At 64.9% G+C, this 51,266-nt stretch carries 50 protein-coding genes; 17 read left to right on the top strand and 33 right to left on the bottom strand.

From position 1 onward, the window contains the following. Positions 1 to 116: 116 nt before the first annotated feature. The gene (locus AC0L3A_RS30345; protein WP_007593600.1) at positions 117 to 404 is read right to left on the bottom strand and encodes a hypothetical protein; all 288 of its coding nucleotides are present in this window, start codon (positions 402 to 404) and stop codon (positions 117 to 119) included. A gap of 54 nt (positions 405 to 458) precedes the next feature. Between AC0L3A_RS30345 and AC0L3A_RS30340 the strand changes: the two genes are divergently transcribed. The 3 genes from AC0L3A_RS30340 (at position 459) to AC0L3A_RS30330 (ending at position 6,413) form a co-directional block, all read left to right on the top strand. Then, entirely contained in the window at positions 459 to 1,871 is a 1,413-nt protein-coding gene (locus tag AC0L3A_RS30340) for a CoA transferase (protein WP_007593599.1), read from the top strand. Positions 1,872 to 2,016: 145 nt separating this feature from the next. Continuing rightward, positions 2,017 to 3,261 carry an efflux RND transporter periplasmic adaptor subunit gene (locus tag AC0L3A_RS30335; protein WP_007593598.1) on the top strand — a complete coding sequence of 415 codons (1,245 nt, stop codon included), beginning with the start codon at positions 2,017 to 2,019 and terminating at the stop codon, positions 3,259 to 3,261. A gap of 35 nt (positions 3,262 to 3,296) precedes the next feature. Then, the gene (locus tag AC0L3A_RS30330) at positions 3,297 to 6,413 is read left to right on the top strand and encodes an efflux RND transporter permease subunit (protein WP_473255735.1); all 3,117 of its coding nucleotides are present in this window, start codon (positions 3,297 to 3,299) and stop codon (positions 6,411 to 6,413) included. A gap of 9 nt (positions 6,414 to 6,422) precedes the next feature. Here the strand turns inward: AC0L3A_RS30330 and AC0L3A_RS30325 are convergent, their stop codons facing one another. The 8 genes from AC0L3A_RS30325 to AC0L3A_RS30290 form a co-directional block, all read right to left on the bottom strand. Next, on the bottom strand, positions 6,423 to 7,049 hold the full coding sequence (locus AC0L3A_RS30325) for a LysE family translocator (protein ID WP_007593596.1): 627 nt from the start codon (positions 7,047 to 7,049) through the stop codon (positions 6,423 to 6,425). 201 nt (positions 7,050 to 7,250) lie between these two features. Then, the gene (locus AC0L3A_RS30320; RefSeq protein ID WP_473255734.1) at positions 7,251 to 8,213 is read right to left on the bottom strand and encodes an amidohydrolase family protein; all 963 of its coding nucleotides are present in this window, start codon (positions 8,211 to 8,213) and stop codon (positions 7,251 to 7,253) included. Positions 8,214 to 8,267: 54 nt separating this feature from the next. Continuing rightward, a complete protein-coding gene (locus AC0L3A_RS30315) occupies positions 8,268 to 8,825 on the bottom strand; it encodes a P-loop NTPase family protein (RefSeq protein WP_473255732.1) in 558 nt (185 codons plus the stop codon). Between the two features lie 51 nt (positions 8,826 to 8,876). Next, on the bottom strand, positions 8,877 to 9,227 hold the full coding sequence (locus AC0L3A_RS30310) for an addiction module antidote protein (protein ID WP_007593593.1): 351 nt from the start codon (positions 9,225 to 9,227) through the stop codon (positions 8,877 to 8,879). Next, a complete protein-coding gene (locus AC0L3A_RS30305; RefSeq protein ID WP_354127636.1) occupies positions 9,227 to 9,427 on the bottom strand; it encodes a type II toxin-antitoxin system RelE/ParE family toxin in 201 nt (66 codons plus the stop codon). Before AC0L3A_RS30305 ends, AC0L3A_RS30310 begins: the two co-directional genes overlap by 1 nt. Before the next feature lie 153 nt (positions 9,428 to 9,580). Continuing rightward, complete coding sequence (locus AC0L3A_RS30300; RefSeq protein ID WP_473255731.1) at positions 9,581 to 10,978, bottom strand: TolC family outer membrane protein; 1,398 nt, start codon at positions 10,976 to 10,978, stop codon at positions 9,581 to 9,583. 217 nt (positions 10,979 to 11,195) lie between these two features. Further along, on the bottom strand, positions 11,196 to 11,975 hold the full coding sequence (locus AC0L3A_RS30295) for an enoyl-CoA hydratase (protein WP_007593591.1): 780 nt from the start codon (positions 11,973 to 11,975) through the stop codon (positions 11,196 to 11,198). Between the two features lie 162 nt (positions 11,976 to 12,137). After that, on the bottom strand, positions 12,138 to 12,803 hold the full coding sequence (locus tag AC0L3A_RS30290; RefSeq protein ID WP_007593590.1) for a hypothetical protein: 666 nt from the start codon (positions 12,801 to 12,803) through the stop codon (positions 12,138 to 12,140). Between the two features lie 288 nt (positions 12,804 to 13,091). Here AC0L3A_RS30290 and AC0L3A_RS30285 point away from each other — a divergent pair, with 288 nt between their 5' ends. Together AC0L3A_RS30285 and AC0L3A_RS30280 are read left to right on the top strand one after the other, a co-directional pair. Further along, the gene (locus tag AC0L3A_RS30285; protein WP_007593589.1) at positions 13,092 to 13,637 is read left to right on the top strand and encodes a sigma-70 family RNA polymerase sigma factor; all 546 of its coding nucleotides are present in this window, start codon (positions 13,092 to 13,094) and stop codon (positions 13,635 to 13,637) included. 2 nt (positions 13,638 to 13,639) lie between these two features. After that, entirely contained in the window at positions 13,640 to 14,278 is a 639-nt protein-coding gene (locus AC0L3A_RS30280; protein WP_007593588.1) for an NrsF family protein, read from the top strand. A gap of 10 nt (positions 14,279 to 14,288) precedes the next feature. On the opposite strand, the gene AC0L3A_RS30275 is transcribed toward AC0L3A_RS30280, so the two are convergent. Beyond that, positions 14,289 to 15,392: a DUF2336 domain-containing protein gene (locus tag AC0L3A_RS30275; RefSeq protein ID WP_007593586.1), complete on the bottom strand. Its 1,104-nt coding sequence runs from the start codon at positions 15,390 to 15,392 to the stop codon at positions 14,289 to 14,291. A gap of 63 nt (positions 15,393 to 15,455) precedes the next feature. Then, positions 15,456 to 16,613: a GGDEF domain-containing protein gene (locus tag AC0L3A_RS30270; protein WP_007593584.1), complete on the bottom strand. Its 1,158-nt coding sequence runs from the start codon at positions 16,611 to 16,613 to the stop codon at positions 15,456 to 15,458. Positions 16,614 to 17,047: 434 nt separating this feature from the next. Here AC0L3A_RS30270 and AC0L3A_RS30265 point away from each other — a divergent pair, with 434 nt between their 5' ends. The 4 genes from AC0L3A_RS30265 (at position 17,048) to AC0L3A_RS30250 (ending at position 21,175) form a co-directional block, all read left to right on the top strand. Next, positions 17,048 to 17,617, top strand: coding sequence for a sigma-70 family RNA polymerase sigma factor (locus AC0L3A_RS30265; protein WP_007593582.1), 570 nt, complete (start codon positions 17,048 to 17,050; stop codon positions 17,615 to 17,617). Further along, positions 17,614 to 18,309, top strand: coding sequence for a hypothetical protein (locus AC0L3A_RS30260; protein WP_007593580.1), 696 nt, complete (start codon positions 17,614 to 17,616; stop codon positions 18,307 to 18,309). The genes AC0L3A_RS30265 and AC0L3A_RS30260 overlap by 4 nt, the downstream gene beginning before the upstream one ends. Before the next feature lie 15 nt (positions 18,310 to 18,324). Continuing rightward, positions 18,325 to 20,031: a S8 family serine peptidase gene (locus AC0L3A_RS30255; RefSeq protein WP_473255727.1), complete on the top strand. Its 1,707-nt coding sequence runs from the start codon at positions 18,325 to 18,327 to the stop codon at positions 20,029 to 20,031. Between the two features lie 508 nt (positions 20,032 to 20,539). Beyond that, the gene (locus AC0L3A_RS30250; protein WP_007593576.1) at positions 20,540 to 21,175 is read left to right on the top strand and encodes a TIGR03809 family protein; all 636 of its coding nucleotides are present in this window, start codon (positions 20,540 to 20,542) and stop codon (positions 21,173 to 21,175) included. Positions 21,176 to 21,205: 30 nt separating this feature from the next. On the opposite strand, the gene AC0L3A_RS30245 is transcribed toward AC0L3A_RS30250, so the two are convergent. The 17 genes from AC0L3A_RS30245 to AC0L3A_RS30165 form a co-directional block, all read right to left on the bottom strand. Continuing rightward, positions 21,206 to 22,576, bottom strand: a complete 1,371-nt coding sequence (locus AC0L3A_RS30245; protein WP_007593574.1) for a TIGR03808 family TAT-translocated repetitive protein — start codon at positions 22,574 to 22,576, stop codon at positions 21,206 to 21,208. Positions 22,577 to 22,776: 200 nt separating this feature from the next. Next, positions 22,777 to 23,433, bottom strand: a complete 657-nt coding sequence (locus AC0L3A_RS30240; protein ID WP_007593573.1) for a pyroglutamyl-peptidase I — start codon at positions 23,431 to 23,433, stop codon at positions 22,777 to 22,779. Next, positions 23,430 to 24,416 (bottom strand): methylmalonyl Co-A mutase-associated GTPase MeaB, encoded by a 987-nt coding sequence (meaB, locus tag AC0L3A_RS30235; RefSeq protein WP_007593571.1) that lies wholly within the window; start codon positions 24,414 to 24,416, stop codon positions 23,430 to 23,432. Before meaB ends, AC0L3A_RS30240 begins: the two co-directional genes overlap by 4 nt. 21 nt (positions 24,417 to 24,437) lie before the next feature. Then, the gene (locus tag AC0L3A_RS30230; protein ID WP_007593569.1) at positions 24,438 to 24,782 is read right to left on the bottom strand and encodes a HepT-like ribonuclease domain-containing protein; all 345 of its coding nucleotides are present in this window, start codon (positions 24,780 to 24,782) and stop codon (positions 24,438 to 24,440) included. Further along, positions 24,783 to 25,097, bottom strand: a complete 315-nt coding sequence (locus tag AC0L3A_RS30225; protein WP_219684879.1) for a nucleotidyltransferase family protein — start codon at positions 25,095 to 25,097, stop codon at positions 24,783 to 24,785. Between the two features lie 93 nt (positions 25,098 to 25,190). Continuing rightward, complete coding sequence (locus AC0L3A_RS30220; RefSeq protein WP_473255724.1) at positions 25,191 to 26,705, bottom strand: tripartite tricarboxylate transporter permease; 1,515 nt, start codon at positions 26,703 to 26,705, stop codon at positions 25,191 to 25,193. A gap of 4 nt (positions 26,706 to 26,709) precedes the next feature. Beyond that, a complete protein-coding gene (locus tag AC0L3A_RS30215; protein ID WP_007593565.1) occupies positions 26,710 to 27,204 on the bottom strand; it encodes a tripartite tricarboxylate transporter TctB family protein in 495 nt (164 codons plus the stop codon). Between the two features lie 174 nt (positions 27,205 to 27,378). Then, on the bottom strand, positions 27,379 to 28,371 hold the full coding sequence (locus tag AC0L3A_RS30210) for a tripartite tricarboxylate transporter substrate binding protein (RefSeq protein ID WP_007593564.1): 993 nt from the start codon (positions 28,369 to 28,371) through the stop codon (positions 27,379 to 27,381). A 131-nt stretch (positions 28,372 to 28,502) separates the two neighbouring features. After that, positions 28,503 to 29,273, bottom strand: a complete 771-nt coding sequence (locus AC0L3A_RS30205; protein WP_473255736.1) for an RsiV family protein — start codon at positions 29,271 to 29,273, stop codon at positions 28,503 to 28,505. A gap of 53 nt (positions 29,274 to 29,326) precedes the next feature. Beyond that, a complete protein-coding gene (gene scpA / locus AC0L3A_RS30200; protein ID WP_035995058.1) occupies positions 29,327 to 31,483 on the bottom strand; it encodes a methylmalonyl-CoA mutase in 2,157 nt (718 codons plus the stop codon). Positions 31,484 to 31,506: 23 nt separating this feature from the next. Continuing rightward, entirely contained in the window at positions 31,507 to 31,971 is a 465-nt protein-coding gene (locus tag AC0L3A_RS30195; RefSeq protein WP_007593552.1) for a GFA family protein, read from the bottom strand. Then, a complete protein-coding gene (locus tag AC0L3A_RS30190; RefSeq protein WP_473255722.1) occupies positions 31,968 to 33,839 on the bottom strand; it encodes a methylmalonyl-CoA mutase family protein in 1,872 nt (623 codons plus the stop codon). The genes AC0L3A_RS30195 and AC0L3A_RS30190 overlap by 4 nt, the downstream gene beginning before the upstream one ends. A gap of 81 nt (positions 33,840 to 33,920) precedes the next feature. After that, complete coding sequence (gene folK / locus AC0L3A_RS30185; RefSeq protein WP_007593548.1) at positions 33,921 to 34,412, bottom strand: 2-amino-4-hydroxy-6-hydroxymethyldihydropteridine diphosphokinase; 492 nt, start codon at positions 34,410 to 34,412, stop codon at positions 33,921 to 33,923. Between the two features lies 1 nt (position 34,413). Beyond that, positions 34,414 to 34,782: a dihydroneopterin aldolase gene (gene folB / locus AC0L3A_RS30180; protein ID WP_007593547.1), complete on the bottom strand. Its 369-nt coding sequence runs from the start codon at positions 34,780 to 34,782 to the stop codon at positions 34,414 to 34,416. After that, positions 34,779 to 35,639, bottom strand: a complete 861-nt coding sequence (folP, locus tag AC0L3A_RS30175) for a dihydropteroate synthase (RefSeq protein WP_473255720.1) — start codon at positions 35,637 to 35,639, stop codon at positions 34,779 to 34,781. Before folP ends, folB begins: the two co-directional genes overlap by 4 nt. Positions 35,640 to 35,912: 273 nt before the next feature. Further along, positions 35,913 to 36,320: a DUF4332 domain-containing protein gene (locus AC0L3A_RS30170; RefSeq protein WP_007593543.1), complete on the bottom strand. Its 408-nt coding sequence runs from the start codon at positions 36,318 to 36,320 to the stop codon at positions 35,913 to 35,915. A 26-nt stretch (positions 36,321 to 36,346) separates the two neighbouring features. After that, the gene (locus tag AC0L3A_RS30165; protein ID WP_007593542.1) at positions 36,347 to 36,712 is read right to left on the bottom strand and encodes a hypothetical protein; all 366 of its coding nucleotides are present in this window, start codon (positions 36,710 to 36,712) and stop codon (positions 36,347 to 36,349) included. Between the two features lie 346 nt (positions 36,713 to 37,058). On the opposite strand from AC0L3A_RS30165, the gene AC0L3A_RS30160 reads away from it, so the two are divergent. The 3 genes from AC0L3A_RS30160 to AC0L3A_RS30150 all read left to right on the top strand — a co-directional run bounded on the left by AC0L3A_RS30160 (position 37,059) and on the right by AC0L3A_RS30150 (position 41,592). After that, entirely contained in the window at positions 37,059 to 38,681 is a 1,623-nt protein-coding gene (locus tag AC0L3A_RS30160) for a helicase HerA-like domain-containing protein (RefSeq protein ID WP_473255719.1), read from the top strand. 133 nt (positions 38,682 to 38,814) lie between these two features. Continuing rightward, a complete protein-coding gene (locus tag AC0L3A_RS30155; protein ID WP_007593538.1) occupies positions 38,815 to 40,143 on the top strand; it encodes a glycosyltransferase family 87 protein in 1,329 nt (442 codons plus the stop codon). A 54-nt stretch (positions 40,144 to 40,197) separates the two neighbouring features. Next, entirely contained in the window at positions 40,198 to 41,592 is a 1,395-nt protein-coding gene (locus tag AC0L3A_RS30150; protein WP_007593536.1) for a M20/M25/M40 family metallo-hydrolase, read from the top strand. 223 nt (positions 41,593 to 41,815) lie between these two features. Here AC0L3A_RS30150 and AC0L3A_RS30145 read toward each other — a convergent pair whose 3' ends face one another. Together AC0L3A_RS30145 and AC0L3A_RS30140 are read right to left on the bottom strand one after the other, a co-directional pair. Continuing rightward, positions 41,816 to 42,595 (bottom strand): class II aldolase/adducin family protein, encoded by a 780-nt coding sequence (locus AC0L3A_RS30145; RefSeq protein ID WP_007593534.1) that lies wholly within the window; start codon positions 42,593 to 42,595, stop codon positions 41,816 to 41,818. Between the two features lie 180 nt (positions 42,596 to 42,775). Then, positions 42,776 to 44,425 carry a glycosyltransferase family 39 protein gene (locus AC0L3A_RS30140; RefSeq protein WP_007593531.1) on the bottom strand — a complete coding sequence of 550 codons (1,650 nt, stop codon included), beginning with the start codon at positions 44,423 to 44,425 and terminating at the stop codon, positions 42,776 to 42,778. Between the two features lie 312 nt (positions 44,426 to 44,737). Between AC0L3A_RS30140 and AC0L3A_RS30135 the strand changes: the two genes are divergently transcribed. Continuing rightward, positions 44,738 to 45,610, top strand: a complete 873-nt coding sequence (locus AC0L3A_RS30135; protein ID WP_007593529.1) for a hypothetical protein — start codon at positions 44,738 to 44,740, stop codon at positions 45,608 to 45,610. A gap of 160 nt (positions 45,611 to 45,770) precedes the next feature. Further along, entirely contained in the window at positions 45,771 to 46,187 is a 417-nt protein-coding gene (locus tag AC0L3A_RS30130; protein WP_007593528.1) for a Ros/MucR family transcriptional regulator, read from the top strand. A gap of 5 nt (positions 46,188 to 46,192) precedes the next feature. Here the strand turns inward: AC0L3A_RS30130 and AC0L3A_RS30125 are convergent, their stop codons facing one another. Beyond that, on the bottom strand, positions 46,193 to 46,624 hold the full coding sequence (locus AC0L3A_RS30125; RefSeq protein ID WP_007593527.1) for a SufE family protein: 432 nt from the start codon (positions 46,622 to 46,624) through the stop codon (positions 46,193 to 46,195). Between the two features lie 67 nt (positions 46,625 to 46,691). Next, positions 46,692 to 47,117 (bottom strand): DUF5330 domain-containing protein, encoded by a 426-nt coding sequence (locus AC0L3A_RS30120; protein WP_007593526.1) that lies wholly within the window; start codon positions 47,115 to 47,117, stop codon positions 46,692 to 46,694. Between the two features lie 384 nt (positions 47,118 to 47,501). Here AC0L3A_RS30120 and AC0L3A_RS30115 point away from each other — a divergent pair, with 384 nt between their 5' ends. Genes AC0L3A_RS30115 through AC0L3A_RS30105 form a run of 3 tightly spaced genes read left to right on the top strand, consistent with a single transcriptional unit; the run spans position 47,502 to position 50,553 of the window. Continuing rightward, positions 47,502 to 49,448 carry a PAS domain-containing sensor histidine kinase gene (locus tag AC0L3A_RS30115; protein ID WP_473255716.1) on the top strand — a complete coding sequence of 649 codons (1,947 nt, stop codon included), beginning with the start codon at positions 47,502 to 47,504 and terminating at the stop codon, positions 49,446 to 49,448. Beyond that, positions 49,441 to 50,151 carry a peptidoglycan-binding domain-containing protein gene (locus tag AC0L3A_RS30110; RefSeq protein WP_219684867.1) on the top strand — a complete coding sequence of 237 codons (711 nt, stop codon included), beginning with the start codon at positions 49,441 to 49,443 and terminating at the stop codon, positions 50,149 to 50,151. The genes AC0L3A_RS30115 and AC0L3A_RS30110 overlap by 8 nt, the downstream gene beginning before the upstream one ends. A gap of 57 nt (positions 50,152 to 50,208) precedes the next feature. Next, a complete protein-coding gene (locus tag AC0L3A_RS30105; RefSeq protein WP_007593522.1) occupies positions 50,209 to 50,553 on the top strand; it encodes a DUF1491 family protein in 345 nt (114 codons plus the stop codon). On the opposite strand, the gene AC0L3A_RS30100 is transcribed toward AC0L3A_RS30105, so the two are convergent. Further along, positions 50,550 to 51,266: DUF2336 domain-containing protein (locus AC0L3A_RS30100; RefSeq protein WP_473255714.1), on the bottom strand; the 717-nt coding region annotated here is incomplete at its 5' end. The two genes, AC0L3A_RS30105 and AC0L3A_RS30100, sit on opposite strands and share 4 nt — an antisense overlap.

Below are 51,266 nucleotides of genomic sequence, written 5' to 3'. Positions count from 1 at the left end.
GAAATGCGCGTTGGCCACAACATCGCACAGCAACGAGGGTTTGTGGTAATGGGTCCTGGCTTTCGCCAGGACGACATCCTGCGTGCGTTTGATTGCGTCGTTCAAATCGATCACCCTCACTCCGGTGCCGCGCCCACCGGTGGGCCGCCGGGCGGGCGGTGCAGGAATGTCAGTGAGACGTAGGCGCCGGCCCAGGAGCCGATCGCCGCGAAAGCCACATAGAACGCATTTTCGGTGTAGCTGATCACGGCGTAGGAGGAGAGCATGTACCAGACCGCGCTCCAGTTCGCCGCGGGCACGCGCTTGCGCGCGATCACCGCCGAGGTGAACATGACATAGACCGCGTCGGTGGCTGCCGTTGCGATGAACACGGCGCCTGCGGTGAGGGGATCGATGGCGGCCATTGCATGTCCTTGTGTGCTAATGCGATGATCGCAAACTAAGGGGAGAGAAGGGTCATGCAAAGCCCCACAGAGATTCTCAGTGGCATCTGGACCTCCGCCGGCGGTGACGCCGCCGCGCTCGCGCGCGTGCGGCTGACGGGCGAGGAGCCGCAAATCCCGTCCTCGTTTCGCGTCGCAATTGCCGGCCAAACGACGATCGCAGCCGCCGGCCTTGCTGCCGCCGAAATCTGGAGATTGCGCAGCGGCGAGGCGCAGGACGTTAGCGTCGACCTGCGCCATGCCGTCGCCGAATGCCGCTCCGAGCGCTATTTGCGCGTCGACGACAAGCCGCCGCCGCCCGCCTGGGACGCCATCGCCGGCGTCTACAGAACCGGAGACAACCGGTTCGTCCGCTGCCACACCAATTTCCCGCATCATCGTGACGCCGTCTGCAAGGTCCTCGGCTGCGAACCCGAGCGCGAGAAGGTGCAGGCCGCATTGATGCAATGGAAGGGCGAGGATTTCGAGACTGCGGCTTACGCTGCGGGCGGCGTCGTTGCCTTGATGCGCTCCTACGACGAATGGTCGGCGCTGCCGCAGGCCCGCGCGCTCGCCGAATTGCCGCTGGTCTCGATCGAGAAGATCGGCGAGGCCCCGCCGAAGCCGTGGCCGCAACGACTGTCAAAAGGCGATCGCCCGCTCTCCGGCCTGCGCGTGCTCGATCTTTCGCGCGTCATCGCGGGCCCCGTTGCCGGCCGCACGCTCGCCGCGCACGGCGCGGATGTGCTGCTCGTGTCAGGCCCCGAACTGCCGGCCATTCCGTGGCTGACCATCGACACCAGCCGCGGCAAGCTCACCACCTTCATCGAGCTGAAGAGCGAGGCCGGACGTGCGCGGTTGCGCGAGCTCTTGAGAGACGCCGACATCTTCTCACAAGGCTATCGCCCGCGCGCGCTTGCTGCTCTCGGCTTTACGCCGGAGGACGCGGCGACAATCAACCCCGGCATCGTCTACGTGACGCTGTCGGCCTATGGCCATGCCGGCCCCTGGGCGGAACGGCGCGGCTTCGATTCGTTGGTGCAGACTACGACCGGCTTCAACCATGCCGAGGGACAGGCTGCCGGCATCGATGGACCGAAGGAATTGCCGGCGCAGATGCTCGACCACGCCACCGGCTATCTGATGGCGTTCGGCGCGATGATGGCCAAGGCCCGCCAGGTCCGCGAAGGCGGCAGCTGGCACGTGCGCGTGTCGCTGGCGCAGACCGGGCGCTGGCTGTGGAATCTCGGACGGCTCGAAAATGGCCTGAACACCCCGGATATTACGGGCGAGGCCGTACATGCTGCATTCATCGAGAGCATGCCATCTGGCTTCGGCACGTTGAAGGCGGTGCGCCATTCAGCGCTGCTTTCGAAGACGCCGGCGCAATGGAGCCGTCCGGCGATGCCGCTCGGCAGTCATCCGGCAGAGTGGCCGGTGACAAGCTGACGTGAAGCTGACGTGTCGCAAATTTTTAACGCAAACCGAAAGGCGCCCGGCGTTTTTTAGGTTGTTTGAAATCACAATTCGGCACTATTAGCGCGACCGATGAAGCGGGCATCCGCCGGTATCATCGCAGACACGACCGGGCCCCATGGTAGTTGAAAATACCAAGCGATTGCAGGTGCTTACAAAACAACGGGTGATTACATCCGTAGTTTTACTAGCTCTTGCCGGTGCCGGGGCCTACGGCTTCCTCTATGCGGGAGCCAAGGAGAAGAGCCACTCCGAGATCTCCAGCCAGTCGCGCAGGAATGCGCAGAACTTCACGCCGACGCCGTCGGAATGGGCGACGCTGACGATCGAGCCGGTCAAGGCCAAGACCTTCCGCGCCGAGTATGTCACCGAGGGCAAGGTCGCAGTCGACGAGGACCGTTCGACGCCGGTATTCTCGCCTTATGCGGGCCGGGTGACCAAGCTGCTCGCCAAGCCCGGCGAGGTGCTGAAGCAAGGTCAGCCGCTGTTCACAATCGAGGCCGCCGACACCGTGCAGGCCCAGAACGATTTCATTGCGGCGATGAGCTCGCAGAACAAGGCGAAGTCGGCGATCGATCTTGCCGACATCCAGTTCAAGCGCGCCAAGGACCTCTACGAGGGCCATGCCATCCCCCTGAAGGATTATCAGCAGGCGGAAGCGACCCAGGTTCAGGCGCAGAACGACATGCGCTCCTCGGCGACCGCGCTGGAAGCCGCGCGCAACAAGCTGCGGATCCTCGGCTTCACCGATGAGACCATCAAGGCGTTCCAGGACAAGGGCGTCATCAATCCGGAGGTCACGATCTATTCGCCGATCGCGGGCACGGTCGTGCAGCGTAAGATCGGCCCCGGCCAGTACGTTAATTCGGGCGCCAGCGATCCGGTCTTCGTGGTCGGCGACCTCTCCTCGGTCTGGCTCACCGCCTTCGTGCGCGAGAGCGATGCGGCTGCCGTGTGCGTCGGGCAGGACATCAGCGTCAACGTGATGGCGCTGCCGGGCCGCCCCTTGACCGCCAAGGTCAACTACGTCGCCGCCGCGATCGATCCGAGTACCCGCCGCCTGCTGGTCCGCGCCACCATCGACAACAAGGACGGTCTGCTGAAGCCGGAGATGTTCGCCAACGTCACGATCTATTCGTCCGGCGACCGCGCCGCGCCGGCGGTACCGAAGCAGGCCTTGATCTACGAAGCCGACAAGGTCCGCCTTTGGGTCGCACGCGAGGACAAGTCGGTGGAGTTGCGCGAGATCAAGATCGGTCTCATCAATGGCAACCTCGTCGAGGTCACCAGCAATCTCAAGCCCGGCGAGCAGGTGGTCACCAAAGGCAGCCTGTTCATCGACCGCGCCGCGTCCGGCAGCTGATTGACGGGCCGGAAAAAGACAAGCTGAAGACCTGAATGGATCGCCTCGTCGCCCTTGCCGTCAACCGGCGCTTCCTGATGGTCGGGATGTTCGTCGCCGTGCTCATCGGCGGCCTGATCGCGTTCAACCAGCTCAACATCGAGGCTTACCCCGATCCGACCCCGCCGATGGTCGACATCGTGACGCAGAGCCCGGGCCTGTCGGCGGAGGAGATCGAGCGCTACATCACGATTCCGATCGAGACCCAGGTCGCGGGTCTGAAGAACCTGACGACCATTCGCACCATCTCGCTCTACGGCCTCTCCGACGTCAAACTGCAGTTCTCCTTCGCCTACACTTATGACGAGGCGTTGCAGCAGGTCTTGAACCGCCTGGCGCAGCTCGCTCCACTGCCCGGCAACGTGCAGCCGCAGATCTCGCCGCTCAGCCCGATTGGCGAGATCTTCCGCTACCGTCTCGTCGGTCCGCCGAACTACAGCGTGCTCGACCTCAAGACCATCCAGGACTGGATCCTCCAGCGGCGCTTCCGTGCCGTGCCCGGCGTGATCGACGTCACCGGGTGGGGCGGCAAGAGCAAGACCTACGAGCTCCAGGTCGACTTCAACAAGCTGGTCGCTAACGGCCTGACGCTGCCGCAATTGCTCCAGGCGGTCGGTAATTCCAACGTCAATGTCGGCGGCAACACCGTCAATATCGGTCAGCAATCGGCAGTGGTGCGCGGCGTCGGCCTGATCCGCTCGATCGACGACCTCGCCAACACCATGGTCTCGCAGACCAACGGCAATCCGGTGCTGGTCAAGGACGTCGCCACCGTTACCGTCGGCCAGAAGCCACGTCTCGGCATTGCCGGCCTCGACGAGGCCGACGACATCGTGCAGGGCATCGTCCTGATGCGCCGTGGCGAGCAGAGCTCGCCAACCATCAAGCGCGTCCACCAGCTCGTTCAAACCATCAACGAGTCCAGCATCCTGCCGCCCGGCGTGCGCATCGAGCGCATCTACGACCGCGGTGACCTGATTGAGCTCACCACCCACACCGTGCTGCACAATATGGTGGTCGGCATTCTCTTGATCGTGCTGCTGCAGTGGATCTTCCTCGGCGATCTCCGCAGTGCGCTGATCGTCGGCGCCACCATTCCGTTCGCGCTGTTCTTCGCGGTGATCATCCTGGTGCTGCGTGGGGAATCGGCGAACCTGCTGTCGGTCGGCGCGATCGATTTCGGCCTGATCGTCGATGCCACCGTGATCATGGTGGAGGCGATCTTCCGGCGCCTGACGCAGACGACGCTGATGTCGGAATCCGAGCAGATGTCGTCCGAGACGCTGTTCGGAATGAAAAGCCACGCCATCCTCAGCGCCGCGGCCGATGTCTCCCGTTCGATCTTCTTCGCCGCGGCGATCATCATCGCGGCCTTCCTGCCGCTGTTCACGCTCTCCGGCGTCGAGGGCAACATCTTCGGGCCGATGGCGCGCACCTATGCTTATGCGCTGGCCGGCGGCCTGCTTGCGACCTTCACCGTCACTCCGGCGCTGTCCGCGATCATCCTGCCCGCGCATGTCCATGAGACCGAGACCAGGGTGATGCTGATCCTGCATCGGATCTACATGCCGGTGCTGCATTGGGCGGTCGCCAACCGCGGCATCATGCTCGGTGGCGCGTTCGGCCTCGTGCTGATGACGGTTGCGCTCAGCCGGTTGCTTGGCCTCGAATTCCTGCCGAAGCTGGAGGAGGGCAATCTCTGGATCCGCGCCACGCTGCCGCCGACCATCTCGCTCCAGGAAGGCAACTCCTACGTCAACGAGATGCGCAAGGTGATCCGCGCGCGGCCTGAAGTGGAATCCGTGGTGTCGCAGCACGGCCGCCCCGATGACGGCACTGACGCCGCCGGCTTCTTCAACGCCGAGTTCTTCGCGCCGCTCAAGCCCGCGAGCCAATGGCCCGGCACCCGCGACAAGGAAGAGCTGACTGCGCAGCTGCTCAAGCAGCTCGACGATCGCTTCCCCGGCGTCGAGTTCAACTTCTCGCAATATCTCCAGGACAACGTCTCCGAAGCCGTCTCCGGCGTGAAGGGCGAGAACTCGATCAAGCTGTTCGGCAGCGATCTCCAGGCGCTGACCGACACCGCCAACAAGATCAAGTCGGTGCTGGCAACCGTGCAGGGCGTCACCGACCTTGCGGTGTTCACCTCACTCGGGCAGCCGACCATCCAGATCGACATCAACCGTGCCAAGGCCGCGCGCTACGGCCTCGCGCCGGGCGATATCAACGCCACCATCAAGGTCGCGATCGGCGGCGACACCGCCGGCGACATCTACGAGGCCGGAAGCGACCGCCACTTCCCGATCATCGTTCGTCTTGCGCCGGAATTCCGCAGGAGCGCCGAGGCGATCCAGAATTTGCGGATCGGCGCGCCCGGACCGAACGGCACCGTCACGCAGATCCCCCTGAGCGAGGTCGCCACCATCAGCCTCGTCTCGGGAGCGGCCTACATTTATCGCGAGCAGCAGGAACGCTATCTGCCGATCAAGTTCTCGGTGCGTGAGCGCGACCTCGGCAGTGCGATCCGAGAGGCGCAGCAGAAGATCGCCGATCAGGTGCAGCTGCCGCCCGGCGCGCACATGGATTGGGTCGGCGAATTCGGCAATCTCCAGGACGCGATCCGGCGATTGTCGATCGTGGTGCCGATCTCGCTGGCGCTGATCGGCGTCCTGCTCTGGTTCAATTTCGGCTCGATGACCGACACGCTGCTCGCCATGAGCGTGATCCCGATGGCGATCTTCGGCGGCGTGCTCGGTCTCTTGATCACCGGCACCGCCTTCAGTGTCTCGGCAGCGATCGGCTTCATCGCGCTGTTCGGCATCGCCGTGATGGACGGCATCATCATCCTGTCGCAGTTCAACCAGCTCATCGAAGAGGGCATGGACCGCATGAGCGCGGTGATACGCACCGGCGAATTGCAGCTTCGGCCGGTGCTGATGACCTGCGTCGTCGCGGGCATCGGTCTGTTGCCGGCCGCGCTGTCGGAAGGCATCGGCTCGCAGGTGCAGAAGCCGCTCGCGGTGGTCGTAGTGACGGGCATGATGCTCGCGCCGATCGTGATCCTGGTGACGCTGCCGGTGCTGATCTCCTTCTTCTCCCGCCGCGCACGCTGACGCTGCCAATCACAGCATTCGCTGCGCGATCCGCACCAGCATCATGGTGCCGAGGCCCAGCAGCATCAGGCTGGCCAACCGGCTGCTCATCGACAGCATGCGCGGCGTCAGCCGTGATCGCGCCGTTGCCACGATCGTGCTGAGCACGGTCCACCAGATCGCGGAACCGACGAAGACACCGGCGATCAACGGGGCTGCCGCGGCTTGCATGGAGAAGGCGTGCAGCGCAGCCAGAAACAGGATGACGGTCAGCGGATTCGTGAACCCAAGCGCGATGGCGCTGAGATAGGCGCGCGCCAGACGTACGTTGTCGACGTCGTCGGTCGTCTGGAGCGCGACCGAGCCGCGATGGGTCCGGATCGCGAACCACAGCAGCGTGAGCGCCGAGACGATGCCGAAGCCGGCGGCATTGGCCTCGACCCAGGGCTGTGCCAGTGAGCCCAGTCCCAAAACCGCGAGGGCGCTGTAGGTGAGATGCACGGTCGCGGCGCCGAAGCCGGTTGCGAGGCCCGTGGCCATGCCTGATGCCAATGTGCGCTGAATGCACAGCATGCCCATCGGTCCGATCGGGGCGGCGACGGTGAAACCAATTCCAATGCCGGAAAAAAGCGCGGCAAGATAATGCGATAAAGACATGCACCCGCACGAACAAATGAAATCTGTGCGTGTGCGTAGCCCCGAAAATGAATCGCCGCCTCAACCAGAAGGGTGAGAAACGAACGAGAGCACAAACACGTTCGTGTGAGTCCAACGAGTTTGTGCCTTCGCCGACAACAGTTCCACGCCTCACTATGGAACCGTGTCGCGGTCGTTGAACCGAATTGCGCCTGTCGCGACTCAGAATCCGTAGAGTTGCGCCGGGTTGTCGACCAGGATCTTCTTGCGCACATCCGCATCCGGCGCCCATACCGGAAGCTGGTTGAGCAGGCGGCCGTCGTCGATCTGGTAGAGCGGTGCGATGTCGGTGGCTTTGCGTCCCTCGACACGGCTCGAATCCGGGTGCGGCCAGTCCGTACCCCAGACGACGCGGTCCGCATTCGCTGCGATCAGTGCGCGCGCATAGGGCGCCATGTCCTGATAGTCGGGCGCGAGCTTCGAGGAGCGATAGGCGCCGGAAATCTTGACATGGGCCTTGCCGGATTTCACCAGCGCGACCAGGTCGGCAAATCCCGGTTGCTCCAGCCCAAGCGAGGCCTCAAGGCCGCCGAAATGGTCGAATACAACGGGTACCGGTGCCGTCTCGACGAGGTCCTTGATCGCCGAGATCATGGGCAGCGTGGTGTAGAGCTGCACGTGCCAGCCGCGCGCCTTCATGCGCTCGACGGCGGCGGTGAAGCGCGGCCGGCCGACATTGGGATCATTGACGCCGCCGGTCGCGAGATTGAGGCGGACACCGCGAAAGCCGTCTGCATGCATCGTGTCAAGCTGGGCCTCGGTCGTTTTGTCGTCGATCACGGCCACCCCGCGCGCGGCCGCGCCACGCGCCTTCATGCCGAACAGCGTCGAGGAATTATCGGTGCCGTAGACACTCGGCGTCACGATCACAACGCGCTCGATATGCAGCGCCTTGTGCAGCGCGGCCATTTCTTCGGGGCTCGCCGGCTCCGGCGTGTAGACGCGGCCCGCGAAGAACGGAAATTTTTCGACATCGCCATGGATGTGGGTGTGGCAGTCGCAGGCATGCGCCGGGACGTCGAAATTAACCGGCGTCGCGGGCTGCGCCGCGCGGGCGTGGACTTTGCTGGTCATGGCTACTCCGGCGGCAAGAGAGGCAAGCAGAACGCTGCGTCGATCGAGCATGGTTTCTCTCCCCTGTTTTTATTATTCTGGCAGTGGCGTCGCGACAGTATCACATCAGCCTGGCAGCTGCTGCGCTTCGCTGCATAGCTGTTCGACGAGGTCCGCAAGCGGGCGTGAGCCGTCGACGCGCACGACCGGGCAGGGCAGCTTCGCGAGCCACGCCTCATCTTTTGCGAGACTGCGGCCGTCGCGATCGCTTGCTTCGTAGTGCGAGGCCCAATCGACGAACGACTCCGCCTCCTCATGACGCCAGCCGCCCGGTGCGACGGCATCCGCTCCGAAATGCATAGCCTCGCGGCCACGCAGGCGCTGCAAGCGGAGCTCGCGCGGCGTCGTCACAAAGACGACGAGATCGAAGAATGGGACGAGCTCGTCGCCCCAACCGGTCACGGTTCCGCTCAGCACCCAATCGAGCCGCGGCAAGAACATCTCGCGCATTAGTCGCAAACGTTCGGCGGCGGGGCGCGTGGTCTGGTAGGGCGGCGCGGTCGGCAGCCAGAAATAATCATCGCTGTCGTGATGCGGCAGCGCAAGCCTGCCGGCGAGCGCGCGGCCGATCGTCGTCACGCCGGAGCCTGAAGCTCCCATCAGATGGATGCGGCGGCTTTTCATGTTCAGATCCTGAGACTGCCCGAACCGATTGCGCGGGTGCGGCGCGCTCCCTCACGCCGCTCGACGGCGCTTCGACATTCGCCCGCTTGTCGCGGGTTGGGCGGACAATGTCAGGCCTAACGCTCCGACAATGCGCATGACCGTGCCAAACTCAGGATTTCCGGTCTCTCCGAGCGCCTTGTACAGACTCTCGCGGTTCAACCCGGCTTTCTTCGCGATCGCGCTCATCCCGCGCGCGCGAGCGACAAGGCCGAGTGCGTCGCGCACGAAATCAGGATCGCCGGTCTCTAATGCGGCCGCAATATAGGCGGCCTGACGTTCTTCTGTGTTGAGATAGTCGGCAGCGTCGAAACGCGTCGTCCTGGATGCCGCCTTGACCGTCGTTTTCGCTGCTTTTGGCATCACATTGTCTCCGCCAGTTGCTGGGCTAGCTTGATGTCGTGTCGCTGCGTGCGCTTGTCCCCGCCACACAGCAGGATCACAATCTGCGTTCCGCGCTGCACATAGTAGATCCGATAGCCCGGTCCGTAGTCGATGCGCATTTCCCGGACGTTGCGACCGACGCTCTTGCTGTCGGCGAACGCGGGCAGTGATCCGGGCAACCGCGCTGGCGTCCTTGAGGCGGGTCAGCCACTCCGAAAAATGCTCGGTTTGCCTCACCTCGATCATGAGGTGCAAATGTAGCCCATGGGCTACAAAATGTCAAAGGAGGGTGGCGTGCCTGGGCGGTGGAGAGCCCAAAGGCGTTGCGGAAACTACTGCCCGGACGGCGTGCGCAGGCCGTGCCAGGCGTCACGGACCTGCTGGTAGTGCACCTCGGGCAGATAGTCCGGCGTGTTCAGGCTCAAGGTCTTGACGTCGAGATGGCCGACGGCGCTGAGCAGCGCATAGGACGCGATCACGCGGTCGCGGTTGGCGCCGATCAGGCGGGCCTTGGCCTGGATCAGATCGGCCTGCGAGTTCAGCACATCCACCGTCGTGCGCTGTCCGCCGGCGGCCTCGCGCTGCACGCCCTGGAGCGCGACGGTCGCCGCCTTCACTTCGGACTCCGAGGCCGAGACCGCGATCTTGGCGCCTTCATGGACAACCCACGCGCTGACCGCCGCCGTGCGCGCCTGGTTGCGCACCTGGTCGAGCACGAGCCGGCTCTGCGCCGTGATCTCCTTGGCCTGCCGGGTCTGTGCGGCGGCTTGGCCACCGTCGTAGATCGGCACGGTGACATTGGCGACGATCGAGGCCTGATCTTCGGCGAAGGTGCCGAGCGTCGGGTCGTTGTTACGGCTCTTGCTGGCGCTGCCCTGGACGCTGGCGCTCGGCAGCAGCGCGCCTTCGGCGACGCGGATGTTGGTGGAGGCGACATCGACGTCGAAGCCGGCGGCCATCACTGCCGGGTGCTGGCGGATCGCCATCGTCAACGCGTCTTCACGGCTCTTCGGCAGATAGCGGTCGACGACTTCGGCAGCGCGAAGCTGCGACGGTGCATTGCCGATCACCTGTGCGTATATCGCCTGGCTCACCGCGAGCGCGACTTCGGCGGCGTTGAGATCGGAGAGCCCGCGGTTGAGGCGCGCCTCGGCCTGGGCGCTGTCGGTCGGCGTGACGTCGCCGGCGTTGAGGCGCCGTTGAGTGACCGAGAGCGTTTCGCGCAGGAAGGCGACGTTGGAGCGCTGCGCCTCGACCAGCGATTGGTTGGCGAGCACGTTGGTGTAGGCGGTGACCGCGTCGAGCAGCACGCCCTGGCCGACGTTGCGCAGCGCCTCGCGGCCCGACTGCACCTGGAGTTCGGCGGCGCGCACGTTGTTGGCGGTGCGGAAGCCGTTGAACAGGGTCTGCGTCACGGTGACGCCGATGATCCACGGCTTCAGATTGGCGGTCTGGATGGTGTTGTCGGGCAGCAGGTTGCGCACGGATTGCAACCCGGCGCTGAGGCTTGCCACGATCTGTGGCCGGTAGCCCGCGAGCGCCTGCGGCACGTTCTCGTCAGTGGCGCGTTGCCGCGCGCGCTCGGCATTGAGCTGCGGATTGGTCTGGTAGGCCTTGGCGAGCGCCTCCGGCAGCGCTTCCGCCCGTGCGGCGGAGGGCAGGGCGCAACAGAGTGCCAGCGTGGTCCATGTCGCGAGCACAGGAGCCACGCCCGATCGATGCCGCGTCATCACGCGACCAGCTCTGGCGGCACGCCCAATCATGTAATCCGCAAATCCCGGCTGTCCGCCCCCGCCGACGGCGGCTCTCTTAACTGTTTAACCAGCCGAGGTCCCGCAGGCAAACTGCCGCGGGGGAAACCCCCATCTATTCCGTGCTTGTTGCAGGTACATCACAGGGATTCTGCGGGAACGGCATTGCCTTACACCAGCCTGACCGCGCGCCTCCTTACCGGTTCTTGTTCACCGGCTTCCGCTTCTCGATGAACGCCGCCATGCCCTCGGAGCGGTCCTCCAGCGCGAAGGTCGAGTGGAACAGGTTGCGCTCGACGCTCATGCCCTCGGCGAGCGTGGTCTCGAAGGCGCGGTTGACCGCTTCCTTGGCCATCGCGACCGCGGGCCGCGACATCGCGGCAACCTTCTCGGCCGCGCCCATCACCTCGTCCATCAGCTTGTCGGCCGGAACGATGCGGCTGACGAGGCCGCTGCGCTCGGCTTCGGCTGCATCCATCATGCGGCCGGTGAGGCAAAGGTCCATCGCCTTGGACTTGCCGATCGCACGGGTCAGGCGCTGGGTACCGCCGATGCCGGGGATGGTGCCGAGCGTGATTTCGGGTTGACCAAATTTGGCGGTGTCGGCGGCGATGATGAAGTCGCACATCATCGCGAGCTCGCAGCCGCCGCCGAGGGCATAGCCCGCGACCGCGGCGATCGTCGGCTTGCGGCAGCGCGCGACCCGATCGCCGCCGATCGCGGCAAAATCCTCCGAGAACATGTCGATGAAGCCTTTCGGCTGCATCTCCTTGATGTCGGCGCCGGCGGCAAATGCCTTCTCGCTGCCGGTCACGACGATGCAGCCGATGGCGTCATCGGCTTCGAGATCGTCGACGGCCGCGGCGATCTCGCGGAAGACGCCGAAGGAGAGTGCGTTGAGCAGCTTCGGCCGATTCAGCTTGATGATGCCGACCGCGCCATTGCTTTCGACGATGATGTGTTCGAACGTGCTCATGCTCCACCCACGCTTTTGGTTGAGCGGGCAATGTGCCCGCTGGCGCGGTGGGCTTCAAGAGGCGCCAAAGCCATCGGAGCAGGGACGGCCGGAACACGCGGCGAGATGCGCGTTCCGCACGAGGTCCCGCGGGCCGGCGATCAGGCTGTAATCAAGCCAAAGTCACGCCATGAACATGCGTGCGGCGGAGGCCAGCGTCAGCAGCGTGCCGACGCCGATGAAGATTTTTCCGATCAGGGAGCTCTGGTCCCAGGCCGAGCTCTGCTGGCTGCTTGCCATCACCGGTGCCGGACGCGGCTGCGCGTCGGTTGCGGCGATCACCGCCTTCTGCGCCGGCGCGTTGTCCTGTTGCACGGCGCGATCGATGTCGTTGAGCTGATCGGGTGCGACGACCTGGCTCTCGGCGTTCGGGGTGGCGGTGTTATCGGCCGCGGCCTGGACGTTGTCGTTGGCCCGGCCCGTCATTGCGGACGCAGCAGCCGCAGTCGGCGTATCGGCGGCGGCGAGTTGCGCATTGGCGTTGGCGACTTCCGGCGGCATCTGGCTCGAGGCCGGCGCGTCACGATTGTCGGCCTTCGTCTCATCGGCCGTTGCCACGGCGTCCTTCTTGTCGGCCTTGTCGTCGGATTTCTGCGCCGTCTTGGTGCTGTCGCGGTGGCGCGACGTGTGACGCCGCTGCTTGCTCGGCTTGACCTCGTCCGCCTGTTTGCCTGCGCTGTCCGACTTGCTGCTAGCGGCTGAACTCGGCGCCGCCTGTGCAACGCCCCCAAACAGCACGAAAAGCCCGGCCAGGAGAATCAGGGCCGCGCGCCCGCTGGCTTTCATCATGTTGACATCTCCCCAATTCCACCCGTCCCGGGAGCGAACAGAGACCCTGGGGCGTGACCACAGCGGGGCAGAAAATGGGAATCTTCGGGCCACACCGGGCAAAAGCGCGGCAAACCGTTGCGTTCGCGGCCGGCCACGGGTGCGGACGGGACTGATCGGTGTTATGAGCCGTCGCAGATTTTGACGGCCGTATCGGTCGCGCGGCCAAGCACGATCACGAATTCGTGATCGTGCCGCCGCCGGCGTAACAAACTGAAAGAACGGCCGAATTGCATGGTGAGGGCGCGCGTGCGCGGACGTGAGGACGAGTGGACCGGCCTGATGCGGTCGGCCATGGCAGGCGATGACGCAGCGTATCATCGCCTGTTGAAGGCGGTCACGCCTGTGCTGCGCGCTGCCGCGAGGCGCGGCCTGGCGCGGGCCGGGCAGCCTCCCGACCAGGCCGAGGATATCGTGCAGGAGATTCTGTTGGCGGTGCATCTGAAGCGGCACACTTGGGACAGCGAAGCCCCCTTCGCCCCGTGGCTGTTTGCGATCGGCCGCAACAAGCTGATCGACATGCTGCGGCGACGGGGGAGGCGGATCTTCGTCAACATCGACGATTTCGCCGAGACCCTGCCGGGCGAGGCGCCGCAGGAGACGGTCTCGGCCGGCGAAGTCGCCAGCCAGCTCAATACGCTGCCGCAACGCCAGCGCGACGTGTTGCAGTCGATCGCGGTCGACAGCACCTCGATCAAGGACACGGCGGCGAAATATTCGATGAGCGAGGGCGCGGTGCGGGTGGCGCTGCATCGCGGACTTGCGGCGCTGACAGCCAAACTGCGGAACCACTAGTCATGGATACCGATCAACTCATTCGCACGCTCGCGGCCGATAACGCCCATCGCCCGCCGCGCGTCGGCGCGGTGCTGACCATGGCGCTGCTGGTCGCCGCGCCCCTGTCGATTCTGATCTTCGCCACCTTCCTCGGTGTGCGTCACGACGTGATGAGCGCGATGCACAACCCGTTCTTCGACATGAAGTTCGCGGTCACGCTGTCGCTCGCGATACCCGCGATCATCGTCAGCCTGCATCTGTCGCGTCCCGAAGCCTTGCTGCGTGGCTGGGGCTGGCTGCTGCTGCTGCCCGTCGGGCTGCTCGCGGTGGCGATCGGCAGCGAGGCGATGATGGCGCCGGCCATGCCGATGACGATGCGATTGATGGGCAAGAATTCCAGGGTGTGCCTGTTGGCAATCCCTGCGATGTCGCTGCCGCTGCTTGCGGGGGCCCTGTTCGGCCTGCGCCACGGCGCGCCGTCCCACCCCGCGCTCGCCGGCGCGCTCGCCGGCCTGGTGTCGGCGGGCCTTGCCGCGACGCTGTACGCCTCGCACTGCACCGATGACTCGCCGCTGTTCGTCGCGACCTGGTACACGCTCGCGACCGCGTTGGTGACGGCAATTGGCGCGCTGGTGGGGGCGAAGGTCCTACGCTACTAGCTCGCCGGCTTCACGCCGCCGGCGTCGCGCCCTGCTGCATGCGGTGGAAGCGCAGCACCTGCTGCGCGGTCGAACTGCGCAGCGCCTCGTAAGCGTCGCGCAGCGTCACCATGTCGGTCTGCGAGCCGCCTGCGAGCTTCTCGCGCAGGGCGATGATGGCGCGGACGCTCGACCATTGCATGGCCGCGACCTTGGCGAGGATCATCACGCCCTCGACCCGGCTTTCGATCATCATGGTCTCGGCGGTCTCGACTGCGACGCCCGCAAGCGCGGCAAGCCCTGCGTTGGTTTCGTCGAACTTGCCTTGCTCCGCGAAGGTGGCGACCTGGAGCTCGGTGAGGCGGCCGTCCTCGTGCAGCGACTTCACCAGCGCGCGCGCCCTCTCGGTCTGCCTGGTCATGCTGGCGGCGCGGATTCGCTGCGCCGCTTCCTGGACCACGCTGGACACGTCGTCCGCGAGCTCCGGATGCGCGGCCTCCAGCTTCCTGCGCACGGCCAAGGAGGCCTTCGCGACCAGCTTCAAATAATGATGGCGGGGCAGGTCGGCCCGCAGGCCGATGGAGCTGGCGAGGTCGTCGTCACGTTCGGCGCGGGTCACGAGGTCGGCGAGACTTCCCTCCGACAGTTGCGCGCCCGGATTGTTGACGGTCGATTGCACCACGTCCTCGTCGCCGCGGGTCACCAGCACGTCGCTCAGCGCTTCCGACAGTACCCGCCGCAGCGAGATCGCCTTGAGATGGGCCTGGCCCCTGGTGCGCGCGATCTCGATCAGGGTCGCCTCGTCCAGCCGTTCGGATTTCGACAGCACCGGGCCGGAAACCTCGATCACCTCGTCGAGCGCGAGCGTGCGGATGATCTTCGGCGGCGCAGCCGCGATCGATGCGAGGCGTTCGGCGAGCAGCGCCCTGGCGGACGTCTCGATCTGCTCGATCAGGCATTGGAACACGTCGTCGAACACGCGGACGTGGTCGTCGGAATAGTCCAAGGCGTTGCCCACGAAGAGATCGGTGACGCGGCGCAGCGTCTCGACCCGGTGCGCGACGGTGCCGTGCGAGAGCGCAGTTTGCAATTCCTCGAGCAGACTTTCGGATGATTTTACGGCTTTGGATCTCATTGCCCTGTCCTGGAGCGTTCGGCCCGGCCGCGGCTTCTGTCGCGCCGGGAGAAAATGGATTGGTCAGCTGGTTGCAATGCGGTTGCGCCCCTGTGCCTTGGCGGAATAGAGCGCGCTATCGGCGCGCACGAGAAACGTGTCGGCAGTATCGTTGTCGCGTAGTGTCACGACGCCCGCGGAAATGGTCACGCGCATGCCCGGGGAGAATGCGCTCCAGTCCAGATCGGCGACGATCCCGCGCAGGCGATCGAGCATGCGCGACGCCGCATCGCCGTCCATCCCAGGCAGCAGCAGCAAGAATTCCTCGCCGCCGTAGCGGCCGAAGCAGTCGGCCGGGCGGATATTGGCGAACATTGTGATCGCGAAGGTGCGCAGCACCTCGTCGCCGACGGGATGGCCGTGGGCGTCGTTGATGCGCTTGAACCAGTCGAGGTCGATCAGCGCGATCGCGCAAGGCCTCGATGTCTGCCGCGATTTTTCGATCTCGGCGTCGAGAAGTCGCATGATGCAGCGGCGGTTGTAGGAGCCGGTGAGCTCGTCGAGCTCCGCCAGCTCCTCGATGCGCTGATAGGCGGCCTTCAGCTCGATGCTGCGCCGGTACAGGATCTTGCGCAGCGTGGCGCCGAACAGGCCGAGGAAGGCGCACTGGCCGATCACCAGCACGAAGCACAGCATCGAGGCGGCCCGTTGCAGCTGGGTCGTCACCGGCAGTCCGATTGGCAAGTCCGAGGCGAGGAAAACCAAGGCGAGCCCGCACGTCGCAAGGCCCCAGGTGAGCATCGCCTGACTAGAGGTCATACGAAGCGTGCCGAAGGCGAAGATCAGGAACAGCACGGCAAGGAACGCAACTCCGACTGTCGGCACCGCGAGCAGGAACAGCAGCTGCAGCGTCATATGCGCCGAGATCTGGAAGACGGTGAGGTAATGATCCTCGAACCGGTCGCCGAAGCCCGCTTCCGACAGCACGGTGAAGGTCCCGATGATCAGAAGGCCGCCGAGCCAGAACAGTGACGGAACGCCCATGGAGATCACGCCGTCAAAAGCGTAGAGCAGCAGGACGGAGGCGCCGAGCGAGTAGCTCGCCACCTGGCCGACATACATCTGGCGCCGCTGCCGGATCCGGCGCGCGAGGACTTCGGGTGCCGCCGCTTCGGTGGTCAGGGCGAGATCCGCGGCCTCAGCGGCATTCCTCTCGGGAAAGGACGTCGCAGCCGTGCTCATGGTCCCGCCAATCGTGGATGTCAGCCCAAAAATCTACGTGGCAAGCCTTTAGGTTTGGTATCCTTCGAAACCGAATCCACGCTGTACAGCGCGGCAGCGCGGGACGTCGACCGTCCCAGGAATTTGCCGGCGATTAGGCATCGTGTGCGACGCGGTCGAGCCAAAGCAGGGCTTCGGAAGACATATGTCGTGCTAAGCTGCTAAGGTTCCATGCACGTCGGGCCGTCTAAGCTGGGACGGCATTGCTCAGGAAAGTGCTTCATTACTATGTTACCGTTCTTGAGCGAAGCGCCCAGCCGCGGGTGGCAACAGGAAATTTCGCGTCTGTGGGGTAGATCACACAGCTTCCCGTACGACTGCGGTAGGTTGAACAATTTTACCCCTCCCGTCGAACCGTCTGCCGCATCCACCCGACCAACCTTGCGAGACGGTCTTTGAGCGTGACACAAGCGGCTTCGGACGAGATCCTGATCGCCAGGATCGCTCAAGGCGACCGGCTCGCCATGCAGGTGCTGTACGGGCGGCACCATGTCAGGGTGTATCGGTTCGGCCTCCGGCTCGTGCGGGACGAGCAGGCGGCGGAAGACCTCATCAGTGAGGTATTTCTCGATGTCTGGCGTCAAGCCGGCAAGTTTGAGGGCCGATCCGCCGTTTCCACCTGGCTGCTGGCCATTACCCGATTCAAGGCCCTGTCTGCGCTCCGGCGCAGGAAGGATTTTGAGTTGGACGACGACGCCGCGAACGCGATTGAGGATACGTCCGACAATCCGGAAACGGCGGTGCAGAAGAAGGATACCAGTGAAGCGTTGCGGGAGTGTCTGACGGGCCTCTCGCCGGACCATCGGGAAATCGTCGATCTCGTCTACTACCACGAGAAGTCCGTGGAAGAGGTGGCCGAAATCGTAGGCATCCCGGAGAACACTGTGAAGACGCGCTTGTTCTATGCGCGCAAGAAATTGGCCGAACTGCTGAAAGCAGCCGGCATTGAGCGAGGCTGGCCATGATGGCTTTGAGCAAGAAGATGCTGGAGCAAGAGCCCGGTGAAATTGAACTGCTGCTGCCGTGGCACGCCGCCGGCACGCTGAACCCGCGCGATGCGCGCCGCGTCGACGAGGCGCTGGCGCGCGATCCCGAGCTCGCGAAGCAATATGCCGCGATCCGCGGCGAGTATGAAGAGACCATCCATCTGAACGAGAGCCTGGGTGCTCCGTCGGCGCGCGCGATGCAGAAGCTGTTCGCCGCGATCGACGCCGAACCTGCGCGGGCGGCCGGTTCGCTGCCGCTGTCGGCGCGCATCGCCACCTTCTTTGCGAGCCTGTCGCCGCGCACGCTGGCCTGGTCGGCGAGCCTTGGCGCCATGGCGCTCGTGCTGCAAGCCGGAATCATCGGCGCCGTGTTGACGAAGACCCAGACTGCGACCTTCCAGACTGCTTCGCTCTCGACCAGCGCTCCGCTTACACGCGACCTCGGCACGACCGTCCCGCCAGCGCGCGCGCTGGTGCGCTTCACGCCCGAGGCGCGCGTCGCCGACATCACCGCATTGCTCGACGGCTACCAGGCTTCGATCATCGGCGATGCCAAGGGCGGCATGTTCCGCCTCCAGTTCGACAAGGCGATGAGCCAGGACGAACTCGCCTCGCTGCTCGGCAAGATGCAGCGCGAGAAGTTCGTCAACCTCGCCGTCGCGGCGCCGTAAGGCGCTTCCAAGCCGATGATGCGCAAGTCCGAAAGTGGAGTGAGAGCCGGGGCCTGCGCTTCGTCGGTCGGAGCCGCGCTTTTGCTCGCCGCCTGTCTCGGCGTCGAGGTTGCGCAGGCGCAGGCGATCATGCGCACGCCGACGATTAGCGTCCCCTCCCGAATGCCCACGATTTCTCCCGGCGTCGCCGCACGCGTCAGTCCCGGTGTTGCCGCCAGAGCGGTGGCCGTCGGCCGCGGTCCGGGTCCGACCGTGACGACCAGGATTTCGGCGCGGATGGGACCGACGCCGGTGCTGCCTTATGCGCGCTACTCCCCGAACCTCTATCCCGCCTGTACCGCGCCCGATCGCGACGCCGCCGGCGAATGCCTGGCGCAGCAGAACGCAGGCGGCGATGGCTCGGGCAAATCGGGCAAGAAGACCGCCGCAAAGGGGCGCGGCAACAACACGCCTGTCGCCGCGGATCTGCGCACCTTCGCTGGCGAATTCGTCGCCGAGATCGACGGCGGGCTGTCGTTGACCCAGGCCGACGAGCTTGCGCGTCGCCATGGGCTGACCCGCGTGTCTTCCGAGAACTTTCCGCTGATCGGGGCAACGTTCGGACTGTTCCGCATCACCGACGGCCGGCCCTCCGCGACGGTGCGGCGTGAATTCGCGGCGGACGGTAGCGTGCGCTCGGTCCAGCCGAACTTCCGCTATCTGCTCCAGGATCAGAAATCGTCGGTGCCGACCGAGGGAGATCCCGCGCAATATGCGCTGGCCAAGCTCCGCCTGCCGCAGGCACACACGCTGGCGCATGGTGCCAATGTGACGGTAGCCGTGATCGACTCCGGCATCGACGCCCAGCATCCGGAACTTGCCAATTCCATTGCCGACAATTTCGATGCGCTCGGCAGCGCCGAAGGCCCGCACATTCATGGCACCGGCATTGCCGGCGCTATCGTGGCGCATGGCAAGCTGATGGGCAGCGCGCCCGAGGCGCGCCTCATCGCCATCCGCGCCTTCGGCGGCACCACCGGCGGGGCCGAGAGCTCGTCCTACATCATCCTGCGCTCGCTGAACTATGCCGCCGAGCATGGGGCGCAGATCGTCAACATGAGCTTTGCCGGTCCGAAGGATGCGGTGATCGAGCGGGCCATCGCCGCGACCGCCGCGCGCGGCCTGGTGCTGATCGCGGCCGCCGGCAATGCCGGCGCGAAGTCGCCGCCGCTCTATCCGGCCGCCAATCCCAACGTGATCGCGGTCAGCGCGACCGACCAGCAGGACAGGCTGTTCACCGCCTCCAATCGTGGCAACTACATCGCAGTCGCGGCCCCCGGCGTCGATATCTTCCTGCCGGCGCCTGACGGCAAATATCAGATGACGTCGGGCACCTCGTTCTCGGCCGCCTATGTCTCCGGCGTCGCGGCGCTGCTGCTCGAGCGCAACTACGCCTTGAAGCCGGAAGCACTGCGCACGACGCTGGCGAAGACGGCGCGCGACCTCGGTTCACCGGGCCGTGATGATCTGTTCGGCGACGGCGAGGCCGACGCGTTTGCCGCGGTCATGGCCGTTCCCGCCGCCGGCGCGACGCCGGTCGCGGCCGCGTCCGGTACAACAAAACGTGAAGATATCGAGAAGCGTCGCGACGAGCCTGGCATCCGCGCATTAGAGCAACCTTCGTTGTCGAGCACTGAGGATAAAGCCACGGTTTCTCAGGCGGATAAGCCGGCGACGCGATAGCGGCTGCGACAACTTTGCGCGCAGCGCGAAGGTCGAAAAATCAAACGCTGCATTGAACGTTCGGCCCGCTGCCACGACCAAATTATGTGGGAGCGGTTATCCCTCCCCATAAGTCATATTAGGCGCGAGCGCCCATCCACCCCAAGCGCCCATATGGCTCGACCCGTCCGGTTGTCCCCCCGGACGGGTCTTTTCTTTTTGGACGTCCCATTCCTCGAAGCCCTGCGCGAGATCAGCTTCCGGTTGGAGATCGTGGTTCACCCATCGCCACCGCTCCGCCGGCACGCCGCAAGCGCGCTATGCTTGTGCGAAGCTTGACTCCAAAACGCCTTGAATCTCCGCACGACTACGGAGTTTCGCGACGAAAACATCGTCGTTGCTGGACAAGTCAAAACTTTTCCACAAAATATTCACGTCGCGTCTAAATTGATTCGTGTGCGTTGCGTCGCGTCCGTATTTTCTCCTGACGGGCTGATTTATGACACATCGCCAAGAGGCTATTCGCGACGTGGCTATTGGCCGCGACGTTGCGGCACGCTGGTGCGCTCTCGCCGAGCAGCGGCTGGTGCATCTCTCCGAGATGTTCGAGACCGGACGCTGGCGCCGCTATCACTCCGAGATCGCATTTCTCGAAAACATCCAGGAAGCCAAGCTCGCCGTCCAGACCTGGCGCGCGCTTGCCACCGGCGCCGACGTCGCCACGGCGGCCGCGAGCGTGTCGCCCGCATTCGGCTGGTCGCCGGCGACAATGCCCCGCATGTTTCCGCGCGAGGCGCAGACCGTGCAACCGAAGGCCGTGCACATCGTCCCGGAGACCGCCGTGCCGGTCAGGCTCGATCCGAAGCCGGGCGTTCTCGCCGAAATCTCCGAAGCCCCGACCGCGCTGGTCGCCGCGCCTGCCCCGATGGCACCGCTCAAGGTGCCGGCTGCCATGGCGCCACCCACCGCGCCCGTCGCAATGACAGGACCCAAGGTGCCGGCCGCGACCGCAGCGCCCAAGGCGCTGGCGGCGATGGCAGCGCTTCTGCCGCAGTTCTCTCCGCCGGCAGCCGAAATTGTCGCAGCCCCCGAGCGCTTGGTTGAGTTCACCTTTAACCTCGACGGCCTCGAAGCCAAGTACCCGCTGCTGCGGAACGCGTTCTAGCTTTCGGAAGCCAGAGGCGAGGAACGGCAGCTACCGCCGCACCGCATTCCCGCCGACCATCAATTGCGCAAAGCGCTGGGCGCCGTCCACCGACAGATCGGACGTCACGGCGCGCGCGTGATCGAGCCCGACCACGGCGCCACGCGGGGTTTCCGAGATCATGTTGTTGTTGACGAGCGCGGTGCCTGCGCCGGGCACGACGGACACCCCGACGCCGGCCAGCGCCTTGCGGATCACGTTGCCCGTGATCGCGACGTCGCGGAGATATTTGCCCCAGCCGGCGACGATGCCGTAGGACGGCGCATTCTCGATGACGTTGCCGATGACCGATGAATCCGCCTCGATGTAGATGCCGATGCCGGCATCGTCATCCGGTGCGGTGCCGATCGGCCGCTTCGGGATCAGATTGCGGATGATGTTGCCCTGGACCACGGCGATGCGGCCGCCTTCGTTGAAATTGCAGACGGAGACGCCGACGGCGGCGCCGTCCACAATATTATTGGCGATCACCGCGGCCTCGAACGCGAACTCCGAATACAGCGCGACCTCGCGCACGTCGCTGACGCTGTTGCCGGTGATGTGGATGTTCGAGGCCGAGTTGCCGCGCACGGCGGAGTAATCGCAGTTCTTGATGCGATTGCCGCGCACGATGACGTTGCCGGCGCGGAACGCGTTGATGGCGTTGCCGTACTGGCCGGAGCCGCCGGGGCCGGCCTTGATGTCCTCGATGCGGTTATCAGTGACCAGCGTGCCGTCATCGCCGATAGCCGTGCGCAGGATCTCGATGCCGTTGTCGTTGGTGCCGGTGATGGTGTTGTGGGAGACGCTGAGTCCCCTGGCGTCGAACGACACCACCGCCGTCACCGCGATGTTGGTAAAGATGTTGCCCGAGATGTCGCCGGAGACCTGCTCGAGCCAGATGCCGCTGCCGCCGGAGCCCGTGATTTCGCAACCGGTGATGCGGACGTCGCGCCCGCCGAGTACGTGGATCAGCCCGCGCCGCGTCGGCAGCGGAATGCCGCCGCCATCAAAGGTGATGCCGGAAAGGCCGATTGCATCGGAGCCGTCGCTCTGGATCGCCGATGCCCCGCCGGTGAAGACGAATTTTGTCGCGCCGCGCACGCCGATCAGTTGCGCGCCATTTGGCAACCGCAACAGTCCGCTGCGATAGATGCCGGGTGGCAGCGCCAGCGGCATCTGCGCGCGCGCGGCCTCGTCGATCGCACGCTGGAGCGCGCGGGTCTGATCCTCGCTGCTACCGGGTCGCACGCCATATTGCGTGGCGTCGCGGCCGAGCAGCGACGTCAGCGGCGCCGCACGCGCGGCGTCGGCCGGTATCGCGAGCGCGCCGGCGATGCCTGCGGTCGAAGCTCCGATGAGATTGCGGCGATTGAGGTCCATGGATGCGTCCTCCGGCGGACGCGGGGGTCCGCAGCGGTTAGGTAGCGCAGGGCCGCTGGTTGCGTGAGGATTGTTCGCGGTAGGGTTAAATGTTTACCGGAGAGACGGTCCGTAGGGTGGGCAAAGCGGAAGCGTGCCCACCATTCAGCGGCAGATCGGAACAAGTTGGTGGGCACGGCGCAAGCGCGCCTTTGCCCACCCTACGAAGTCGGTGTGTTGCGCCCCTTCCGTGCCAACTGCACCATCTCCATCAGCATCGCTTCCCCGGCGTCCACCAATTCCTCGAGCGTGATCCGCGGCGCGCCCTTGCGGCGCACGGCGCCACTGCGCGCGAGCAGGGGAATATGGATGAACGCGGCGAGCTTTGGCCCGCCGGCCCTGACGTTTTCGATCGCGCGCCAGCTCAGGTAATTGCAGAGATAGGCGCCGGCGTCGCGCGAGGGGCGCGCGTCGATGCCGGTGAGGCGGGCGGCGCGCAGCAGCCTTGCGGTGTGCGGGCCGAAAATCATCGCGTCCGCATTGCCGGCGATGCCGCGCTTGCTCGAGCGGGTCTTGGCGGCATCGGGCCAGAGCATGGTGACGGCGTTGCGCGCGCGGCTCTCGATGCGCAGATAGGGCGTGCGTGCGGCGAGGCCGAACATCAGCAGCGCATCGGGCTTCTCTTTCGCAAGCACCTCCGGCAATTGCCGGTCCACCGCGGCATAGGTGACCGGGAAGATGTGGCTGGAGATCGCGGCATCGTCGAGTGCGGGACGGCGCAATTGCGCCAGCCGGGCGACCAGCGGCTGGGTCGGATTGTAGGGCGCGCCGGGAAACGGGCCGAAGCCGGTGAGGAGAATGCGGAGCTTGTCGCTCATTGCAGCAACTCCAGGATCTTTTCGGCGGCGAGCGCCGGCGTGAGATGGCCGTCGGCGACCTCAGTCTCGATCTTCCGGACCTTGGTCCGCACCGACGCCTCGCTGCGCAACCGCGCCAGCATGCGCTGCTCCAGCATCGACCACATCCATTTCACCTGCTGCTCGCGCCGCCGTGCGGCGAAGTCGCCGGATGCAATCATCGCCTTGCGGTGATCGAGGACTTTCTGCCAGATCTTCGCGATACCGTCACCAGTCAGCGCCGAATAGGTCTCGACCGGCGGATGCCAGTGCTCGGAGCGCGGCGTCAGGATATGCAGCGCGCCGCGATAATCGGCGGCAGTGATGTTGGCGCGCTTGAGATTGTCGCCGTCGGCCTTGTTGATCGCGATCATGTCGGCGAGCTCGACCAGGCCCTTCTTGATGCCCTGCAATTCGTCGCCGCCGCCCGGCAGCATCAGGGCCAGGAAGAAATCGGTCATGTCGCAGACCGCGGTTTCGGACTGGCCGATGCCGACGGTCTCGACCAGCACGACGTCGAAGCCGGCCGCCTCGCACAGCAGCATCGCCTCGCGTGTCTTGGCCGCGACGCCGCCGAGCGTGCCGGAGGACGGCGAGGGGCGGATGAAGGCGTCGTCAGAGGCCGCGAGCCGGGCCATCCGCGTCTTGTCGCCGAGGATCGAGCCGCCGCTACGCGCCGAGGACGGATCGACCGCGAGCACCGCGACCTTGTGGCCTTGCTCGATGAGATGCGTTCCGAGCGCGTCGATGGTGGTGGATTTGCCGACGCCGGGCGAGCCGGTGATACCGACGCGCACTGCCCTGCCGGTATCGGGCAAGAGCATCTGCACCAGCTCGCGCGCCAGCGCCTGATGGTCGCTGCGCCGGCTCTCGACCAGCGTGATGGCCCGCGCCAGCGCCGCGCGGCTGCCGGCGCGGAGGTCATGGGCGAGGGATTTGATGTCGATGGATTTGCTACTGGTCATGATTGTCTTCGCGTCCGGCCGCTACCGACCCGACCCGCGAATGTGTCGCTCAGCACAGGATTTTAGCGGTGGAAGATGGATTTGGATAATGTCCCAAACGATCTCGGCTTTCGTCATATGGTAGGCGTGGCGCAGCAGATTTCCGAAATCGATCATTTTGCGCCAGTCGATCCCTGGCTCGGCTCGCTTTACGTCATCTGGAATGGATCTCGAAGCCTCACATACGATCTCGAGAAGACGTTCGATTGCCAGGCGAGCGGTTTTTTCAGAGACGAATTGCTCAAATGTGGAGCCCTTCACGACACTTTCGATGTCGGTGATGGCTTCCAGGATATCTCGCAGTCGGTCTTCCACGGTCGGCGGCATTCAGAAGACCTCGATCAGATCATCTGCGATGCGTTCGGCGATGCGCGGCTTCAGCAGGTCCCGCATCGATATCTGGGCCTGAAGGCCAAGATGGTCTTCGATCAAGTGCAGGACCTTAAAGTAATCGAACCGTGGCGCTTCCTCACGCGAGGTCGTCTCGACCAGGACGTCGAGATCGCTGTCGGGGCGGGCGTCGCCTCGCGCGCGCGATCCAAACAAGTAAAGGTGCGTGATTCCGGCAGCTCTCAGATCGGGAGCGAGCTCCCTGAGCTTCCCTATGAGTGTCTGGACTGGAATATCTGCGACCTCGGTCATGACCAGATGTTAGCACAGAGCAGCCGCCCGTCCCAGTATCGGGCGGGTCGGCTCAGCCCTCGGTGGGGCAGGCGAGGGCCCGCCCGCCCGATATCACCGGGATGTCGCCGCCACCCCGGTCCGCACCGATTTCACCTTGCGCCACGCCCAGACCAGCACCGGCCACAGCAGCGCCCCGATCGCCATGGCGGCGAGGATCGCGGCCACGGGGCGCTCGAAAAACGGCAGGATGCTGCCGTCCGACTTGATCAACGAGGTCACAAAAGCCTGCTCGACCATGGTGCCCATGACGATGCCGAGCACCATCGCGGCGACGGGATAGCCGTTGGCTTCCATGACATAGCCGATCACGCCGAAGGCGGCGACGGTGACGATGCCGAACATGTTGTTGCCGATCGCGAACGAGCCGACCGCGCAGCACAGCATGATGATCGGCATGATGGCGGAGCGCGGTGCCAGCAGGATGTAGGCGGCAACCCGGATCATGGCGATGCCGAGCGGGATCATCAGGATGTTCGCGATGATGAACATCAGATAGATCGCGTACATGCTCGACGCTTTCTCGGTGAACAGCGTCGGCCCGGGGTTCAGCCCCTTCATGTAGAGCACGCCGATCGCGATCGCGGCGATGGTGTCGCCGGGGATGCCGAACAGCAGCGACGGCACCCAGCCCGAGGCGATGCTGGCATTGTTGCTGGCGCCGGCCTCGACCAGGCCTTCGACATGGCCGGTGCCGAATTTCTCCGGTTCCTTGGAGAAGCGCTTCGACATTGCATAGGAAACCCAGGCGGCCATGTCGGCGCCGGCCCCGGGCAGCACGCCGATGATGATCCCGACGATGTTTCCGCGCGTCATCTGCCAATGGTATTTCTTGGTCAGCTTCCACTGGCCGGCCATGATGCTCCCGAATTTGCGCCGCGGCAGTGGCGGCGGCTCGGGAGTCAGCATCGCGCGCATGACCTGGGCCACTGCGAATACGCCGACCAGCGCGGGGATCGGCTCGATGCCGCCGAACAGATCGGTGAGGCCGAAGGTGAAGCGCGGCACGCCGCCGGGATTCTCGATGCCGACGCAGGAGACCAGCAGGCCGAGGAACATGCCGGCGATCGCCTTCACCGGCGAGGAGCGCGCCACCAGCGTCGCGCACATCAGGCCGAGCAGCGCCAGCCAGAAATACTCGAAGGTCGAGAACGACAGCGCGATCTCGGCCAGCGGCGGCGCCAGGATCATCAGCGACAGCACGCCGGCGATGCCGCCGACGGCCGAGAACCACACGCCGGCCCCGAGCGCCAGCTCGGCCTGTCCCTTGCGGGTCATGGCGTAAGCCTCGTCGGCATAGGCGGCGGACGCTGGCGTGCCGGGGATGCGCAGCAGCGCCCCGGGGATGTCGCCGGAGAAGATCGCCATCGAGGACGCGGCGACGATGGTCGCGATCGCCGCGATCGGCGAGAGATAGAAGGTGACGGGGACGAGCAAGGCGGTTGCCATCGTCGCCGACAAGCCCGGCAGCGAGCCGATCACGAGCCCGTACACCGAGGCTGCGAACATCGCGATGATGACCTCCCAGGTGGAGATCAGTGCGAACGCTTCAATCAGGGTTTTCAGCATGGGATCACCAAGGCGTCGGCAACAGGCCGGCGGGAAGCGGCACGCGCAGCAGCTTGCCGAAGATCAGGTGGATAGCGAACGGCGACAGCGCTGCGAGCGGCAGCGCCAGCTTCCACTTCGCCCCCAACGCGGTCGAGGTGACGTAGACCATGATCGCCGCGGTTATGATGAAGCCGAGCCGGTCGGCCGCCACCACGTAGAACAGCAGCAGCGCCGGCGGCAGCAGCGCGCGCAGGCCGTACAACTTTCCCTGCGGCGGCGGGGCAGCCGCTAGCTGGCCATCCTCGAGCGGGATCAGCTCTTCCGCGTCCTCGAAGGTGTGGCCGATCCCGAACACGATCGCGAGCCCGCACAGCGCCAGCCCAATGCCGATCACGAGCGGAAATACGTTGGGGCCGACCGGCTGCCCGGGCACCGGCGGCAGCAGCCAGCCGCCATAGGCGGCTGCTGTGCCGAGCACGACGAGAAACGATCCCGTGACGGAGTCGGGAAGGCGCATGGGAGAATCCTATGAGATTTCTTCTCCCTCGCCCCGTTCTTACGGGGAGAGGGGTGGGGTGAGGGGCTGCGTCCACGATGGAGGTGAAAGCCGGACTCGCGGAGCCGCGTCCTCACCCGAATTTGCGCTGCGCTCAAATCGACCTCTCCCCCGCAAGCGGGGAGAGGTGACAAATCACGCCTTGCTCAGACCCGCCGCCTTCATCGCTTCGCCCATCTGGGCGTCGCCCTTGTCCATGAAGCTTGCGAACTGGCCGGCATCGCCCCACACGGTGCCGAAGCCCCGATTGCCCATGAAGTCCTTGAACTCGGCGGAGTCATAAACCTTCTGCAGCGCCGCGGTGAGCTTCGTTGCGATCTCCGGCGGCAGGCTCTTCGGCGCGCCGATGCCGCGCCAGGCGCCGGTCGCGTAGTCGATGCCCATCGCCTCCTTCAGCGTCGGCACGTCCTTGAAGATTGGATTGCGCGCCGGCGCCATGATGGCAAGGCTCCTGGCCTTGCCGGCCTCGATGATGGCGCGGGCTTCCGGCACCGAGCAGGTGGTGAGGTCGAGGCCGCCGGCGGCGAGGTCCTGCATCGCGGGTGCGGCGCCGTTCGACGGCACCCAGGCGACCTGGTTGGCGGGCAGGCCCATCGCCTGCATCCAGCCGACCAGCGCGAGATGCCAGATGCCGCCCTGGCCGGTGCCGGAGGCCTTGAACTTGCCGGGAGGGGCCGCCTTGATGGCTTCCGCGAGTTCCTTCACCGTCTTGTAAGGCGAGGAGGAGGAGACCTGGATGCCCGGGGGATCTTCGTTCATCAGCGCGAGCGGGGTGTAGCTCTTCGGCGCCAGCTCGGTCAGCCCTTGCCAGTGCATCATCGAGATTTCGACCGTGAGCATGCCGATGGTGTAGCCGTCGGGCTGCGCGGTCGCGATCGCGGTATGGCCGACGACGCCGGAGCCGCCGGTGCGATTGACCACGTTGAAGGGCTGGCCGAGATCCTTCTCCAGCAGCGCTGCGACAATGCGCGCAGTCGCGTCGGTGCCGCCGCCCGCGCCCCAGGGCACGATCACGGTGACGGGCCGCGCCGGATAGGCTTGTGCAAGTGCGGGTGTGAGGCCGAATGCGGCGGATGCCGCAACCGCAGCGGAAGAGGCCGCAAAGGTGCGGCGCGTAATCTTGGACATCAATGCCTCCCAGCGGCGCCCATGACGTCAGGCGCTCTTGTCAATGGCGACATTCTAGTCGGCTTTGCAGCGCGGCTGCAAGGCAACGCGACCAGCGCTTAGAGAGCTACGCGGCGTTGCTCACGACGGGATCACTGCGGCTCGTCCGCGTCGCCCTTTGGCCGTGCGCCACCGAAGATGCGGGTGCCTTCCGCGCTGAGATAGGGCTTCAGCGTTTCCCACGGCACGAATGCGACATATTCGCCCTCGGCGTAAGGGCCGACTGCGTAGGGCGGGTAGTGGAAAGTGAGGCCGGAACTCTTGCCCGCGTCGGTTGAAGGCGCGAGCGTCACCGCGCCGATCTTGAGCAGGCTCGGCTCCACGCTCTTGAACCATTCGTCGGTCGCGGTCTCGCTGGTATCACGCTTCTTCTTCTCGATCTTCAACGATGCGATCACCGCCTTCACCATTGCCTTCATGGCCGCGCCGTTGTCGGCGGTCTCGGCGAAGAACGAGCGGATGGAGATGCGCTTGTTCTCCGCCTTGTCCCACAGGACCGTGTTCACATCGGAATTGGGATGGGCACCGTGGGTGTCCATATAGTCGTTGCGCAGGATGCTGACATAGCGGTCGGCAACGACGGAGCGGACCGCATATTTGCGCTCGAAGTCCCAGCCGCCATCCCTGAAGAATTGCGGATCCTCTTTGCGCGAGGCGGCGGCTTCTGCCGCGTTCTTGTCGATCCACTTCTTGCCTTCAATCAGGCAGTCGGCCGCCAGCGCCGCATCGACCTTGACCTTGTCGTCGAGGAAGACGCGGGCTTCGATGCTCTTGGTATTGATGACCGCGTCGGGCTTGGGGTCGGCAGCATGGGCAGTAGCCAACAACGCGCTGCAGGCTGCGACCAAAGTTAGCGCGCGCATCAACGCTGGCGCGGAAAATATCACGCACTGTCCTTTCGAAGGTCGATAGCGACCTACTCCGCCGCCTCGCTATGCCCGAGCCGGGCGTTCAGCTTGCGGATCAGCTCCTCGGCCGCGTCCGCGATCACGGTGCCCGGCGGGAAGATGGCTTCCGCGCCGGCCGCGTAGAGTGCATCGTAATCCTGTGGCGGCACTACGCCGCCGACAATGATCATGATGTCGTCGCGGCCCTGCTTCTTCAGCGCGGCCTTCAATTCCGGCACCGCGGTGAGGTGGGCGGCGGCAAGCGAGGAGACGCCGAGGATGTGGACGTCGTTCTCGACAGCTTGCCGCGCGGCTTCGTCGGCAGTCGCGAACAGCGGCCCGATGTCGACGTCGAAGCCGATATCGGCGAATGCCGACGCGATCACCTTCTGGCCGCGGTCGTGGCCGTCCTGGCCTATTTTTGCGACCAGGATGCGCGGGCGGCGGCCTTCCGCCTCCTCGAAGGCGTCGATCAGCGCCTGAACCTTCTCGACCCGGTTACCCATGCTGGACGCCTCCCGCTTGTAGACGCCGGTGATGGATTTGATTTCGGCGCGGTGCCGGCCGAACACCTTCTCCATCGCGTCGGAAATCTCGCCGACGGTTGCCTTCGCGCGCGCAGCGTCGATGGCGAGCGCCAACAGATTGCCGTTGCCTTCGCCGGCCGAGCGCGTCAGCGCGGCGAGCGCGGCCTCGACGTCCTTCTGGTTGCGTTCGGATTTCAGCCGCGTCAGCTTGTCGATCTGGAGCCGGCGGACATTGGTATTGTCGACCTTGAGAATATCGATCGGAGCTTCGTCGGTCGGCTTGTATTTGTTGACCCCGATCACCGCCTGCTTGCCGGCATCGATGCGGGCCTGGGTCTTGGCCGAGGCTTCCTCGATGCGCAGCTTCGGTACGCCGGCCTCGATCGCCTTGGCCATGCCGCCGAGCTCCTCGACCTCCTGGATGTGGCCCCAGGCCTTGGCGGCGAGGTCGCGCGTGAGACGCTCGACATAATACGAACCGCCCCAGGGGTCGATGATGCGGGTGGTGCCGCTCTCCTGCTGCAGGAAGAGCTGGGTATTGCGGGCAATACGCGCGGAGAAATCGGTCGGCAGCGCCAGCGCTTCGTCGAGCGCGTTGGTGTGCAGCGACTGGGTGTGGCCCTGCGTCGCCGCCATCGCTTCCACCGTCGTGCGCATCACGTTGTTGAAGACGTCCTGCGCGGTCAGCGACCAGCCGGAGGTCTGGCAATGCGTGCGCAGTGACAGCGAGCGCGGGTCCTTCGGGTTGAAGGGCCTCAAGAGCTTCGCCCAGAGCAGTCGCGCGGCGCGCATCTTGGCGACTTCCATGAAGAAGTTCATCCCGATCGCCCAGAAGAACGACAGGCGCGGCGCGAAGCGGTCGACGTCGAGGCCCGCCGCAAGGCCGGCACGAAGATATTCGACGCCGTCGGCCAGCGTATAGGCGAGCTCGAGGTCCTGCGTCGCCCCGGCCTCCTGCATGTGATAGCCGGAGATCGAGATCGAATTGTATTTCGGCATCTTCTGCGAGGTGTAGGCGAAGATGTCCGAGATGATCCGCATCGAAGGCGCGGGCGGATAGATGTAGGTATTGCGCACCATGAACTCTTTCAGAATGTCGTTCTGAATGGTCCCTGAAAGCTTCTCGGGCGGGACGCCCTGTTCCTCGGCGGCCGCAACGTAGAGCGCGAGGATCGGCAGCACCGCGCCGTTCATGGTCATGGACACGCTCATCTGGTCGAGCGGAATGCCCGCAAACAGCGTGCGCATGTCGTAGATGGAATCGATGGCAACGCCGGCCATGCCGACGTCGCCGCCGACACGCGGATGGTCGCTGTCATAGCCGCGATGGGTGGCGAGATCGAACGCGACCGAGAGGCCCTTCTGTCCGGCAGCGAGATTGCGGCGGTAGAACGCGTTGGAATCCTCCGCCGTGGAGAAGCCGGCATATTGCCGCACAGTCCAGGGCTGGTTGACATACATGGTGGGGTAGGGGCCGCGCAGATAAGGCGCGATGCCTGGGTAGGTCTCGAGGAAATCGAGTCCGGCCAGATCGGCCTCGCTATAAGCGGGCTTCACCAGAATGCCCTCGGGCGTCAGCCACGGCTCGGCGCTGCCTGATGGCGCAGCGGTGGCGGCGCGCTCGAAGGCGACGTCGGCGAAATTGGGGATGCGGCTCATGCTTTCAACCATATCATAGGCGCTTAATCATGATCCGGATGCTGATGGCTGACGATGGTCGCCATCTTCTCCGGTCCGTAATTCTGCTGCGTGGTCTGGCTTGGTAGATTGGCGATCCCGACCACCCAGCCGAGACGGGACTCGGTGCCGAACTGCCGCGTCGGCACCACGTGGTCGGGGCGGTCGAACGCGCCGGTCATGATCTCGATGCGGTCGCCGTCGATGCGGCCAAAGCTCAGCGGCGTGCCGCAGGCGGCGCAAAAGCCCCGCTCGGCGATCGAGGAGGAGCGGAAGAACGAGGGCTGCCCCTTGGTCCAGGCAAAGTCCGTCTTGTTGACGTCGGCAAAAGAGGCGAACGGCGCGCCGCTGGCCTTCTGGCACATCCGGCAGTGGCAGATCGAAACCCTGTTCGGCGCCGTCATGACTCCGAAGCGCACTGCCCCGCATTGGCAGCCGCCGGTGAGAACGGGTTTGCCTGCTTCCGTCATGGCTGCTCCATCCGTCGATACGTGTCTTGCAGCGTCGCAAGCGCATCGCCACCGGCAAAGACGAAGCCGGTGACGCCGGCTGCACGCAGCGCCGCCTCGGCATCAGTCGGGCGGCCTGCCAGATAGATAAGTCGGGCCCCGGCGGTTTGCAGGGCCTTCGCCGCGGCTTCGGCGTGTTCCGCATACACCTTGTCGCTGGAACAAAGACAGGCGAGCCCGGCACCGGAGGCTTTAAAGGCTGCAGCTAACTGGGCCGGATCGGCGAAGCCCTCGCTGTCGACGGCCTGGATGCCGCCGGTCTCGAACAAGCTCTTGGCAAAGGTCGCGCGAGCCGTGAAATCGGCGGGCGTGCCGAGATTGGCCAAGAACACTTTCGGCCGCGCGCCGCGCGCCTTCAAGGCCGCATCGGATTTGTCCCGCAGCGCCTCGAACGGTTCCGCTAGCCGGATCGGCGGCAGCGCGTCGAACTTGTATTTTTGCTCGCCATAAGGCGCCAGCGCGATCGGGGTCGCCTGCAGCACCGTCGTCTCGTTCTCGTGCAGGTTCGGAAACTCGCTGGCGCCGGTCAGCACGTCGCGGCGTTTTGCGATGTTGGCGTCGCGGGCTTTTCGCGCGGCCGCGACCTTGCTCTGGAACAGGCCCTGCTGAAGCGCAGCGAAGGCGCCGCCGGCTTTCTCGCTCTCCTGGAATAGCGCCCAGGCCGCCTCGCAGAGCTGGCCCGTCAGCGTCTCGATGCCGCCTGCGCCTGCCGCGGGATCGCTGACCTTGGCGAGATTGCTCTCTTCCAGCAGCACGGCTTGCGTATTGCGCGCCACGCGCCGCGCGAACGGATCGGGCAGGCCGAGCGCCAGCGTATGTGGCAGCACGGTGATCGCGTTGGCGCCGGCGAGTCCGGCCGCAAACGTCGCCATGGTCGCGCGCAGCATGTTCACATAGGGATCGCGCTGCGTCAGCATGCGCCAAGCGGTATCGGCGACGATGAACAGCGGTTTTGGCGCGAGCCCGCACGCCGTCTCGATACGCGCCCACAGCAGTCGCAAGGCGCGGAATTTTGCCATGGTGAGGAACTGATCTGCATCCGCGGCAAGCCGCGCATAGACCATGCCCTGCGCCTGCTCCAGCGGAACGCCGGCGCCTTCGATCGCGCGCAAATAGGCGATGCCGCAGGCGAGCACGAAGGCGAGCTCCTGCGCCTCCGAGCCGCCGGCATCGTGGATCACGCGTCCGTCGGCCGAAGCGAACGGACCCTTGAAGCCGAGCGCGGCCAGGCCCTTGATGCCGCCGGTGACGGCCGGAACGATCTCATCCCAGGTATAGGGGCTGTGGCCCCACACCGCGGCGGCCGCGAGCGGGTCGAGGCCGAAGCGGATGTCGCAGGCGGCGGGATCGATGCCATTGCTCTTCACATATTCCGCGACGTGGATCGCCGCCATCCGCGATTGCGGACCGATCTCGAGCTCCAGCCCGATGCCGGCATCGAGATGGATGTCCTTCAAGATCTTTGCGACTGCGTCCGCGGTCGGTTCCAGCCCGAAACCGTGAGCGGCATTGCCGCCGGCGAACACCAGCGCAAGCCCTGTCGCGCCATTTTCGAGATCGGTCAGTGCCTGCTCATTCGCCGCACTTGCATCGGGATGGTCGATCCGCTGCATGATCTGCCAGGGCGCCGCCGCCGGCCGCCCCACGACGGGCGCAACACCTTTGGCGCGCGGATAGAGCGGCTCGATCTTGAGTCCGTCATAGGTCTTGCCGACCAGCTTCTCGAACGGCGCGCCCTTCAGCACGCCATCGACCAGCTTGCGCCAGTCTTCGACGGTCGCCTTGGGAAAATCCGCCGCCAGCGGCAGGTCGTCAGTCGCGGAGGTCATGCGGCGAGGGGCTCCCGAAAATCTTGTTGTTCGCAGGCGAAATTGCCACGGCCGGCCGTCCCTGCAAACGGTTGTTTTTGGTTAACCGGTATCCGGAAGCCGCTCAATGCCTTGTGTCGAGACGCTGGCGAGACCGTCATGGACACGAATGCCTGCGATCACGCGGTCGGGCGCGATCTCGGCCAGCGGCACCAGCACAAAGGCGCGCTCGAACAGGCGCGGATGCGGCAGGGTCAGATCGGGTTTCTGCATCGAGACGTCGTCATACGCGATCATGTCGAGATCGAGCGTGCGCGGGCCCCAGCGCCGCTCCTTATCGCGCATGCGGCCGAATTTCTGCTCGACCTTCTGCATCACGAACAGCAGCGCATGCGGATCGAGATCGGTCTCGATCTCGACGCAGGCGTTGATGAAGGGAGCCTGGTCCTCGTCGCCCCAGGGCGGCGTCGCATAGTCCGACGAGCGCGCGATCAACGCCGCCTGCGCCATGCCGCAGATATGGGCGATCGCCTTCTGGAAGGTCGCGCGGACATCGCCGACATTGCCGCCGAGCGCGATCAGGACGCTTGCCATGTCAGGGGTGCCGCGAGCGCGTCAGCATGACGCCGACGTCGTCGAAGATCGCGGCGATCGGCGCATGCGGCTTGTGCACGGTGATCTTGACCGCACGGATGCGCGGAAAGTGCGACAGGATGGCGTCGGCGACCGCGCCGGCCGCGCGCTCCAGCAGCTTGTAGTTGGTGTTCTTGAAGGCCGCGGTGGTGGTCGCCACGACGTCGGCGTAGGACACGGTGTCGGCGAGCCGGTCGCTGCGGGAAGGCTCCGACAGGTCGGTATAGAGCTCGAGGTCGATGACGAAGCGCTGGCCGACTTCCGTTTCGTGCTCCATCACGCCGTGGCGGGCATGGATCGACAGGCCGCTCACGAAGATCGTATCGGTCATGGCTTGCTCTCGATTGCGTGCGCCACTCGCAGGGCCTGCAAGGTCTCGGCGACGTCGTGGGTGCGGATGATTTTCGCGCCGCGCTGCGCGGCGATCAGATGCGCGGCGATCGAGCCGGCGAGCCGCTCTGTCGGCTCCGACGGCGACACCGAGGCGATGAAGCGTTTTCGCGAGGCACCAACGAGGATCGGCAGGCCGAACATGTCGAATTCACGCAGCCGCGCTAGCGCGGTCATGCTCTGTTCGGCCGTCTTGCCGAAGCCGATGCCGGGATCGAGCACGATCTTGTCGCGGGCGATGCCGGCTTGTGCCGCGATATCCAGCGAACGCTGAAAGAACGCCTTCATGTCCGCAATGATGTCGATGGCGGGATCGACGCTGTCGCGGTTGTGCATGACGATGACGGGGACGCCCTTCGCGGCCACCGTCGGCGCCATGCCGGCATCGCGCTGCAGGCCCCAGACGTCGTTGGCGATCGCCGCACCCTGGGCGAGCGCGAAGGCCACCACCTCCGCCTTCATGCTGTCGATCGAGACCGGCACGCCGAGCGCCACGATGTCCGATAGCACCGGCCTCAGCCGCGCCAGTTCGTCTTCCGCCGTGACCGGCCGCGCGCCCTTGTAGGGCCGGGTGGACTCGGCACCGATATCGATGATGTCGACCCCGGCCTCGATCATCGCCCGTGCCCGCGCGAGCGCCTGCTCGGGCGCGATGAATTCGCCGCCGTCGGAGAATGAATCCGGGGTGACGTTGAGCACGCCCATCACCGCCGGGATCGGCCGCTCCAGCAGCGTCCGCAGCACGTCAGGCCCGACTGAACCGGCCGCCGGGACGGATGGGGAGGGCGAGGCATTCATGCGGCCCGCTTTAGCGGTCGGGGAGGGGGAGTCAAGACGGGAAGGCGTGGGTTGCCAGCGTTGGGCAGGGCGTCGCACACCCTCGCTGTCATTGCCCGCGAAGGCGGGCAATCCAGTATTCCAGCGACAGCACCGCGATACGGAGGAGCCGCGGCGTACTGGATACCCCGCTTTTGCGGGGTATGACGGCGGAGTTGGGGGATGCATTGTTGCCCATCGGGCAAAACGATGCCGAGAGAGTAGCGCCCACTCCGTATGCGGAGAGGGGCAACCCTAATACGAAATCTTAGGCGGCAGCTTCTTCGCTTTGGCGATGATGTCGCCGACCGACTTCTCCGAGGGCAGGATGCGGAGCAGCTTTTTCTTCTCGTTGGCGTCCCGCATGCTCTGGGCGAGCCTTGCCGGATTTCGGTAGGCGAGCTCGCGCACGGTGGTGACGCCGGCGGCGCGGACCAGGCCGACCTTGGCCCTGCCCATGCCGGGAATGCGCATGTAGTCGGAGACGTTGGCCCATTCCAGCAGCAACTGCTCGCTGATGCCGGTCTTGGCGGAGAGCGCCTTGCGGCCCTTTACGGTCGAGGCCGCCTCGAGCAGCGCATCGGTGGTGCGGATACCGTGCGCCTTCAACTTGTTGGCGGCAAAGGCCGACAGGCCCTCAATCTCGGAGATCGGATATGTCATGATACTCGATGTGAAATGCGCAGGCGTCAGGCGAACTGGCTGAGGCCCGGGGTCCCCGCGATGATCTTGCCCATCTGATCCGCTCCGATTTTGTCTCGGCCGAAGCGAAAAAGTTCACGGGCGACGTTCTGAATCTCGGACATGCCGAGTCCCATGCCCATCAGGCGCGTGCCGACCGCCATCAGGCCGCCGCCCATCAGCCGCGACAGTCCTCCGCCGCTGCGGGATGCCTCGATTGCCGCTTCTGCACCTGGAATCTGGTCGATGAGTACCTGGACGCTGTCGGAAGGACCCTCGTTGCGGAGGAAGCCCAGAATAATGCCGACGGTCTTTTCAGCGACAGCACTATCTATGCTGGCGTTTGTCGCCAGCCGCCCGATTAGCTCGTCCATATGGCCGCCCCTCAGCCGGTTCACATGCCGGAGTATTGCTTTCGAAAATGATCTTGAGCCGGTGTGATGTGAAATACAAGCGATGAACGCCACCAACGTTCCGATTCAGTCTCGAACGCGCGAGAAGTGTTGCAGCGATGCAAGAGCGGAGATGAAATCGGCAAAAAAATGCCGCGGTGCGAATGCGTCGTTCCTACTTTCGGCGGATGTCACCCGCATGTTTCCGACGATGTCGCATGCCCGAGCGCGTTGAATGGTTTCAATCAGCGCGCGATATGCGTTAAACTACGGAAACTGGTGCATTCGAGTTTCGATATGCGAAACAGGGCAGAGAGATCAGGGAATAATGACCGCACAGGACAGCAAGCTCGGTGATACCGACGACAAGATCTTCGTCGGTAAAGGAAACGAGCAGGCATGGCTGACGTTGGCATTCGCCAATCGCCATGGCCTCGTCACGGGTGCAACCGGAACCGGCAAGACGGTCTCGCTGCAAGTGATGGCGGAAGGATTTGCGCGCGCCGGTGTTCCGGTCTTCGCGGCCGATATCAAGGGCGACCTCTCGGGCATCTCGGAGGTCGGCGAAGCCAAAGATTTCATCGTCAAGCGCGCCACCGAGATGGGACTGACGTTCGAGCCCGACCAGTTCTCGACGGTGTTCTGGGACGTGTTCGGCGAGCAGGGCCACCCGGTGCGGGCGACCGTCACTGAAATGGGCCCGCTGCTGCTCGCACGTATGCTCGACCTGAACGACGTGCAGGAAGGCGTGCTCAACGTCGCCTTCCGCGTCGCCGACGACAACGGGCTGACGCTGATCGACATGAAGGATCTGCGCGCGCTGCTCGATGCCATCGTGCCCGATGCCGGCAAGAAGGGGGCGGATGCCGAGGAGCGTCCGCTTGCCGAGATCAAGAAGGCGGCGCAGGGTTTTGGCAACGTCACCAAGGCCACGGTCGGCACCATCCAGCGCCAGCTTCTGGTGCTGGAGAACCAGGGCGCCACCAAATTCTTCGGCGAACCGGCGCTGACGCTGAAAGATTTCATGAAGACCGACCGCGACGGCCGCGGCATGGTCAACATCCTCGTCGCCGACAAGCTGCTGCAGAGCCCACGGCTTTACGCGACATTCCTGCTGTGGATGCTGTCGGAATTGTTCGAGGAGCTGCCCGAGGCCGGTGACCTGCCCAAGCCGAAGCTGGTCTTCTTCTTTGACGAGGCGCATCTGTTGTTCAACGACGCGCCTAAGGCGCTGATGGACAAGATCGAGCAGGTGGTGCGCCTGATCCGCTCCAAAGGCGTCGGCGTCTATTTCGTGACGCAAAACCCGGTCGACGTACCCGACCGCGTGCTCGGACAATTGGGCAACCGGGTGCAGCACGCGCTCCGCGCCTTCACTCCGCGCGACCAGAAGGCGGTCGCCGCCGCGGCCCAGACCTTCCGTCCCAACCCGAAGCTCGACACCGCCCAGGTGATCATGGAGCTCGGCAAGGGCGAGGCGCTGGTGTCCTTTCTCGAAGGCAACGGCACGCCGGCGATGGTCGAGCGGGTGATGATCCGGCCGCCATCGGCCCGGATCGGACCGATCACGTCCGAAGAGCGCAAGGCGATCATGGATGCAAGCCCGGTGAAGGGCAAATACGACACCGCCGTCGATGCAGAGTCCGCCTACGAGATGATCCAGAAGCGCATTGCCGGCACGGCTGCGACTGCGGATGCTTCGGCGGGCGGCGGAGGCGGCGGCATCCTCGGCCAGATCGGCTCGATCGTCGGCACCATCTTTGGCACCAACGTCAAGCGCGGCCGCCTCTCGACGGGTCAGGTCATCGCGCGCGACATGACCCGATCGGTCACCAATCAGGTGATCGGGGGGATGGCCGCCAATATCGGCAAGTCGGTCGCCGGCCAGCTTGGTGGCTCGATCGGCCGCACGCTGGTCCGCGGCGCGCTCGGCGGCTTGCTGCGCAGGTAGGCAGAAAGCCTCGTTTGAGGCAATTCCTCCGCAAACCCGCCGCTTGTGCGCGGTGGGTACAAATTCGGGTGATCAGGACTCTCCAAGCGTCCGTCGGTCTGCTAGGTGCTATGGCCCCTGACTGGACCACACCGTGACCTCACCTGAATCTTTCGTTCGACCCGGCACATTCCGAAGACTGTCGCTACGTGCGCCGCTCGACCTGCTCTTCCTGCTCTGCTGCTTCATCCTGGCTGCCGATGTCCTTGGTCCCGAGATCTTCGGGCACGGCAAAACCAAGGACTACGGCCTGTGGTACTGGGCCGGGCAGCAGGTCTTGAAGGGTGGGCCGCTCTATCCCGGCGACATCCACCAGTACTTCGAGTTCATCTACCCACCGCTGCCGGCGATCCTGCTGGCAGTCCCGAGCTGGTTCGGCAAGATCGCGCTCTACAGCGTGCTGTCGGTCCTGAATATTGCGGCGTGGTGGTACACCGGGATGCTCTCCAATGCCATGACCGGTTCGGGCCGCACGCCTGGCCCCTGGCTGGAGGCACTACCAGCTGCCGTGACCGTGACCTTCGTGTTTGACATGTTCGATCTTGGACAGCCGAACCTCGTCCTGCTGGCGATCATGCTCTACGGCTTCTGGAGCTTGCAGCATCAGCGCTCCTGGCTCGCAGGCTTCATGTTCGCGCTCGCCACCGCCATCAAGGTGTTTCCCATTGCGGTGCTGCCCTATCTGGTCTGGCGGCGAAAGTGGGGAGCCGCCGTCGCTACGGTCGCCTTCACCGGCATACTTCTCTACATCGTGCCGGCTCCCATTCGCGGCTTCGAGCGCAACGCCGCCGAGGTCAAGACCTGGTATCAGGGCATGGTCGGGTCGAGCTCGGAAAAAGGATTTGGCCAACGCGACGAGCAGAACTGGTCGTGGGTGAACCAGTCACTCATTGCTGTCACGCACCGGCTGGTCCGGCCAATCAACTACAATCAGGAGGATCCCAACAAGCCGCCGCGCACGATGAATGTCATCGACGTCGATTACAGGACGGCGAACTGGATCGTGCTGGCGCTGTCGGCGTTGCTCGGACTCGGCTTCGTCGCGGTCATGCCAGGGCGAGCGCGGCGTACGGCGCGCTCGGACGCCGAGGAGCTCGGCATCCTGTTCTGCCTGATGACGGTGGCATCGCCGCTGGCGCGACAATACTATTTCATGTGGCTGTTCTTCCCGATGACGGTGCTGATGCATCGTGCCGCCTTCGACGAGCGGGCGAACGTACGCCTGGGAACCTGGCTCGCCCTTGGCGCCGCCGGCATCCTCATGCTGCTGGCGCTGCCGTGGTTTCCCAATGTCTTCCAGGCCTGGGGCAATAACCTCGTCGCCACGGCGATCCTCGCAGCTAGTCTCGCATGGCACATCCGGCATCCGCCGGTTGCGGCTGGCCCCGACGCCGCGGCAGCGCTAAAAGCCGATAGTTCTTGAGAAGACATCTTTGAGTCCCGACGTCTTGGGATTCGAACGCAGGGAATACGACCAATGGCAAATGCGCAGCTTCAATCCGTGCTCGACCACATCGACAAGGAGTTCGACAACAGCCTGGAGCGTCTGTTCTCGCTGTTGCGGATCAAGTCGATCTCCGCCGATCCGGCCTTCGCGGCCGATTGCAAGGCGGCGGCCGAGCATCTTGCCAGGGACATCGCGAGCCTCGGCGTTGCGACTGAAGTGAGGCCGACCGCCGGCCATCCTGCGGTCGTCGGCAAGAGCGTCGCGGGCGGCCGGCCGCATGTGCTGTTCTACGGCCACTATGATGTGCAGCCGGTCGATCCGCTCGAACTCTGGCACCGTCCGCCATTCGAGCCTGTTGTCACCGACCATGCCGACGGCCGCAAGATCATCGTGGCGCGCGGCGCCGAGGACGACAAGGGCCAGGTCATGACCTTCGTCGAGGCCTGCCGCGCCTGGAAGAAAGTGACGGGGTCACTGCCGATCGACGTCACGTTCCTGATCGAAGGCGAGGAAGAAGTCGGCTCGAAGAACTTCGTGCCCTTCATCGAAGCCAACAAGGACGAGTTTAGGGCGGACTACGTGCTGGTCTGCGACACCGGCATGTGGGACCGCAACACGCCGGCGATCACGACCTCGCTACGCGGTCTGCTCTATGAGGAGCTCAAGATCACCGCCGCCAATCGCGACCTGCATTCCGGCGTGTTCGGCGGCAGCGCGATGAACCCGATCCGGGTGCTGACCAAAATTCTCGGCGGGCTGTTCGACGACGACAATCGCATCACCATTCCGGGCTTCTACGATGGGGTAAAGGACACGCCGCCGGACATTCTCGCGCAGTGGAAGAAGCTCGACTTCACGCCGGACACGTTCCTCAAGCCCGTTGGGCTATCGATACCGGCCGGCGAGAAGGGCAGGCTCCTGGTCGAGCAGGCTTCCACACGTCCGACCTGTGACGTCAACGGCATCTGGGGCGGTTATATCGGTGAGGGCTCGAAGACGGTGATCCCGTCGCACGCGTCGGCCAAGGTCTCGTTCCGGCTGGTCCAAGGGCAGGATCCTGCGAAGATCCGCAAGGCTTTCCGTGAGTACGTGACGGCGCGCATTCCGGGAGACTGCAAGGTCGAGTTCGGCGATCACTCTGCCGGGCCTGCGATTGCGCTCGACTGGAACATGAAGCCGCTCGCCGCGGCCAAAACCGCGCTGACCGAGGAATGGGGCAAGGAGACCGTGCTGATGGGCTCGGGCGCCTCGATCCCGATCGTCGCCGACTTCAAGCGCGCGCTGGGGCTGGATTCGCTGCTCGTCGGTTTTGGCCTCGACGACGACAACATCCACTCGCCGAACGAGAAGTACGACCTCCGCAGCTTCCAGAAAGGCATCCGTTCCTGGGCGCGCATCCTCGCGGCGCTGGCGGAGGTGAAGTAGGGCGCTCTTTATCCTCGTCGTTGCGAGTGCGTAGGGTGGGCAAAGGCGCAAAGCGCCGTGCCCACCATCTGTCCCGGATCGCGATCGGCAATGGTGGGCACGCTTCGCTTTGCCCACCCTACGAGACCTTACAAATAAAAACGCCGCCCGGAATTGGGCGGCGTTTCATTCCAAAAGGCGTAGAGGTTCGTTAAACGCTACCCTACACCAAATCTCGAAAATTTCAAGACCGGTAGCCCGGCAGCTCGCGGTCCAGCTTGCGCAGCAGTGGCGGCCACACCAGGTTGGTGGCGCGCAACTCGGCGCGGTCGCGGTTGGCGAGCAGCTCGGTATTCTTGTCGATCGCGACATCGTCGACCGGATAGACCGGCGTGCCCAGCGCGCGCGTACGTACCTGCATCGAGCAGGCGCGCTCAAGGTGATACATGCGCTCGAAGGCCGAAGCCACCGAACGGCCGACCGTCATCGTGCCGTGGTTGCGCAGCAGCATGTGGTTATGGTCGCCGAGGTCCTTCTGCAGCCGCGGCCGCTCGTCGTGGTCGAGCGCGATGCCTTCGTAGTCGTGATAGGCGAGGTCGTGGGTGACGAGCTGGGCGGTCTGGTTCAGCGGCAGCAGGCCTTCGGCGCTGCTCGAGACCGCGGTGCCGTCGAGGGTGTGGAGATGCAGCACGCAGATGGCGTCCTCGCGCACCTCGTGGATCGCCGAGTGGATGGTGAAGCCGGCGGGGTTGATGCTGTACTCGCTCTCGGAGAGCTGGTTGCCGTGCAGATCGACCTTGACCAGGCTCGACGCCGTGATCTCGTCGAACATCAGCCCGTAGGGGTTGATGAGGAAATGATGGTCAGGGCCGGGCACGCGCGCGGAGATATGGGTGTCGACCAAATCGTCCCAGCCGTAGAGCGAGACGAGACGATAGCATGCGGCGAGATTGACCCGTTGCTGCCACTCGGCCTCCGTCATGTTCGACGGCACTTCCTTCAGGCGCGCTTCCGCTGGCGACATGGTTGATCTCTCCGAACATCGTTGTTGCGGGGAGGGAGCGTAGTCCTGCCGCGAGCTGCCAGCAAGGCACACAAAGCGCGGCAGTCCAGCGTAGCCCGCATGAGCGAAGCGACATGCGGGGCTGCCTCATAGGCCCCGGATGTCGCTGCGGTCATCCGGGCTACGGTCTGGAGGAGTTTATTACGGCGCCGGGATCGAGAGCAGGCTGGAAATGCTGCTGCCGCGGATGTCGTAGACGCGGGCGAACACCACGTCGTCGCGCTTGATCTCGACCAGCACGGGCGCGGTGAGGCCCTTGCAGTAGAACTCGCCGAGCGTCATGGCGAAATCGGCGGCATTGGAATCCCAGCCGATGGTGAAGTCGGGGCCGAGCGCGACCTGGGCGGGGCGCTGCGGACCGCACACCGCGACCTTCCATTTGCGGTTTCGCGGCGGCACTTCCTGGCGTTCCACCAGCTGTTCGCGCAATTCGTCCGAGGCCTGCTTCAGCGCCAGACCCCAATAATCCAGCATGAAGCGGTCGTCGGCGCCGCGCACGGTGCCGGCGATGTGGTTGAAGTGGGTGTATTGATAGGGATGCAGGCGGATCATCTCGGCGAGCGAGAGCGCCAAGCCAAAGCAGAAGGTGGCGAGCACGACCGGCTGCCAGGTGCGGTGATTGGCGCGCAGGCGCTCCATGGCCCAGCCAAAGGCAACGCCGCCGAGCACCGCCATCGGCGGGATCACGAAGACGAAATGGCGGATGCCGTTGTACAGCGCCGGCCGCTTCACCATTGCGATCGCCAGCGGCAGCGTCGCGGCGAGCGTGAGCATCAGGAGAATGGCCTTGCGGCGGGCGGGAACATCGCGGCGCGGCAGCAGTGCGAAGGTGCCGATCACGGCGCCGAACATCAGCACCAGCATCACCTCGGGCAACTGAAGCGCGAACAGCGTCGGCAGATAGGACCAGGGCATGTCGGGCACGGAAACGATCGCGCCGTCGAACATCTCCTTCCAGGGTTTCTCGAAGAAGTGCGAGAAGTAGGTCAGCGCCTCGAAGGGATTGCCGGGCTCCATGATCGACCACGGCCAGATCAGCCCCATCACGATGTAGCCGAGCACGAGGCCGGGCAACAGCACGTAGACGACATAAGCGAAGCGTCGGACCGATTCACGCAGGCCCTCGGTGCGCAGTTCCTCCAGGAACAGCGGCATGAAGCCGATCACGGCATAGACCAGCGCAAGGCCGCCGAGGATGCGGGTGCCGAGCGAGAGGCCGGCGCCAAGGCCGACGATCAGGATCGTGCGCGGCGACGGCTGCGGATATTCCTCGGCAAGGCGGACGAGGCCCAGCATCAGGATGATCATGGCCACCGCGAAGGGCGCATCCTTCGGGTTCATGAACATGTGGCCGTAGAAGATCGGGCAGAGCGCGAGCAGCAAGAGTGAGGCAAGTCCCGCAAGGGGACCACCGACACGGCGGCCAAGCCGCCACGTCACCGCAAGTCCGATCACGCCGACTACGGCGCCGAGCAGCCGGCGCGTCTCGAACAGCTCGAGCGGAATCACCTTGTGCAGGAGGGCCGCGACCATGTCGAAGCCGCCGCCATACATGTAGAGGTTGGCAAAGGAGAGGGCCGCGGTGTCCTTGAAACCGGAACCGAACATGCGCAGCAGCAGATCGGCGTATTCGGCGTGGGTGTAGTCGTCCCAGCCGAGCCCGTAGTCGCGGAAGGTCAAGCCTGCAATGACGGCGACCGCAGCCAGCACCAGCATGGCGAGATCGTCGCAAGTCCGTTCAACCGAGCGCCGCAGGGGCGTGTCGATCGCCGAAGTCGTGATGGATGTCATGGCTATTGGTGACCCGGAATCCCCTCTTGGCCCTGCTGGTGCGCGCGGGCCTGCTCCCCGGAATCCCTATAGCGCAGTTCCATTAGCAAGTAATTGGGCATTATGGCTAATTCCTGATGCGACGCAGCAAATCCGGCCAAACTTGAGAGCGGCCTAAAGTAGCGAGCCGTAGCTGAAGGGAATGTGAATAAGTCCCTGATTTCCTTTCCTTAAGGAACGCAGGTTATAATTCGACGTTGGCGTGGAACACCGGATGACGGTATCGTGGCGTGACGAGGGTCGCGTGTGGCTGCGCGGCCAGGGGTGAGTTCGATGGCGTTGGCATTGTTGATCGCGGGGATTTTCGCCGTTTTGGCGGGCCTCCTTGCGATCCTGTTCGGCTTCACCGTCAGGGAATTCAGTCTCGGCAGTACCCTCATAATCGCCGGTACCATCGGCGTCTGCTCCGGAATGTTACTGGCCGGCCTCTACGTCGTGGTCGCGGAATTGAAAGGCATGGCCCGCCGGCTGGCTGGATCCATCGCACCATCCGACGTTCGGGTCAGGCCCGTGCTGCCGGGTCTCGGGATGGCTGGAACGCCTGGCCCCGCGCCTGAGCCGGGCGCAGAGAAGATCGAGCCGGCGCCGCCATTGCCGGCCGCAGGACCGCCGCCCTGGCAGAACGAAGCAGCCGCGCGCGAGCGTCCGCGCGCCGAGCCTCCGCCACCGCCGGAAGCTCCGAGCCCGCCGGAGGTTCCGGAACCGCCGCGCCGGCGCAACCTGATGTTCGCCTCGACCTCCCGCAAGGAGCGCGAGCGCGCCGAGGCGAAGACCAGCGAGGGCTTGCCGCCGCTGCCGCATGCCGAGCCGTCGGCGGAGCCTGCCGCCCCGGAGACGCCGCCTGCGAGCTTTGACGACGCCTGGCCGAAGCCGGACCGTATGAGGCCTGCCGAGCCGCCGGCCGCCTCGCGGCGCCCGCCCCCGCGCTCGCCGTCGACCTTCGCTGAGACTGCTCCGCCGCCCGCACCGGAGCCGGCGGCCGCGGCCGAACAGGCGCCCGTGACCGTGCTCAAATCCGGCATCGTCGACGGCATGGCCTATTCGCTCTACTCCGATGGCTCGATCGAAGCCCAGATGCCGGAAGGGATGATGCGCTTTGCCTCGATCGACGAACTGCGCTCCCACCTCGACCAGCGTGGGGCTTGAGAGAGCTGGCGCAGGCAAGTAAAGCGCTGGCGTTCTTGTTGCTTCGTCAGTAAATCAGCCCATATTCCTCAGTCATTCCATTCAGTCGAACGTATTGTTGACACGGAATACTCTGACGTCGTCTCTCCCGTGAGACGCAAGGTGGAGAAAGGCGGGGCCGATGTCGGATGCCGGGGCTAAGAATTTCATTGAGCTGACGGCGGGCATCGTATCGGCCTATCTCAGCAACAACCCGACGCCTGCAACTGAGATTCCGAACCTGATCAGCCAGGTGCATGGCGCGCTTGTGCGCGTTTCATCGGGTCGCACCGAGACGGTGCCGCTCGAGCCCGCGAAGCCGGCGGTCTCGCTGAAGAAGTCGATCGCGCCTGATTATCTGGTCTGTCTGGAAGACGGCAAGCGCTTCAAGTCGCTGAAGCGCCATCTGCACACCCGGTACAATATGACGCCGGAGCAATATCGCGAGAAATGGGGCCTGCCGGCCGACTATCCCATGGTCGCGCCGAACTATGCAGTGGCCCGCTCACAGCTTGCGAAGCAGATGGGACTGGGACAGCAGCAGCGCAAGCGGAAGTAGGATTTCTACGACGCTTCCGCGAGCGCTTCTTTCGCGTCGGTCTTGATGCGCTCGACCATCGAGCGCAGGCCGTTGGAACGCTGCGGCGTCAGATGGTCGCGAAAACCGAACTCGTCGAATACGGCAATGGCGTCGGTCGCAAGAATCTCCTGAGGCGTGCGGCCGGAGTAAAGCGACAGCACGATCGCGACCAGCCCGCGCACGATGTGGGCGTCACTGTCGCCGCGATATGTCAGGACCGGCGGCCCGCCATCGCGACGATCGATCAGCTTCTGAAGCCAGACCTGGCTGACGCAGCCATTCACCTTGTTCTCGGCCGAATGCTCGGCCTCGGACATCGGTTCCAGGGTGCGGCCGAGCTCGATGACGTACCGATAGCGGTCGTCCCATTCGTCCAGAATCTCGAAATTATCCCTGATTTCGTCGATCGTCGTCATGCTGGCCCAAGTTCCCGTTCAGGCCAATATAGGGACGCAAAGCGCCGAAATCGATAGGGTTTGGGCGCTAATTCGCCGTCGCGGGCGCCGGGCCGCGCCATTCCAGCGCGAGGTCGTCCTGGGACAGGGTGTCGCGCGGCGCCTCGCTGGTTGCGGTATCACCTTCGCCGGCCAGCGCGATCGAGCCGGTGTGGTCGGGGGTCTTCTTGTCGGGCTTCTCGAGCTGCTCTTTCTTGTCGTTGATGATCTGGTAGATCTTCTTCGCGCCGTCCTGCGCGCGCTGGCCGATGATGGTCGCGGCCTGTCCGCCGACCTCGCACGCCGCCGGCTGGCGCTTGCAGAACTGGGTCATGTCGGAAACAGCCGCGGTCGCAGCCTGCACCGCGTCGGCAGCGCCGATCTGCGGCAGCTTGTCCGATTCGGGCGTCTTGTCTCGCGGCAGGAGCACCAGCACCAGCCCGAGCCAGAATGTGATGCGAAGCAGAAAGCGCATCTTGCGACCTGTATGTTAGATCCCGCCGCGGCGATCTCCACGGATGTCGGGCCTAGCAACTCTCGATAAATCGCAAGTGATTGCCTTCCGCTTAATTCGCGGAAAATTGACTCAAGAATCTTTGCAATCGACCGTGTCGTAAATTTTCGATTGACGACCACACCCGTGATTCTGCCGCCACGCCCGTCCACCATTTCGAAACCATGCGGATCACGGTGAAACCCTGTGTTCACCATCCCCGCTGATGACGTCGTCAAATCGTCTAAAAAGCCCTGCGATGACGCGGTGTCTGGCGGCGCGCCGCGCTGCCTTAGTGTTCGTTTAAGGTCGCTCTGACACGGTGGCTCAACGATAAGGAGGCGTTCCGGCGCGTCTTCCCGACGAATGAGCCGAAGCGCGAGACCCGTGACAGTTTTGAGTATCATCCGCGATTGTCTCGATGCGCTGCTGCATCCCTCCGCGCGTTACGACGCGCTGACGCGAGCGCGCCATCGTGCCTTCATGGCCCCGCGGCTGCTCGGCAGCCTGGCCGCCTTTGCCGCATTCCCGGTCTATCTCGCCATGCGCGGCGCGCCGAGCGCGATCGAGGTCGCGGCCTTTGCCTGGCTGATTGCGCCGATCCTGTTGTCCTGGTTCCTGTCGCGCACCGGCCGTTACGAAGGCGCGCATGTGCTGTCGTCGCTGGCGCTGTCGGGCCTGATCATGGCGGTGGCGGTGACGACCGGCGGCATCGAATCGTTCGCCGCGATCTGGCTGGTCGTGGTTCCCCTCGAAGCTGCGCTGTCGGCCTCGCGCCGCGTCGCGGCCTTTGCCTCGCTGCTGGCGCTGTCCTGCGCCGGCATTCTCATCCTCGTCAGCCAGCTCGGCTGGCTGTCGATTGGCGACACCAGCGCTGCGGAACGCGGCGTGCTGATGGCGTTCGGCGTCGCCTCGGCGACGCTCTATGCGGCAGGTCTGGCCTTCGGTGCGGAATCGCTCGCGCGCACCAGCGTTGCGCTGCTGTCGCGTGAGGAAGAGCGTTACCGTCTCCTGGCGCGGAATATGAGCGACGTCATCTCGCGGCATCAGCGCAACGGCGCGGTGCAGTTCATTTCACCGGCGGTGGAAGCCATGCTCGGTGTGCCCGTCGCGCAACTGCTCGGCCACGGCCTGTTCGATCGCGTCCATGTCGCCGATCGCCCGGCGTATCTGACGGCGCTGTCCGATGCCGCGCGCGGCGAGGTGCGCAGCGTCGAGTTCCGGTTGCGCCGGGAGCGTGCCGGCTCGGAGCGCGGCCAGGTTGATTTCATCTGGGTCGAGATGCGCTGCCGCCCGCTCGATCGGGATATGGGCCGTGATACCACGCGCGAGGCCGATGTTGTCGCCGTGATGCGCGATGTCACCGACCGCAAGCTCGGAGAGCAGGCGTTCGATCAGGCGCGCAGCGCTGCAGAGGCGGCCGACGCCGCCAAGACGCGCTTCCTTGCCACCATGAGCCATGAGCTGCGCACGCCGCTCAACGCCATCATCGGATTCTCCGAGATGATCACGCAGGAGCAGACCTTGATGCTGGGCGCGGCCCAGCGGAGGGAATACGCCCAGCTCATCAACGATTCCGGCAAGCATCTGCTCTCGGTCGTCAACGGCATCCTGGACATGTCCAAGATGGAATCGGGTAATTTCGAGATGGCGTCGGAACCGTTCGCGCCGCGTGCATCATTGATGCACTGCTGCAATCTGCTGGCGCTGAAGGCGCGGGAGAACGGCGTCGATCTCGTCACCGATGCGCCGCAGGATCTGCCTGTGATGACCGGCGATCCGCGCGCTTTCAAGCAGATCGTGCTCAACCTCGTCGCCAACGCCGTCAAGTTCACCGAGCGCGGCGGTCAGGTCACTGTAACAGCGGCGGTCTCGGGCTCGCAGCTTGCGCTGCGCGTCAGCGACACCGGAATCGGCATCGCACCTGACGATCTCAAGCGCATCGGCGCGCCATTCTTCCAGGCCGGCAAAACCTATCAGCGCCGCCACGAAGGCACCGGCCTCGGACTTTCGATCGTGAAGAGCCTGGTGGCGTTGCATCTCGGCGAATTGACGGTACAAAGCAGGCTCGGCGAGGGCACTGCCGTCACCGTCAAGCTGCCGCTCGTCTACACGCCGCAGGCCAAGATTTCTGATGCCAAAACTTCTGATACCAAGATTTCTGAGGCCAAGATGTCCGACAGCAAGGCGAGCGAGAGCAAGATCGCGACCTTGACGCCGGTGCTGCGCCAGGAACTTCAGCACCAGGAACTGCAGGACCATCCTCACGACCAAGTTCAGGACCAACCCGCTCTGGTGAAGAAAAGTGCCTAAGAAGTCTGCCAAGGACCAAGCCGCTCCGCGCCGCCGTGGCGCCAAGGCCGCAGTCATCGATGTCGAGACCGAGCGCAATCTCGTGCTGCGCGTGCTGCTGCATAGCCCCAAGGATACGCTCGCCGGTTTCGTCGCCGTGGCCGCTATCGGCGCGATCGTTGCCAACGCGCTGTTCCTCCAGACCGGGCGGCATCCGGCGCCGATGTTCGGCACCGTGATCAATCTTCCCGCGCCCTCGTCCCTGCCGCTGTCGAACCCCTTGCCCCGTTCGCGTCCGGTCGGGGCCGATACCTCGCCGCTCGAGCCGAGAGCGACGGAGTTTCGTGCCGAGCCCAGACCTGCCGAGCCCAGACCTGCGGACAAGCCGCCGGAGAGGCCTGTCGAGGCGACCGCATCGACGCCGCGCTCAGGCGATCCCATGACCAATCTGGTCAAGCAAACGATTTCGGCGCCGCCCTCCGTTGCGCGTCCGCCGGCGCCGATCCCCGTGCAGCAGAGCGCGGCGGCGCGGCGCATCGCCGGCGTGCAGCGCGCGCTGTCCGAATATGGCTACGGCAATTTGAAGATCACGGGCGCGATGGGCGGCGAGACCCAGTCCGCGATCCAGAAATTCGAGCGCGAGCACAAGATGCAGGTCACCGGCCAGCTGTCCGACCGCCTGCTCCGCGAGCTCGGCGCCGCGATCGGCCACCCCGTCGAATAGTCGTTGCTGTTGTGCGAAGGCTGGTGCTTATTGCAGCGCTGTCCTATCGTGGCCACCATGCGTTTGAAATCGAACATCTGGGTCTCAGCCTATCTGCGCCGGTGCCAGACCGAGGGCGTGTACGGCGCGGTGCGTCGTCGCGGTGCGGAGGAGGCGGGTGCGGTGTTCGTGAAGATCTCGCTGCTTGACGGCAATGCGATGCTCTATGTGCCGGCGCCGCAGACCTCTTATGACGACGGCCGGCCGGTCGATCGCTTCTTCGTGCCGTTTGCGCCGCAGCCGATGCCGGAGCCCGCGGTGGAGGAGCGCCTGACCAAGGAGATCCGCTTCGATTCCGACATCTGGATCGTCGAGACCGAAGACCGCGCCGGGCGGCATTTCCTCGAATTGGCGAAGACCTAACGATCCGATCCGTCAGTCCCCGTCCGCACCGCGGGCGCGGAGCCGGGCTGCACGCCCGGGCGTGTCTGGCTTGCGCCCGCACGCGCGCGCTGGCGCTCGCTGTCATGCAGCGACGGCTGGTACTTTGCGCGGGTGACGGCGAGCGTCGAGCCGCGCCAGGCGGCCAGCATCACCAGCGCCGCCCGGTCGCTGAGGCGATCGTAAAGACGCGACAGCCGGTACACGTCGGTCACGGAGTTGCCGATCTCCGGCTTGAAGAACAGCAGGATGCGCTGAAACACCGGGCTCGGCATGTCGAGCGCGCGCGCGGCGACCGCGAGCGCTTCGCCGCTTGCATCGTCGACGATCTGGGCTGCGACGCGCGAGGGCAGGATCAGGCTGTCGCCGAGCTCGAAGGCGAAATTCTCGACATCGCCCGCGATCGCCGCCATCTCGAGGATCTGGATCGCGCGCTTGGCGCGCACGGTCGGAATCCGCGGCGCGGCCTTCAGCGGGGTCTCCGCGAGATTGTGCAGGATCAGCGCGCGCTCGGCGGTGCCGGCGCGGAAGAACATGTCGTAGATATCGGCCGCGTCCTTTGGCTGCATCGCCATGTTCGAGGCCATGCGCAGCTCGGCGTCGGTTGGCGTGCGAACCGGCAAGGGCATCATCATCGGCGAGGACGGCGAGCTCGAGCACGGTGCGGTCTGGCACGAGGCCGGCGGCCAGGGCAT

Source organism: Bradyrhizobium sp. MI1.3 (assembly GCF_055811695.1).
This window is presented reverse-complemented; position numbering and strand designations above follow the sequence as displayed.

Excerpts from the sequence above, each read along its gene's own strand:
- AC0L3A_RS30345 (WP_007593600.1), bottom strand. The coding sequence starts at position 404 with ATGGCCGCCATCGATCCCCTCACCGCAGGCGCCGTGTTCATCGCAACG.
- AC0L3A_RS30340 (WP_007593599.1), top strand. The coding sequence starts at position 459 with ATGCAAAGCCCCACAGAGATTCTCAGTGGCATCTGGACCTCCGCCGGC.
- AC0L3A_RS30335 (WP_007593598.1), top strand. The coding sequence starts at position 2,017 with ATGGTAGTTGAAAATACCAAGCGATTGCAGGTGCTTACAAAACAACGG.
- AC0L3A_RS30330 (WP_473255735.1), top strand. The coding sequence starts at position 3,297 with ATGGATCGCCTCGTCGCCCTTGCCGTCAACCGGCGCTTCCTGATGGTC.
- AC0L3A_RS30325 (WP_007593596.1), bottom strand. The coding sequence starts at position 7,049 with ATGTCTTTATCGCATTATCTTGCCGCGCTTTTTTCCGGCATTGGAATT.
- AC0L3A_RS30320 (WP_473255734.1), bottom strand. The coding sequence starts at position 8,213 with ATGCTCGATCGACGCAGCGTTCTGCTTGCCTCTCTTGCCGCCGGAGTA.
- AC0L3A_RS30315 (WP_473255732.1), bottom strand. The coding sequence starts at position 8,825 with ATGAAAAGCCGCCGCATCCATCTGATGGGAGCTTCAGGCTCCGGCGTG.
- AC0L3A_RS30310 (WP_007593593.1), bottom strand. The coding sequence starts at position 9,227 with ATGCCAAAAGCAGCGAAAACGACGGTCAAGGCGGCATCCAGGACGACG.
- AC0L3A_RS30300 (WP_473255731.1), bottom strand. The coding sequence starts at position 10,978 with ATGACGCGGCATCGATCGGGCGTGGCTCCTGTGCTCGCGACATGGACC.
- AC0L3A_RS30295 (WP_007593591.1), bottom strand. The coding sequence starts at position 11,975 with ATGAGCACGTTCGAACACATCATCGTCGAAAGCAATGGCGCGGTCGGC.
- AC0L3A_RS30290 (WP_007593590.1), bottom strand. The coding sequence starts at position 12,803 with ATGATGAAAGCCAGCGGGCGCGCGGCCCTGATTCTCCTGGCCGGGCTT.
- AC0L3A_RS30280 (WP_007593588.1), top strand. The coding sequence starts at position 13,640 with ATGGATACCGATCAACTCATTCGCACGCTCGCGGCCGATAACGCCCAT.
- AC0L3A_RS30275 (WP_007593586.1), bottom strand. The coding sequence starts at position 15,392 with ATGAGATCCAAAGCCGTAAAATCATCCGAAAGTCTGCTCGAGGAATTG.
- AC0L3A_RS30270 (WP_007593584.1), bottom strand. The coding sequence starts at position 16,613 with ATGAGCACGGCTGCGACGTCCTTTCCCGAGAGGAATGCCGCTGAGGCC.
- AC0L3A_RS30260 (WP_007593580.1), top strand. The coding sequence starts at position 17,614 with ATGATGGCTTTGAGCAAGAAGATGCTGGAGCAAGAGCCCGGTGAAATT.
- AC0L3A_RS30255 (WP_473255727.1), top strand. The coding sequence starts at position 18,325 with ATGATGCGCAAGTCCGAAAGTGGAGTGAGAGCCGGGGCCTGCGCTTCG.
- AC0L3A_RS30245 (WP_007593574.1), bottom strand. The coding sequence starts at position 22,576 with ATGGACCTCAATCGCCGCAATCTCATCGGAGCTTCGACCGCAGGCATC.
- AC0L3A_RS30240 (WP_007593573.1), bottom strand. The coding sequence starts at position 23,433 with ATGAGCGACAAGCTCCGCATTCTCCTCACCGGCTTCGGCCCGTTTCCC.
- meaB (WP_007593571.1), bottom strand. The coding sequence starts at position 24,416 with ATGACCAGTAGCAAATCCATCGACATCAAATCCCTCGCCCATGACCTC.
- AC0L3A_RS30230 (WP_007593569.1), bottom strand. The coding sequence starts at position 24,782 with ATGCCGCCGACCGTGGAAGACCGACTGCGAGATATCCTGGAAGCCATC.
- AC0L3A_RS30225 (WP_219684879.1), bottom strand. The coding sequence starts at position 25,097 with ATGACCGAGGTCGCAGATATTCCAGTCCAGACACTCATAGGGAAGCTC.
- AC0L3A_RS30220 (WP_473255724.1), bottom strand. The coding sequence starts at position 26,705 with ATGCTGAAAACCCTGATTGAAGCGTTCGCACTGATCTCCACCTGGGAG.
- AC0L3A_RS30215 (WP_007593565.1), bottom strand. The coding sequence starts at position 27,204 with ATGCGCCTTCCCGACTCCGTCACGGGATCGTTTCTCGTCGTGCTCGGC.
- AC0L3A_RS30210 (WP_007593564.1), bottom strand. The coding sequence starts at position 28,371 with ATGTCCAAGATTACGCGCCGCACCTTTGCGGCCTCTTCCGCTGCGGTT.
- AC0L3A_RS30205 (WP_473255736.1), bottom strand. The coding sequence starts at position 29,273 with ATGCGCGCGCTAACTTTGGTCGCAGCCTGCAGCGCGTTGTTGGCTACT.
- scpA (WP_035995058.1), bottom strand. The coding sequence starts at position 31,483 with ATGAGCCGCATCCCCAATTTCGCCGACGTCGCCTTCGAGCGCGCCGCC.
- AC0L3A_RS30195 (WP_007593552.1), bottom strand. The coding sequence starts at position 31,971 with ATGACGGAAGCAGGCAAACCCGTTCTCACCGGCGGCTGCCAATGCGGG.
- AC0L3A_RS30190 (WP_473255722.1), bottom strand. The coding sequence starts at position 33,839 with ATGACCTCCGCGACTGACGACCTGCCGCTGGCGGCGGATTTTCCCAAG.
- folK (WP_007593548.1), bottom strand. The coding sequence starts at position 34,412 with ATGGCAAGCGTCCTGATCGCGCTCGGCGGCAATGTCGGCGATGTCCGC.
- folB (WP_007593547.1), bottom strand. The coding sequence starts at position 34,782 with ATGACCGATACGATCTTCGTGAGCGGCCTGTCGATCCATGCCCGCCAC.
- folP (WP_473255720.1), bottom strand. The coding sequence starts at position 35,639 with ATGAATGCCTCGCCCTCCCCATCCGTCCCGGCGGCCGGTTCAGTCGGG.
- AC0L3A_RS30170 (WP_007593543.1), bottom strand. The coding sequence starts at position 36,320 with ATGACATATCCGATCTCCGAGATTGAGGGCCTGTCGGCCTTTGCCGCC.
- AC0L3A_RS30165 (WP_007593542.1), bottom strand. The coding sequence starts at position 36,712 with ATGGACGAGCTAATCGGGCGGCTGGCGACAAACGCCAGCATAGATAGT.
- AC0L3A_RS30160 (WP_473255719.1), top strand. The coding sequence starts at position 37,059 with ATGACCGCACAGGACAGCAAGCTCGGTGATACCGACGACAAGATCTTC.
- AC0L3A_RS30150 (WP_007593536.1), top strand. The coding sequence starts at position 40,198 with ATGGCAAATGCGCAGCTTCAATCCGTGCTCGACCACATCGACAAGGAG.
- AC0L3A_RS30145 (WP_007593534.1), bottom strand. The coding sequence starts at position 42,595 with ATGTCGCCAGCGGAAGCGCGCCTGAAGGAAGTGCCGTCGAACATGACG.
- AC0L3A_RS30140 (WP_007593531.1), bottom strand. The coding sequence starts at position 44,425 with ATGACATCCATCACGACTTCGGCGATCGACACGCCCCTGCGGCGCTCG.
- AC0L3A_RS30135 (WP_007593529.1), top strand. The coding sequence starts at position 44,738 with ATGGCGTTGGCATTGTTGATCGCGGGGATTTTCGCCGTTTTGGCGGGC.
- AC0L3A_RS30130 (WP_007593528.1), top strand. The coding sequence starts at position 45,771 with ATGTCGGATGCCGGGGCTAAGAATTTCATTGAGCTGACGGCGGGCATC.
- AC0L3A_RS30125 (WP_007593527.1), bottom strand. The coding sequence starts at position 46,624 with ATGACGACGATCGACGAAATCAGGGATAATTTCGAGATTCTGGACGAA.
- AC0L3A_RS30120 (WP_007593526.1), bottom strand. The coding sequence starts at position 47,117 with ATGCGCTTTCTGCTTCGCATCACATTCTGGCTCGGGCTGGTGCTGGTG.
- AC0L3A_RS30115 (WP_473255716.1), top strand. The coding sequence starts at position 47,502 with ATGAGCCGAAGCGCGAGACCCGTGACAGTTTTGAGTATCATCCGCGAT.
- AC0L3A_RS30105 (WP_007593522.1), top strand. The coding sequence starts at position 50,209 with ATGCGTTTGAAATCGAACATCTGGGTCTCAGCCTATCTGCGCCGGTGC.